Origin of the sequence: Flavobacterium magnum, assembly GCF_003055625.1 — a bacterium.
Lineage (GTDB): Bacteria > Bacteroidota > Bacteroidia > Flavobacteriales > Flavobacteriaceae > Flavobacterium > Flavobacterium magnum.
The window spans coordinates 1-57671 of sequence record NZ_CP028811.1 but is presented as its reverse complement, the minus strand read 5'-3'; the positions used below and the strand labels follow the sequence as shown (position 1 = coordinate 57671).

The 57671-nt window shown below is 50.1% G+C and carries 29 protein-coding genes (1 of these 29 running past the window's edge); 17 read left to right on the top strand and 12 right to left on the bottom strand.

The features are described from left to right. From HYN48_RS00145 to HYN48_RS00110, 8 genes are all read left to right on the top strand, one after another. Positions 1-27102 carry the 3' portion of an Ig-like domain-containing protein gene (locus tag HYN48_RS00145; RefSeq protein WP_108369209.1) on the top strand. The gene continues 20409 nt to the left of window position 1, outside the view, so the window shows 27102 of its 47511 coding nt (coding positions 20410-47511); the start codon falls outside the window, past its left edge; the stop codon is at positions 27100-27102. A 51-nt stretch (positions 27103-27153) separates the two neighbouring features. After that, positions 27154-28071: a PorP/SprF family type IX secretion system membrane protein gene (locus tag HYN48_RS00140; protein WP_108369208.1), complete on the top strand. Its 918-nt coding sequence runs from the start codon at positions 27154-27156 to the stop codon at positions 28069-28071. 11 nt (positions 28072-28082) lie between these two features. Further along, a complete protein-coding gene (locus tag HYN48_RS00135; protein WP_108369207.1) occupies positions 28083-30035 on the top strand; it encodes an OmpA family protein in 1953 nt (650 codons plus the stop codon). A gap of 85 nt (positions 30036-30120) precedes the next feature. Beyond that, a complete protein-coding gene (locus tag HYN48_RS00130; RefSeq protein ID WP_108369206.1) occupies positions 30121-32061 on the top strand; it encodes an OmpA family protein in 1941 nt (646 codons plus the stop codon). A gap of 182 nt (positions 32062-32243) precedes the next feature. Further along, positions 32244-34208 (top strand): peptidylprolyl isomerase, encoded by a 1965-nt coding sequence (locus tag HYN48_RS00125; RefSeq protein ID WP_108369205.1) that lies wholly within the window; start codon positions 32244-32246, stop codon positions 34206-34208. Next, positions 34209-35054 carry a hypothetical protein gene (locus tag HYN48_RS00120; protein ID WP_108369204.1) on the top strand — a complete coding sequence of 282 codons (846 nt, stop codon included), beginning with the start codon at positions 34209-34211 and terminating at the stop codon, positions 35052-35054. Next, the gene (locus HYN48_RS00115) at positions 35038-36444 is read left to right on the top strand and encodes a peptidylprolyl isomerase (protein ID WP_245945966.1); all 1407 of its coding nucleotides are present in this window, start codon (positions 35038-35040) and stop codon (positions 36442-36444) included. Before HYN48_RS00120 ends, HYN48_RS00115 begins: the two co-directional genes overlap by 17 nt. Positions 36445-36488: 44 nt before the next feature. Next, on the top strand, positions 36489-37442 hold the full coding sequence (locus HYN48_RS00110; protein ID WP_108369202.1) for an AAA family ATPase: 954 nt from the start codon (positions 36489-36491) through the stop codon (positions 37440-37442). Between the two features lie 36 nt (positions 37443-37478). Here the strand turns inward: HYN48_RS00110 and HYN48_RS00105 are convergent, their stop codons facing one another. Next, positions 37479-38243, bottom strand: coding sequence for a hypothetical protein (locus HYN48_RS00105; RefSeq protein WP_108369201.1), 765 nt, complete (start codon positions 38241-38243; stop codon positions 37479-37481). 19 nt (positions 38244-38262) lie between these two features. Here HYN48_RS00105 and HYN48_RS00100 point away from each other — a divergent pair, with 19 nt between their 5' ends. Then, complete coding sequence (locus HYN48_RS00100; RefSeq protein WP_108369200.1) at positions 38263-39198, top strand: acyltransferase family protein; 936 nt, start codon at positions 38263-38265, stop codon at positions 39196-39198. 19 nt (positions 39199-39217) lie between these two features. Here the strand turns inward: HYN48_RS00100 and HYN48_RS00095 are convergent, their stop codons facing one another. Next, a complete protein-coding gene (locus tag HYN48_RS00095) occupies positions 39218-40363 on the bottom strand; it encodes a hypothetical protein (RefSeq protein ID WP_108369199.1) in 1146 nt (381 codons plus the stop codon). Between the two features lie 287 nt (positions 40364-40650). Here HYN48_RS00095 and HYN48_RS00090 point away from each other — a divergent pair, with 287 nt between their 5' ends. Then, positions 40651-42918, top strand: a complete 2268-nt coding sequence (locus HYN48_RS00090; RefSeq protein ID WP_108369198.1) for an aconitate hydratase — start codon at positions 40651-40653, stop codon at positions 42916-42918. A 77-nt stretch (positions 42919-42995) separates the two neighbouring features. Here the strand turns inward: HYN48_RS00090 and HYN48_RS00085 are convergent, their stop codons facing one another. The 7 genes from HYN48_RS00085 to HYN48_RS00055 form a co-directional block, all read right to left on the bottom strand. Continuing rightward, positions 42996-43469 carry a hypothetical protein gene (locus HYN48_RS00085; RefSeq protein ID WP_108369197.1) on the bottom strand — a complete coding sequence of 158 codons (474 nt, stop codon included), beginning with the start codon at positions 43467-43469 and terminating at the stop codon, positions 42996-42998. A 70-nt stretch (positions 43470-43539) separates the two neighbouring features. Continuing rightward, positions 43540-44118 (bottom strand): DUF6705 family protein, encoded by a 579-nt coding sequence (locus tag HYN48_RS00080; protein WP_108369196.1) that lies wholly within the window; start codon positions 44116-44118, stop codon positions 43540-43542. Positions 44119-44317: 199 nt separating this feature from the next. Next, entirely contained in the window at positions 44318-44659 is a 342-nt protein-coding gene (locus HYN48_RS00075; RefSeq protein ID WP_146171699.1) for a helix-turn-helix domain-containing protein, read from the bottom strand. Positions 44660-44923: 264 nt separating this feature from the next. Then, the gene (locus HYN48_RS00070; RefSeq protein ID WP_108369194.1) at positions 44924-45412 is read right to left on the bottom strand and encodes a hypothetical protein; all 489 of its coding nucleotides are present in this window, start codon (positions 45410-45412) and stop codon (positions 44924-44926) included. Positions 45413-45625: 213 nt separating this feature from the next. Next, a complete protein-coding gene (locus HYN48_RS00065) occupies positions 45626-46801 on the bottom strand; it encodes a transglutaminase domain-containing protein (RefSeq protein ID WP_181248488.1) in 1176 nt (391 codons plus the stop codon). Between the two features lie 161 nt (positions 46802-46962). Next, positions 46963-48411 carry a glyceraldehyde-3-phosphate dehydrogenase gene (locus tag HYN48_RS00060; protein ID WP_108369192.1) on the bottom strand — a complete coding sequence of 483 codons (1449 nt, stop codon included), beginning with the start codon at positions 48409-48411 and terminating at the stop codon, positions 46963-46965. A 211-nt stretch (positions 48412-48622) separates the two neighbouring features. Further along, positions 48623-50020, bottom strand: a complete 1398-nt coding sequence (locus HYN48_RS00055) for a Do family serine endopeptidase (RefSeq protein WP_108369191.1) — start codon at positions 50018-50020, stop codon at positions 48623-48625. 150 nt (positions 50021-50170) lie between these two features. Between HYN48_RS00055 and dapF the strand changes: the two genes are divergently transcribed. The 7 genes from dapF to HYN48_RS00020 all read left to right on the top strand — a co-directional run bounded on the left by dapF (position 50171) and on the right by HYN48_RS00020 (position 55018). Further along, positions 50171-50956: a diaminopimelate epimerase gene (gene dapF / locus HYN48_RS00050; protein ID WP_108369190.1), complete on the top strand. Its 786-nt coding sequence runs from the start codon at positions 50171-50173 to the stop codon at positions 50954-50956. Position 50957: 1 nt separating this feature from the next. After that, positions 50958-51491 (top strand): GNAT family N-acetyltransferase, encoded by a 534-nt coding sequence (locus tag HYN48_RS00045; RefSeq protein ID WP_108369189.1) that lies wholly within the window; start codon positions 50958-50960, stop codon positions 51489-51491. Positions 51492-51503: 12 nt separating this feature from the next. After that, the gene (mltG, locus tag HYN48_RS00040) at positions 51504-52544 is read left to right on the top strand and encodes an endolytic transglycosylase MltG (protein WP_108369188.1); all 1041 of its coding nucleotides are present in this window, start codon (positions 51504-51506) and stop codon (positions 52542-52544) included. Between the two features lie 2 nt (positions 52545-52546). After that, positions 52547-53458, top strand: a complete 912-nt coding sequence (locus HYN48_RS00035) for a DUF2279 domain-containing protein (RefSeq protein ID WP_108369187.1) — start codon at positions 52547-52549, stop codon at positions 53456-53458. A gap of 98 nt (positions 53459-53556) precedes the next feature. Beyond that, positions 53557-54192 (top strand): peptidoglycan-binding protein LysM, encoded by a 636-nt coding sequence (locus HYN48_RS00030; protein ID WP_108373224.1) that lies wholly within the window; start codon positions 53557-53559, stop codon positions 54190-54192. A 150-nt stretch (positions 54193-54342) separates the two neighbouring features. Next, positions 54343-54822 (top strand): hypothetical protein, encoded by a 480-nt coding sequence (locus HYN48_RS00025; RefSeq protein WP_108369186.1) that lies wholly within the window; start codon positions 54343-54345, stop codon positions 54820-54822. Continuing rightward, positions 54812-55018 (top strand): helix-turn-helix transcriptional regulator, encoded by a 207-nt coding sequence (locus tag HYN48_RS00020; RefSeq protein ID WP_108369185.1) that lies wholly within the window; start codon positions 54812-54814, stop codon positions 55016-55018. The genes HYN48_RS00025 and HYN48_RS00020 overlap by 11 nt, the downstream gene beginning before the upstream one ends. Positions 55019-55041: 23 nt before the next feature. Here the strand turns inward: HYN48_RS00020 and HYN48_RS00015 are convergent, their stop codons facing one another. From HYN48_RS00015 to dnaA, 3 genes are read right to left on the bottom strand one after another with little or no spacing between them, the layout of a single operon-like run. Further along, the gene (locus HYN48_RS00015) at positions 55042-55761 is read right to left on the bottom strand and encodes an SAM-dependent methyltransferase (RefSeq protein ID WP_108369184.1); all 720 of its coding nucleotides are present in this window, start codon (positions 55759-55761) and stop codon (positions 55042-55044) included. A gap of 15 nt (positions 55762-55776) precedes the next feature. Next, the gene (locus tag HYN48_RS00010) at positions 55777-56244 is read right to left on the bottom strand and encodes a low molecular weight protein-tyrosine-phosphatase (protein WP_108369183.1); all 468 of its coding nucleotides are present in this window, start codon (positions 56242-56244) and stop codon (positions 55777-55779) included. Next, positions 56244-57671 (bottom strand): chromosomal replication initiator protein DnaA, encoded by a 1428-nt coding sequence (gene dnaA / locus HYN48_RS00005; protein WP_108369182.1) that lies wholly within the window; start codon positions 57669-57671, stop codon positions 56244-56246. The genes HYN48_RS00010 and dnaA overlap by 1 nt, the downstream gene beginning before the upstream one ends.

Genomic DNA, 57671 nt, shown 5'->3' with positions numbered 1-57671 from the left:
AGCGTAAACATCGCGGTACTTGCCAACGATACCTTCGGGCCTGACGGACCATCGATCGGGGCTATCACAATTGCTACGCCGGCGGCGAACGGAAGCGCAGTGGTGAACAACAACGGCACACCGAACGACCCTACGGACGATACGGTAGACTATACCCCGAATGCGAACTTCAACGGTTCGGATTCCTTTACCTACACGATCACCGACTCGAACGGCGATACATCTACTGCTACGGTGAACGTTACGGTTGCCCCTGATGCGCCCGGTACTGACGTGCCGGTGGCGGCCAATGATACGGCGAGCGTTACCGAGGATCAAAGCGTAAACATCGCGGTACTTGCCAACGATACGTTCGGGCCTGACGGACCATCGATCGGGGCTATCACAATCGCTACACCGGCGGCGAACGGAACAGCCACGGTGAACAACAACGGCACGCCGAACGACCCTACGGACGATACGGTAGACTATACCCCGAATGCGAACTTCAACGGTTCGGATTCCTTCACCTACACGATCACCGACTCGAACGGCGACAGCTCAACGGCTACGGTGAACGTGACGATCGCACCTGATGCGCCTGGTACTGACGTGCCGGTGGCAGCCAATGATACGGCGAGCGTTACCGAGGACCAAAGCGTAAACATCGCGGTACTTGCCAACGATACCTTCGGCCCTGACGGCCCATCGATCGGCGCGATCGCAATCGCGACGCCTGCAGCGAACGGAACCGCAGTGGTGAACAACAACGGCACGCCGAACGACCCTACGGACGATACGGTAGACTATACCCCGAATGCGAACTTCAACGGTTCGGATTCCTTCACGTATACAATTACAGACTCTAACGGCGACAGCTCAACGGCTACGGTAAACGTGACGATCGCACCTGATGCGCCCGGTACTGACGTGCCGGTGGCAGCCAATGATACGGCGAGCGTAACCGAGGACCAAAGCGTAAACATCGCGGTACTTGCAAACGATACCTTCGGCCCTGACGGACCATCGATCGGCGCGATCGCCATCGCTACACCGGCGGCGAACGGAACTGCCACGGTGAACAACAACGGCACACCGAACGACCCTACGGACGATACGGTAGACTATACCCCGAATGCGAACTTCAACGGTTCGGATTCCTTCACCTACACGATCACCGACTCGAACGGCGACAGCTCAACGGCTACGGTAAACGTTACGATCGCCCCTGATGCGCCCGGTACTGACGTGCCGGTGGCGGCCAATGATACGGCGAGCGTTACCGAGGATCAAAGCGTAAACATCGCGGTACTTGCAAACGATACGTTCGGGCCTGACGGACCATCGATCGGCGCGATCACAATCGCTACGCCTGCAGCGAACGGAAGCGCAGTGGTGAACAACAACGGCACGCCGAACGACCCTACGGACGATACGGTAGACTATACCCCGAATGCGAACTTCAACGGTTCGGATTCCTTCACCTACACGATCACCGACTCGAACGGCGACAGCTCAACGGCTACGGTGAACGTTACGATCGCACCTGATGCGCCCGGTACTGACGTGCCGGTAGCGGCCAATGATACGGCCAGCGTTACAGAAGACCAAAGCGTAAACATCGCGGTACTTGCCAACGATACCTTCGGGCCTGACGGACCATCGATCGGGGCGATCACAATCGCGACGCCTGCGGCGAACGGAACCGCAGTGGTGAACAACAACGGCACGCCGAACGACCCTACGGACGATACGGTAGACTATACCCCGAATGCGAACTTCAACGGTTCGGATTCCTTCACCTACACGATCACCGACTCGAACGGCGACAGCTCAACGGCTACGGTAAACGTTACGATCGCACCTGATGCGCCCGGTACTGACGTGCCGGTGGCGGCCAATGATACGGCGAGCGTTACAGAAGACCAAAGCGTAAACATCGCGGTACTTGCCAACGATACCTTCGGGCCTGACGGACCATCGATCGGGGCTATCACAATTGCTACGCCGGCGGCGAACGGAAGCGCAGTGGTGAACAACAACGGCACACCGAACGACCCTACGGACGATACGGTAGACTATACCCCGAATGCGAACTTCAACGGTTCGGATTCCTTTACCTACACGATCACCGACTCGAACGGCGATACATCTACTGCTACGGTGAACGTTACGGTTGCCCCTGATGCGCCCGGTACTGACGTGCCGGTGGCGGCCAATGATACGGCGAGCGTTACCGAGGATCAAAGCGTAAACATCGCGGTACTTGCCAACGATACGTTCGGGCCTGACGGACCATCGATCGGGGCTATCACAATCGCTACACCGGCGGCGAACGGAACAGCCACGGTGAACAACAACGGCACGCCGAACGACCCTACGGACGATACGGTAGACTATACCCCGAATGCGAACTTCAACGGTTCGGATTCCTTCACGTATACAATTACAGACTCTAACGGTGATACGTCAACCGCTACAGTGAATGTTACGATCGCCCCTGATGCGCCCGGTACTGACGTGCCGGTGGCAGCGAACGATACGGCGAGCGTTACCGAGGATCAATCGGTAAACATCGCGGTACTTGCAAACGATACGTTCGGGCCTGACGGACCATCGATCGGCGCGATCGCCATTGCGACGCCAGCAGCGAACGGAAGCGCAGTGGTGAACAACAACGGCACACCGAACGACCCTACGGACGATACGGTAGACTATACCCCGAATGCGAACTTCAACGGTTCGGATTCCTTCACCTACACGATCACCGACTCGAACGGCGACAGCTCAACGGCTACGGTGAACGTTACGATCGCACCTGATGCGCCCGGTACTGACGTGCCGGTAGCAGCCAATGATACGGCCAGCGTTACAGAAGACCAAAGCGTAAACATCGCGGTACTTGTAAACGATACGTTCGGGCCTGACGGACCATCGATCGGCGCGATCACAATCGCGACGCCTGCGGCGAACGGAAGCGCAGTGGTGAACAACAACGGCACGCCGAACGACCCTACGGACGATACGGTAGACTATACCCCGAATGCGAACTTCAACGGTTCGGATTCCTTCACCTACACGATCACCGACTCGAACGGCGACAGCTCAACGGCTACGGTGAATGTTACGATCGCCCCTGATGCGCCCGGTACTGACGTGCCGGTGGCGGCCAATGATACGGCGAGCGTAACCGAGGACCAATCGGTAAACATCGCGGTACTTGCAAACGATACTTTCGGGCCTGACGGACCATCGATCGGGGCTATCACAATCGCTACACCAGCGGCGAACGGAACAGCCACGGTGAACAACAACGGCACACCGAACGACCCTACAGACGATACGGTGGACTATACCCCGAATGCGAACTTCAACGGTTCGGATTCCTTCACGTATACAATTACAGACTCGAACGGCGACAGCTCAACGGCTACGGTGAACGTTACGATCGCACCTGATGCGCCCGGTACTGACGTGCCGGTGGCGGCCAATGATACGGCGAGCGTAACAGAAGACCAAAGCGTAAACATCGCGGTACTTGCAAACGATACGTTCGGGCCTGACGGACCATCGATCGGGGCTATCACAATCGCGACGCCTGCGGCGAACGGAACCGCAGTGGTGAACAACAACGGCACGCCGAACGACCCTACGGACGATACGGTAGACTATACCCCGAATGCGAACTTCAACGGTTCGGATTCCTTCACCTACACGATCACCGACTCGAACGGCGACAGCTCAACGGCTACGGTAAACGTTACGATCGCACCTGATGCGCCCGGTACTGACGTGCCGGTGGCAGCCAATGATACGGCGAGCGTAACCGAGGACCAAAGCGTAAACATCGCGGTACTTGCAAACGATACGTTCGGGCCTGACGGACCATCGATCGGGGCTATCACAATCGCGACGCCTGCGGCGAACGGAACAGCCACGGTGAACAACAACGGCACGCCGAACGACCCTACGGACGATACGGTAGACTATACCCCGAATGCGAACTTCAACGGTTCGGATTCCTTCACCTATACGATCACCGACTCGAACGGCGACAGCTCAACGGCTACGGTGAACGTTACGATCGCACCTGATGCGCCTGGTACTGACGTGCCGGTGGCAGCCAATGATACGGCGAGCGTTACCGAGGATCAAAGCGTAAACATCGCGGTACTTGCAAACGATACGTTCGGCCCTGACGGACCATCGATCGGGGCTATCACAATCGCTACACCTGCAGCGAACGGAAGCGCAGTGGTGAACAACAACGGCACACCGAACGACCCTACGGACGATACGGTAGACTATACCCCGAATGCGAACTTCAACGGTTCGGATTCCTTCACCTACACGATCACCGACTCGAACGGCGACAGCTCAACGGCTACGGTGAACGTTACGATCGCACCTGATGCGCCCGGTACTGACGTGCCGGTGGCAGCCAATGATACGGCGAGCGTTACCGAGGACCAAAGCGTAAACATCGCGGTACTTGCCAACGATACCTTCGGCCCTGACGGCCCATCGATCGGCGCGATCGCAATCGCGACGCCTGCAGCGAACGGAACCGCAGTGGTGAACAACAACGGCACGCCGAACGACCCTACGGACGATACGGTAGACTATACCCCGAATGCGAACTTCAACGGTTCGGATTCCTTCACCTACACGATCACCGACTCGAACGGCGACAGCTCAACGGCTACGGTGAACGTTACGATCGCACCTGATGCGCCCGGTACTGACGTGCCGGTGGCAGCCAATGATACGGCGAGCGTTACCGAGGACCAAAGCGTAAACATCGCGGTACTTGCCAACGATACCTTCGGGCCTGACGGACCATCGATCGGCGCAATCACAATCGCTACGCCTGCAGCGAACGGAACTGCCACGGTGAACAACAACGGCACGCCGAACGACCCTACGGACGATACGGTAGACTATACCCCGAATGCGAACTTCAACGGTTCGGATTCCTTCACGTATACAATTACAGACTCTAACGGCGACAGCTCAACGGCTACGGTAAACGTGACGATCGCCCCTGATGCGCCCGGTACTGACGTGCCGGTGGCGGCCAATGATACGGCGAGCGTTACCGAGGACCAATCGGTGAACATCGCGGTACTTGCAAACGATACCTTCGGGCCTGACGGACCATCGATCGGGGCTATCACAATTGCTACGCCTGCAGCAAACGGAAGCGCAGTGGTGAACAACAACGGCACACCGAACGACCCTACGGACGATACGGTAGACTATACCCCGAATGCGAACTTCAACGGTTCGGATTCCTTCACCTATACGATCACCGACTCGAACGGCGACAGCTCAACGGCTACGGTGAACGTTACGATCGCACCTGATGCGCCTGGTACTGACGTGCCGGTGGCAGCCAATGATACGGCGAGCGTTACCGAGGATCAAAGCGTAAACATCGCGGTACTTGCAAACGATACGTTCGGCCCTGACGGACCATCGATCGGGGCTATCACAATCGCTACACCTGCAGCGAACGGAAGCGCAGTGGTGAACAACAACGGCACACCGAACGACCCTACGGACGATACGGTAGACTATACCCCGAATGCGAACTTCAACGGTTCGGATTCCTTCACCTACACGATCACCGACTCGAACGGCGACAGCTCAACGGCTACGGTGAACGTTACGATCGCACCTGATGCGCCCGGTACTGACGTGCCGGTGGCAGCCAATGATACGGCGAGCGTTACCGAGGACCAAAGCGTAAACATCGCGGTACTTGCCAACGATACCTTCGGCCCTGACGGCCCATCGATCGGCGCGATCGCCATTGCGACGCCTGCAGCGAACGGAACCGCAGTGGTGAACAACAACGGCACGCCGAACGACCCTACGGACGATACGGTAGACTATACCCCGAATGCGAACTTCAACGGTTCGGATTCCTTCACGTATACAATTACAGACTCTAACGGCGACAGCTCAACGGCTACGGTGAACGTTACGATCGCACCTGATGCGCCCGGTACTGACGTGCCGGTGGCAGCCAATGATACGGCGAGCGTTACCGAAGACCAATCGGTAAACATCGCGGTACTTGCCAACGATACCTTCGGGCCTGACGGACCATCGATCGGCGCAATCACAATCGCTACGCCTGCAGCGAACGGAACTGCCACGGTGAACAACAACGGCACGCCGAACGACCCTACGGACGATACGGTAGACTATACCCCGAATGCGAACTTCAACGGTTCGGATTCCTTCACGTATACAATTACAGACTCTAACGGCGACAGCTCAACGGCTACGGTAAACGTGACGATCGCCCCTGATGCGCCCGGTACTGACGTGCCGGTGGCGGCCAATGATACGGCGAGCGTTACCGAGGACCAATCGGTGAACATCGCGGTACTTGCAAACGATACCTTCGGGCCTGACGGACCATCGATCGGGGCTATCACAATTGCTACGCCTGCAGCAAACGGAAGCGCAGTGGTGAACAACAACGGCACACCGAACGACCCTACGGACGATACGGTAGACTATACCCCGAATGCGAACTTCAACGGTTCGGATTCCTTCACCTACACGATCACCGACTCGAACGGCGACAGCTCAACGGCTACGGTGAACGTGACGATCGCACCTGATGCGCCTGGTACTGACGTGCCGGTGGCAGCCAATGATACGGCGAGCGTTACCGAGGACCAAAGCGTAAACATCGCGGTACTTGCCAACGATACCTTCGGCCCTGACGGCCCATCGATCGGCGCGATCGCAATCGCGACGCCTGCAGCGAACGGAACCGCAGTGGTGAACAACAACGGCACACCGAACGACCCTACGGACGATACGGTAGACTATACCCCGAATGCGAACTTCAACGGTTCGGATTCCTTCACGTATACAATTACAGACTCTAACGGCGACAGCTCAACGGCTACGGTAAACGTGACGATCGCACCTGATGCGCCCGGTACTGACGTGCCGGTGGCAGCCAATGATACGGCGAGCGTAACCGAAGACCAATCGGTAAACATCGCGGTACTTGCAAACGATACCTTCGGCCCTGACGGACCATCGATCGGCGCGATCGCCATCGCTACACCGGCGGCGAACGGAACTGCCACGGTGAACAACAACGGCACACCGAACGACCCTACGGACGATACGGTAGACTATACCCCGAATGCGAACTTCAACGGTTCGGATTCCTTCACCTACACGATCACCGACTCGAACGGCGACAGCTCAACGGCTACGGTAAACGTTACGATCGCCCCTGATGCGCCCGGTACTGACGTGCCGGTGGCAGCCAATGATACGGCCAGCGTTACCGAGGACCAAAGCGTAAACATCGCGGTACTTGCCAACGATACCTTCGGGCCTGACGGACCATCGATCGGGGCGATCACAATCGCTACACCGGCAGCGAACGGAAGCGCAGTGGTGAACAACAACGGCACGCCGAACGACCCTACGGACGATACGGTAGACTATACCCCGAATGCGAACTTCAACGGTTCGGATTCCTTCACCTACACGATCACCGACTCGAACGGCGACAGCTCAACGGCTACGGTAAACGTTACGATCGCACCTGATGCGCCCGGTACTGACGTGCCGGTGGCAGCCAATGACCTGGCCAGCGTTACAGAAGACCAAAGCGTAAACATCGCGGTACTTGCCAACGATACCTTCGGCCCTGACGGACCATCGATCGGCGCGATCACAATCGCTACGCCGGCGGCGAACGGAAGCGCAGTGGTGAACAACAACGGCACACCGAACGACCCTACGGACGATACGGTAGACTATACCCCGAATGCGAACTTCAACGGTTCGGATTCCTTCACCTATACAATTACAGACTCGAACGGCGACAGCTCAACGGCTACGGTAAACGTTACGATCGCACCTGATGCGCCTGGTACTGACGTGCCGGTGGCGGCCAATGATACGGCGAGCGTTACCGAAGACCAATCGGTGAACATCGCGGTACTTGCCAACGATACCTTCGGCCCTGACGGACCATCGATCGGCGCGATCGCCATCGCTACACCAGCGGCGAACGGAACCGCAGTGGTGAACAACAACGGCACGCCGAACGACCCTACGGACGATACAGTAGACTATACCCCGAATGCGAACTTCAACGGTTCGGATTCCTTCACCTACACGATCACCGACTCAAACGGCGACAGCTCAACGGCTACGGTGAACGTTACGATCGCCCCTGATGCGCCTGGTACTGACGTGCCGGTGGCAGCCAATGATACGGCCAGCGTTACAGAAGACCAAAGCGTAAACATCGCGGTACTTGCCAACGATACCTTCGGCCCTGACGGACCATCGATCGGCGCGATCGCCATTGCGACGCCTGCGGCGAACGGAACCGCCACGGTGAACAACAACGGCACACCGAACGACCCTACGGACGATACGGTAGACTATACCCCGAATGCGAACTTCAACGGTTCGGATTCCTTCACCTACACGATCACCGACTCTAACGGTGATACATCTACGGCTACGGTGAACGTTACGATCGCACCTGATGCGCCCGGTACTGACGTGCCGGTGGCAGCCAATGATACGGCGAGCGTTACCGAGGACCAATCGGTAAACATCGCGGTACTTGCAAACGATACCTTCGGCCCTGACGGACCATCGATCGGCGCGATCACAATCGCTACGCCAGCGGCGAACGGAACCGCAGTGGTGAACAACAACGGCACACCGAACGACCCTACGGACGATACGGTAGACTATACCCCGAATGCGAACTTCAACGGTTCGGATTCCTTCACCTACACGATCACCGACTCGAACGGCGACAGCTCAACGGCTACGGTAAACGTTACGATCGCACCTGATGCGCCCGGTACTGACGTGCCGGTGGCAGCCAATGATACGGCGAGCGTAACCGAGGACCAAAGCGTAAACATCGCGGTACTTGCAAACGATACCTTCGGGCCTGACGGACCATCGATCGGGGCTATCACAATCGCGACGCCTGCGGCGAACGGAACAGCCACGGTGAACAACAACGGCACGCCGAACGACCCTACGGACGATACGGTAGACTATACCCCGAATGCGAACTTCAACGGTTCGGATTCCTTCACCTATACGATCACCGACTCGAACGGCGACAGCTCAACCGCTACAGTGAATGTTACGATCGCCCCTGATGCGCCCGGTACTGACGTGCCGGTGGCAGCGAACGATACGGCGAGCGTTACCGAGGATCAATCGGTAAACATCGCGGTACTTGCAAACGATACGTTCGGGCCTGACGGACCATCGATCGGCGCGATCGCCATTGCGACGCCAGCAGCGAACGGAAGCGCAGTGGTGAACAACAACGGCACACCGAACGACCCTACGGACGATACGGTAGACTATACCCCGAATGCGAACTTCAACGGTTCGGATTCCTTCACCTACACGATCACCGACTCGAACGGCGACAGCTCAACGGCTACGGTGAACGTTACGATCGCACCTGATGCGCCCGGTACTGACGTGCCGGTAGCAGCCAATGATACGGCCAGCGTTACAGAAGACCAAAGCGTAAACATCGCGGTACTTGTAAACGATACGTTCGGGCCTGACGGACCATCGATCGGCGCGATCACAATCGCGACGCCTGCGGCGAACGGAAGCGCAGTGGTGAACAACAACGGCACGCCGAACGACCCTACGGACGATACGGTAGACTATACCCCTAATGCGAACTTCAACGGTTCGGATTCCTTCACCTACACGATCACCGACTCGAACGGCGACAGCTCAACGGCTACGGTGAATGTTACGATCGCCCCTGATGCGCCCGGTACTGACGTGCCGGTGGCGGCCAATGATACGGCGAGCGTAACCGAGGACCAATCGGTAAACATCGCGGTACTTGCAAACGATACCTTCGGCCCTGACGGACCATCGATCGGGGCTATCACAATCGCTACACCAGCGGCGAACGGTACGGCTACAGTGAACAACAACGGCACACCGAACGACCCTACAGACGATACGGTGGACTATACCCCGAATGCGAACTTCAACGGTTCGGATTCCTTCACGTATACAATTACAGACTCGAACGGCGACAGCTCAACGGCTACGGTGAACGTTACGATCGCACCTGATGCGCCCGGTACTGACGTGCCGGTGGCGGCCAATGATACGGCGAGCGTAACAGAAGACCAAAGCGTAAACATCGCGGTACTTGCAAACGATACGTTCGGGCCTGACGGACCATCGATCGGGGCTATCACAATCGCGACGCCTGCGGCGAACGGAACCGCAGTGGTGAACAACAACGGCACGCCGAACGACCCTACGGACGATACGGTAGACTATACCCCGAATGCGAACTTCAACGGTTCGGATTCCTTCACCTACACGATCACCGACTCGAACGGCGACAGCTCAACGGCTACGGTAAACGTTACGATCGCACCTGATGCGCCCGGTACTGACGTGCCGGTGGCAGCCAATGATACGGCGAGCGTAACCGAGGACCAAAGCGTAAACATCGCGGTACTTGCAAACGATACGTTCGGGCCTGACGGACCATCGATCGGGGCTATCACAATCGCGACGCCTGCGGCGAACGGAACAGCCACGGTGAACAACAACGGCACGCCGAACGACCCTACGGACGATACGGTAGACTATACCCCGAATGCGAACTTCAACGGTTCGGATTCCTTCACCTATACGATCACCGACTCGAACGGCGACAGCTCAACGGCTACGGTGAACGTTACGATCGCACCTGATGCGCCTGGTACTGACGTGCCGGTGGCAGCCAATGATACGGCGAGCGTTACCGAGGATCAAAGCGTAAACATCGCGGTACTTGCAAACGATACTTTCGGGCCTGACGGACCATCGATCGGCGCGATCACAATCGCGACGCCAGCGGCGAACGGAACTGCCACGGTGAACAACAACGGCACGCCGAACGACCCTACGGACGATACGGTAGACTATACCCCGAATGCGAACTTCAACGGTTCGGATTCCTTCACCTATACGATCACCGACTCGAACGGCGACAGCTCAACGGCTACGGTGAACGTTACGATCGCACCTGATGCGCCTGGTACTGACGTGCCGGTGGCAGCCAATGATACGGCGAGCGTTACCGAGGATCAAAGCGTAAACATCGCGGTACTTGCAAACGATACGTTCGGCCCTGACGGACCATCGATCGGGGCTATCACAATCGCTACACCTGCAGCGAACGGAAGCGCAGTGGTGAACAACAACGGCACACCGAACGACCCTACGGACGATACGGTAGACTATACCCCGAATGCGAACTTCAACGGTTCGGATTCCTTCACCTACACGATCACCGACTCGAACGGCGACAGCTCAACGGCTACGGTGAACGTTACGATCGCACCTGATGCGCCTGGTACTGACGTGCCGGTAGCAGCCAATGATACGGCGAGCGTTACAGAAGACCAAAGCGTAAACATCGCGGTACTTGCCAACGATACCTTCGGCCCTGACGGACCATCGATCGGCGCGATCGCCATTGCGACGCCAGCAGCGAACGGAAGCGCAGTGGTGAACAACAACGGCACACCGAACGACCCTACGGACGATACGGTAGACTATACCCCTAATGCGAACTTCAACGGTTCGGATTCCTTCACCTACACGATCACCGACTCGAACGGCGACAGCTCAACGGCTACGGTGAACGTGACGATCGCACCTGATGCGCCCGGTACTGACGTGCCGGTAGCAGCCAATGATACGGCCAGCGTTACAGAAGACCAAAGCGTAAACATCGCGGTACTTGCAAACGATACCTTCGGCCCTGACGGCCCATCGATCGGCGCGATCACAATCGCTACGCCTGCGGCGAACGGAAGCGCAGTGGTGAACAACAACGGCACACCGAACGACCCTACGGACGATACGGTAGACTATACCCCGAATGCGAACTTCAACGGTTCGGATTCCTTCACCTACACGATCACCGACTCGAACGGGGATACGTCAACCGCTACGGTGAACGTTACGATTGCCCCTGATGCGCCTGGTACTGACGTGCCGGTAGCAGCCAATGATAGTGTTACAACAGGGGAGGGCTTTGGTGTTACAGTAAGTGTACTTGTCAATGACACGTTTGGACCTGATGGACCATCTGTTGGTGCGATCAGTGTCGGACCTGCAGCAAACGGTGCGACAACTGTCAACACAAACGGAACGCCGAATGATCCTACGGACGATACCATTACGTATACACCTAATCCGAACTATAATGGTACTGACAGCTTCACGTATACCATATGCGACGCTGATGGACAGTGCTCGACAGCTACTGTAACGGTCACCGTCACACCGGATAATCCATTTAATGATGCACCATTGGCAGCAAACGATACGGCTACAACCAACGAGGATACTGCTGTACTCATCACGGTGTTGACAAACGATGACTTTGGTGGCGACGGTCCTGGTGTGGGTCCGATAATAGTTACACAAGGTCTTCATGGCAGTGTATCAGTGAACACTAACGGTACGCCATTCAACCCGACTGATGACACCGTAACCTACACGCCTTCATCGAACTATAATGGAACTGACAGTTTCACCTACACCATTACCGACAGCGACGGTCAAACTTCAACTGCTACAGTGGTTGTGACCATTATTGCTGACAATCCGGTTTTTGATACACCTTTGGCATCTGCAGATACTGCTGGTGTGGCTGAGGGAAGTGCAGTGACCATTAATGTTACTGCGAATGACGACTTCGGTGGTGATGGACCGTCTTTAAGCCCAATTGTGATTGCTTCGAATCCGTCGAATGGTAACGCTACGGTGAACGATAACGGAACACCGAATGACCCGACTGATGATACGATAACCTACACGCCGAATGCAAATTTCAACGGTGTGGACAGTTTCACCTATACAATAGCTGATGCAGACGGACAGACATCTACAGCTACGGTGACCATCATCGTAACGCCAGATAACCCGGCACTGGATATGCCAACGGCAGTCAATGATCTGGCCACTACCGCAGAAGATACGCCTGTTACAATAAATGTACTTGTAAACGATAACTTTGGTGGTGACGGTCCTTCTTCAGGTGCCATCAGCGTCACACAAGGTGCGAACGGTTTGGTGAGCGTAAATAATAACGGAACGCCATTCAATCCAACCGATGATACAGTCACTTATACACCGAATGCTAACTTTAATGGTACGGATACATTCACCTACACCATTTCAGATGCCGACGGCCAGACTTCAACAGCAACAGTTACCGTCACAGTGACGGCAGACAATCCTGCTACGGATATGCCAACGGCTAACAATGACACAGTATCGGTACAGGAAAACACGCCTGTGACGATTAGTGTACTTGTCAATGACAATTTCGGTGGTGACGGTCCTTCAGTTGGAGCTATAAGCGTTACTCAACCTACCAATGGCACTGTAACGGTAAATACGAACGGAACGCCGAATGATCCGACTGATGATACGGTGACGTACATCCCTGCAACCGACTTTAACGGTGTAGACAGCTTCACTTACACCATTTGCGATGCCGATGGACAGTGTGCAACAGCTACCGTGACCGTCACCGTTTCAGCCGACGATCCAACTGTCGATTTCCCAGTGGCACAGCCTGACAGCGCGAGCACTATTGAGGAGGTTGCGATCAACATCCCTGTACTTGTCAACGACACTTTCGGTGGAGACGGCCCTGGTAGTGGCCCGATTACCGTAACGCAGCCTGCTAATGGCGTGGTTACAGTGAACAACAACGGAACACCTTCCAACCCCGCAGATGATACCGTAATTTATACTCCTAACGCTAACTTCAACGGTTCGGATACCTTCACCTATACCATCGCAGATGCGGATGGCCAGACCTCAACGGCGACGGTTACCGTCACGGTGACTCCTGGAGATCCGAATGCGGACTTCCCTGTGGCCGGTAATGATACTGCAACAGTTGTCGAAGACAATTCGGTAACCGTAAGTGTACTTACTAACGACAGTTTTGGTGGTGACGGCCCATCAGTCGGTGCCATCGTAATTGCTTCTAATCCATCAAACGGTACTGTAACGGTGAACACAAATGGTACGCCGAACGATCCGACTGACGATACGATTACGTATACACCGAACGCAAACTTCAACGGAAGCGACTCGTTCACTTATACGATTGCTGATGCTGATGGCCAAACGGCTACCGCTACGGTAAGCATCAACGTTACAGGTGACAATCCTCTTGCTGACATGCCTTTAGCTGTGAATGATACGGCTACGACACCGGAAGACACATTAGTCAATATTCCTGTGCTTGTTAACGACAGCTTCGGTGGCGACGGACCTTCATCAGGATCCATCGCGGTGGCCAGCCAGCCGGCTAACGGTGTTGCCGTTGTATTGAACCAGGGTACGCTCAACAATCCTACTGATGATACCATTACGTATGTTCCGAATGCAAACTTCAACGGAACCGATAGTTTCACTTATACGATTACCGATGCGGACGGCCAGACGTCGACTGCGACCGTAACTGTAACCGTAACTGCGGATAACCCTGCGACTGATGCGCCGGATGCCAATGACGATACCTATGCCACCGCTGAGGACACGCCGATTACCATGAACGTGCTTCTCAACGACACTTTCGGTGGTGACGGACCATCTGTAGGCGCCATCACGGTGACTCAGGCAACCAATGGTACAGTGACCGTTAACACGAACGGAACACCGAACAACCCTAGCGATGACACCATTACCTACACGCCTAATGCAAACTTTAATGGGGCTGACACTTTCACGTATACCATCTGTGATGCTGACGGACAGTGCGCGACCGCTACGGTAAATATTGCCGTTATGCCGGATAACCCACTGAACGACGGGCCAACTGCAGTGAATGACAGTGTGACTATTACAGAAGGCAACAGCGTCAACATCGCGGTGCTTGCTAATGATAGTTTTGGTGGTGACGGACCATCGAACGGTGCAATCTTTGTAGGGGCAACACCATCGAATGGTATCGCCACGGTAAACCTGAATGGTACGCCGAACAACCCTACAGATGACTTTATCACATACATCCCTAACCCGGGTTACAACGGACCTGACAGTTTCACGTATATCATAGAGGATGCTGATGGGCAGCAATCGACCGCGACCGTAACGATTACGGTAACGCCTAATGATCCGAATGCTGATGTTCCATCTGCTAATAACGATGTCGTGACTACTGCGGAAGATACTGCTGTGACAGTGAATGTCCTTGCGAACGATTTCTTCGGTTTCGACGGACCGTCAACAGGCGCGATTGTTATCCAGTCGCAGCCTGTACATGGTACAGTTACGGTGAACACCAACGGTACACCGAACAATCCTACCGATGATACCATTACGTACACACCGGATGCCAACTACAACGGTAACGATTCGTTTAATTACACTATTGCCGATTCAAACGGAGATACCGCGACGGCGTCGGTAAGCATCACGATTACCCCTGATGCGCCAACGACTGACATGCCATCGGCAGTGAATGATACGGCTACCACTGATGAAGAGCTGGCTGTTACAGTTAACGTACTTACAAATGACAGTTTCGGTGGTGACGGCCCATCTGCGACGGCAATCGTCGTGGCAAGCCAGCCATCAAACGGTACTGCTGTAGTGAATAACAATGGTACGCCGAACAACCCTGCAGACGATACGATTATCTACACGCCTGCGGCCAACTTCAGCGGAACCGATAGCTTCACGTATACCATCGCCGATGCTGACGGGCAGACGTCTACGGCTACGGTGACTGTGACCGTGAATGCCAACGATCCTAACGCCGACTTCCCTGTAGCTGCAAATGATTTTGCTACGACTACAGAAGATATCGCCGTGACGATCAGTGTACTGAATAATGATACTTTCGGTGGCGACGGTCCATCTGTAGGCGCTATCGTAATCACGACTCCGGCTGCAAACGGCCAGGCGGTGGTGAATACTAATGGCACGCCAAACAATCCTGCGGATGATACCATTACGTATACGCCAAGCGCGAATTTCCACGGAAATGATGTGTTTACCTATACCATTGCCGATGCAGATGGTCAGACATCTACGGCTACGGTATTCGTCAATGTCACTGCCGATGCCGACACTGCTGACGCTCCGCTTGCAGCGAACGATGCCGCTACGGTAATCGAAGACCAGTCGGTGAATATCCCCGTATTGGTTAATGACAATTTCGGTGGCGACGGACCGTTTGCCGGACCAATTTTTGTAATGACACAGCCAGCTAACGGTGTTGCGGTAGTCAACAACAACGGAACGCCAAACAATCCGCTTGACGACACCATTACTTACACCCCGAATGCGAACTTCAACGGAACTGACAGTTTCACGTACATGATCCTTGATGCCGATGGACAAACTTCCACAGCTACGGTAACCATTACGGTGACACCTGATGCACCGACCGCTGACGCGCCACTGGCAGTCAACGATACGGCAACGACGATTGAGGATACGCCGGTGGTTGTGCTTGCAGTGCTTAACGACAGCTTTGGAGGCGACGGGCCTTCGGCAAGTGCAATTGTAATCGCTTCAAACGCATCTAACGGTGTGGCTGTAGTAAATAACAATGGTACGCCTAACGACCCGACGGATGATACGATCACGTATACACCGGCTGCCAACTTCTTCGGAACAGACAGCTTCACATATACTATTTTTGACGCTGACGGACAGGCTTCGACGGCTTCGGTAACCATTACCGTAACACCTGATGCGCCTACGGCTGACGTGCCGGTGGCTGTAAATGATACGGCAAGTGTGATCGAAGACCAGTCGGTTGTCATCAATGTGGTCGCTAACGATAACTTCGGTGGTGACGGGCCGGGTGTGGTGCAGATTGTTGTAGCCAGCCAGCCAGCTAACGGAACCGCTGTGGTGAATACCAACGGTACGCCGTCTGACCCAACCGATGATACCATCACGTATACGCCAAATGCGAATTACAATGGAAGTGATTCATTCACTTATACCATCGCCGACTCGAACGGAGATACGTCTACTGCTACTGTGAATATCACGGTTACGCCGGATGCAGGTGGTAACGATACGCCTTTAGCAGTAAATGACACCGCAGTGGCCAATGAAGATAGCGCCGTGACGATTAACGTGCTTGTAAACGATACTTTCGGTCCTGACGGTCCTTGTGTCTGCGCAATTACTGTAACGCCAGCTGCGAACGGTGCTGTCGTGGTGAATAATAATGGTACGCCGGTTGACCCAACTGACGACACCATCACGTACACCCCGAATCCGAACTTTAACGGTACCGACCAGTTTAATTACACCATCCGCGACCTTAACGGTGATGTGTCCACGGCTACCGTGACAATCACGGTTACTCCGGACAACCCGTTCAATGATGCGCCATTGGCTGCTAACGATACGGCTACTACCAATGAAGATGTTGCAGTGACAGTTAATGTACTTAATAACGATACTTTCGGAGGCGACGGTGCCGGAGTGGGTCCTGTAACAGTGACACAGGGTGCTAATGGTACCGTGACGGTGAATACGAACGGAACGCCGTTTAACCCTGCCGATGATACAGTGACCTATACACCTAATGCGAACTTCAACGGTACGGATACGTTTACCTACACGATTGCTGACAGCGACGGTCAGACTTCAACCGCTACCGTAACGGTGACCGTGAATGCGGACAGTCCGACATTTGACACACCGACGGCCGTTGCAGATATTGCAGCAGTAGCTGAGGATACTTCAATTGACATCCCTGTGACGCTGAATGACAACTTCGGTGGTGACGGACCTTCATTGTCGCCAATCGTTCTGGCATCAAACGCTGCAAACGGAAACGCTGTAGTGAATGATAACGGTACGCCGAACGATCCTACTGACGATACGATCACATATACCCCAAATCCGAACTTCAGCGGCATCGACAGCTTCTGTTATACTATTGCCGATGCTGACGGACAGACATCAACCGCTTGCGTAACTGTTACGGTAACTCCGGACAATCCGCTTACAGATCAGCCGGCAGCAACAGATGATTCGGCATCAACCCAGGAAGATACGCCGGTAACGGTGACTGTCCTTAACAATGATACATTCGGCGGCGACGGACCATCGATCGGATCGATTTCGGTAACGCAACCTGCCAATGGTTCAGCTGTAGTCAATACGAACGGAACGCCGACCAACCCGGCAGACGACACCGTGACCTATACACCGAATGCCAACTTCAACGGCACTGATACCTTTACGTATACGATTGCCGATGCGGATGGACAGACATCGACAGCCGTAGTGACCATCACGGTGACTGCTGATAACCCAAGTGTTGATGGACCAACAGCCGTAAACGATGTGGTTACGGTTCAGGAAGGTACGCCAACGGTTATCAATGTCCTGATCAACGATAACTTCGGTGGTGACGGACCAGGCGTTGGCCCAATTGCCATCACTACCCCTGCCAGCAACGGTACGGCTGTAGTGAATAATAATGGCACGCCAAACGATCCAACTGACGACACTGTTCTGTACACTCCAAATCCGAACTTCAACGGCGTAGATACTTTCTGCTACGTAATTGCGGATGCTGACGGACAAACATCGACAGCTTGCGTGAACATTACGGTGACACAGGATGATCCGAATGCGGACTTCCCTGTAGGTCAGCCTGATACCGCCACGACTACGGAAGATGTAGCCGTAGTCATCCCAATCCTGACCAACGATACTTTCGGTGGCGACGGACCGGGAGTAGGACCGGTTGTGATTTCCACTCCGGCAACCAATGGTACAGCTGTGGTCCTGAACAATGGAACACCAAACAATCCGACAGACGACACGGTATTATATACACCGAACCCGAACTTCCACGGAACTGACAGTTTCTGCTATATGATCAGCGATGCTGACGGACAGACCGCCACCGCTTGTGTAACCGTTACCGTAAATCCGGATGCGGATACAGCAGACTTCCCGGTTGCTGTAAGCGATATTGCTACAACTGCTGAGGACACGGCAGTCGTTGTGAATGTCCTTATCAATGACAGTTTTGGAGGAGACGGACCATCAACAGGCGCCATCGCTATCGCCACACCGGCTGCGAATGGTACGGCAACCGTAAACAATAACGGAACGCCAAACAACCCGGCTGATGATACGATCACGTATACACCGAATGCGAACTTCAATGGTTCGGATTCATTTACGTACACCATTGCGGATGCTGACGGACAGACGTCAACGGCAACAGTGACGATCACGATCACTGCTGACAATCCGTTAAATGATGCGCCATTGGCGGTAGACGACGCGGTGACTACTAATGAGGATACTGCAGTGACCGTCAATGTACTGAACAATGACAGCTTCGGTGGCGACGGACCTACATCAGGTACCATCCTGGTAGCTTCGCAGCCAGCCAATGGAGTGGCAGTAGTATTGAACTCAGGAACAATCAACAATCCTGCGGATGACACCATCCTGTACATCCCGAATACGAACTTCCACGGAACCGATACATTTACATACACTATTACTGACGCTGACGGACAAACCTCGACAGCCACTGTAACTGTAACTGTGACGGCTGATAACCCTGCAAATGACCAGCCGGTGGCTAACAATGAGACCGTTTCTACACCTGAAGACACTCCGATTACAGTGAGTGTGCTTGCCAACGACAGTTTCGGTGGCGACGGACCTGGAGTAGGACCGATTGTCATCATTACGCAACCGACCCATGGTACAGCAGTGGTCAACGTAAATGGTACCCCGAATGATCCAACGGATGATACGATTACCTATACGCCAAATGCAAATTACAACGGCTCAGATGCAGTGGTATACACTATTGCCGATGCTGACGGACAAACCGCTACGGCCACATTGTTCATCGCAGTTACGCCTGATAATCCGCTCAACGATGTGCCAACGGCTGTTGATGATGCAGTATCGCTGACTGAAGGCAACAGCGTGAACATCGCGGTGTTGGCTAACGACAACTTCGGTGGTGACGGACCGTCGAACGGCGCAATCTTCGTAGGTACGATCCCTGCAAACGGTATCGCTACGGTAAACCTTAATGGTACGCCAAACAACCCGACGGATGATTTCATCACTTACATCCCGAACCCGGGTTACAACGGCCCTGACAGTTTCACATACATCATCGAAGACGCCGACGGACAGCAGTCTACGGCTACGGTGACTATTACGGTGACACCAAACGATCCGAATATTGACATCCCGTCTGCGAACAACGATGCGGTGACAACTGCTGAGGATACGCCGGTAGTGATCGATGTCCTGGTCAACGATTTCTTCGGCCTTGACGGACCTAACGCGGGCACGATCATCATCCAGTCGCAACCGACACACGGAGATGTAGTGGTGAACGACAATGGAACGCCAAATGACCCGACGGATGATACGGTAACTTACACACCGGATGCAGACTACCACGGCAATGACACGTTCAATTACACAATCACTGATTCGAACGGTTCTACCGCAACAGCTTCGGTGACCATCACCATTACGCCTGACGCTGCCTCTGTTGACATGCCATTGGCCGTCAATGATACTGCAGTGACAGGCGAGGAACAACCGGTGGTTATAAATGTACTTGCCAACGATACGTTCGGAGGCGACGGCCCATCAACAGGCGCTATCGTGATTGCCGCACAGGCATCGAACGGTACGGCTGTGGTGAACAACAATGGTACACCGAACAACCCGGCAGACGATACGGTAACTTATACGCCGAATGCAAACTTCAGCGGAACAGATACCTTCACGTATACGATTGCAGATGCTGACGGACAAACTTCGACAGCTACCGTAACGATCACGGTGAATGCAAACGATCCGACAATTGACCAGCCGACTGCAGTAAACGATGTAACATCGACCCAGGAAGATGTTCCTGTAACGGTAGCGGTACTGGGTAATGATACATTCGGTGGTGACGGGCCATCAGCTTCCCCAATCGTGATCGCGGCCAATGCCATAAACGGTACGGCGGTTGTTAACGATGGCGGAACCCCTTCAAACCCTGCTGATGATACCATTACGTATACGCCGAACACCAATTTCTGTGGAAACGACGTGTTTACATATACTATCGCTGATGCGGACGGACAAACTTCAACAGCCTTCGTGACCGTGAACGTCATCTGCGACCAGACCGATACGCCAACCGCGATCAATGATACCGCGATCACTGTTGAGGATTCACCGGTGCTGATCAACGTATTGGTTAATGACAGCTTCGGCGGTGACGGACCATTTGCCGGACCGATTGTCATCACTACGCCACCTGCCAACGGTGTCGCGACAGTTAACAACAACGGTACACCAAACGACCCGACGGATGATACGGTGACTTACACTCCGAATGCGAACTATAATGGAACAGACTCATTCTGCTACATCATCAGGGATGCTGACGGACAATCGGCTACAGCCTGCGTTGCATTGACCATCACGCCGGATGCCGTTACAGTGGATGCCCCTGTAGCAGTAAATGATTCGACGACGACACTGGAAGATACAGCAGTGAATATTTCCGTACTTCTGAATGACAATTTCGGAGGCGACGGGCCATCTGCTTCAGCCATCGTATTGAACACACCGGCTTCACACGGAACGGCTGTGGTCAATGACAATGGAACGCCAAACAACCCTGTGGACGATTTCTTCACTTACACACCGAATGCAAACTTCTTCGGAAGTGACAGCTTCACCTACACTATTGCCGATGCCGACGGACAAACTGCTACGGCGACAGTGACCATTACAGTGACTGCTGACAATTCTGACCTGCCGGATGCAGTGGACGATGCGGTGACAACGCCACAGGATACCGCAGTGACCATAAGCGTACTGGCAAACGACACGTTTGGCGGCGACGGAAAAGGAAATATCCAGATCATTACGAGCCCGATTGTGGTTCAGGGCGCCCCACTAGCGGCACCATCAAACGGTAGCATCGTGGTTAATACAAATAACACGCCGAATGATCCTGCAGACGATACGATTACGTATACGCCGAATGCCGGATTCGTTGGTACGGATTGCTTCGAATACCTAATCACCGATGCTAACGGCGATACAGACAGGGCTACCGTATGCATCACAACCAACGGAGTCAACCAGTTCCCGACAGCTGTAAATGACACTGCAACAACTAACGAAGACACTGCGGTAACAATCAATGTGGTTGCTAACGACAACTTCAATGGTGACGGCCCATCCGTGTCAGGACAGGTAGTTATTGCTGCGACTCCTGCAAACGGTACCGTGACAGTAAATGACAATGGTACGGCCACACAAGCTGATGATACCATCGTATATACGCCAACTGCAAACTTCTGTGGTACTGACAGCTTTACTTACACTATTGCGGATGCTAATGGCGATACGTCTACAGCTACTGTGACAGTTAACGTGACTTGTGTGAATGATCTGCCACTTGCTGCTGACGATCTGGCAACGACTAATGAAGAAACGGCAGTGATTATTACTGTACTTGCCAACGATACTTTCGGCGGTGACGGACCAAACGTCGGTACAATCATTGTAGCGACACAGCCATCAAACGGTGTGGCGACATTGAATACCAATGGTACACCTACCGATCCGACGGATGATACCATTACGTACCTGCCTGCTGTTGACTTCTTCGGAACAGACAGCTTCCAGTATACGATTGTGGATGCTAATGGCGATACGTCTACAGCAACCGTTACAATCAATGTCATTAATGTTGCGGATGATATGCCAACTGCAGTCAACGATGCTGCGAATACCATAGAGGACACTCCTGTTACAATCGCGGTACTTGTTAACGATACATTTGGTGCTGATGGTCCTTCCGCTACTGCCATTATCGCTACGCAGCCGACAAATGGTGCAGTGGTTGTAAATGACAACGGAACGCCAAACGACCCGACCGACGATAGCATTACGTACACACCAAACGCGAACTACTGTGGTAATGACAGCTTCACATACACTATCGCAGATGCTGACGGACAGGTTTCGACGGCTACGGTGACTGTTGCTGTGAGCTGTGACGGAACAGACGTTCCGAATACGGTTGATGATGCCGCAACAACGACTGAGGATGTTGCAGTCAATATTGACGTACTGACTAATGACACCTTCGGTGGAGACGGTCCGAATACAGGTTCGATTATGGTTATGATGCAGCCTTCTTTCGGTACGGCTACCGTAAACATGAACGGCACGCCAACGGATCCGACAGATGATTTCATCGTATACACACCGAATGCAAATTACTGTAACGAAAACGGTACTCCTGACAGCTTCACTTACCTGATTGCTGACGCAAACGGAGATACTGATACGGCAACGGTAACCGTAACGGTGACTTGTGATAACTCTGAATTGCCAAGCGCCGCAGATGACGCTGCAACAACGAATGAGGATACTCCGGTAGTCATCGCAGTATTGACGAACGACAGCTTCGGAAACGACGGCGCCGGTACAACCCCGATTGCGGTGTTGACAGCACCTGCAAATGGTTCTGCGACGGTAAACAATGGCGGTACGCCGACTGATCCGACAGATGACACGATCACTTATACGCCAAACGCCAACTACTGTGGTGTGGATACCTTCACCTACTTTATTGTCGATGCAAGTGGCGATACGGCTACCGCTACGGTAACCATCGATGTGATTTGTGATCCGGTACCAACAGCAGTCGACGACACCGCTACGACAAATGAGGGTACTCCGGTACAAATCCTGTGGCTTGGCAATGACAGCTTCGGTGCTGACGGCCCGATCCAGAGCATCATTGTAATTGCTTCACAACCTGCAAATGGTACGGTAAATGTGAGCGATAACGGAACGCCTACGCAGGCTGACGATATGGTGACTTATGTGCCGAATGCAGGATTCTGTGGAACCGACAGCTTCACATATACCATCTCCGATGTAGATGGAGATATGTCTACCGCTACGGTAACCATCACAGTAGCATGTGACCAGGCTCCGGATGCGGTAAATGATGCTGCGGTGACTGATGAGGATACTGCAATTGACATTGACGTATTGGGCAACGATAGCTTCGGAGGCGACGGACCAAATGTCGGAACCATTGTAATAGCCACGCAACCTGCAAATGGTACGGCGACATTGAATACCAATGGTACGCCAACGGATCCGACCGATGACAGCATCATCTATACGCCTAATGCAAACTACTGTAACACAGGCGGTGCAGCTGACAGTTTCACTTACCTGATTACTGACGCTGATGGAGATACCGATGTCGCGACAGTAAATGTCACGGTGAACTGTATTGATGAGTTCCCAACAGCTGTTGCAGATGCTGTGACAACTAACGAGGACAACGCCATCATTATTGACGTACTGGATAACGACGACTTCGGAAACGACGGAGCAGGTACTGTAGCGGTAATCATCAATACACAACCGGCAAATGGTACCGCAACGCTGAATGATGGAGCGACACCGACAGATCCGACAGATGATACCGTAACATACACGCCAAACGCAGATTACTGTGGTACTGACAGCTTCACATATACCATCACGGATGCTGATGGCGATATTGCCACCGCCACAGTGACGATCACGATAACCTGCGATGGAAACGATGTGCCGCTTGCTGTAAATGATGCTGCGACCACAGCTGAGGATACGGCAGTGACAATCAACATTGTTGCCAATGACAGCTTCGGTGGCGACGGTCCGTCGGTAACTGCGGCTATCACGACTACAAACCCATCGAACGGTACGGTGACAGTGAATGACAACGGCACACCAACACAGGCCGATGATACGATTACGTATACACCGAATGCGGATTACTGTGGTACTGACAGCTTCACTTACACCATTGCAGATGTTGACGGTAACACGTCTACTGCGACAGTCAATGTGACAATCAGCTGTAACCCGAACGACGTGCCACTGGCCGTTAACGATACTGCTGTAACGGATCAGAATACACCGGTAACGGTCACTGTTTTGGTTAACGATACATTCGGTGGTGACGGACCTTCAACTACTTTCGGTCCGATAACAATCGCTGCAGGCCCTGCAAACGGAACCGTAACGGTGAATGATGGTGGCACTGCCACACAGGCTGATGATACCGTAACGTATACACCGAACGGCGACTTCAGTGGTACCGACAGTTTCCAGTATACCATTACAGATGCTGACGGACAAACCGCTACGGCAACAGTGACCATCACAATCAACACTACTCTGGCACCATCAATCAAGTTGGTGAAAACAGCAGTGACCAACGATGCGAATAATGACGCACAGATCGGTGCAGGTGATACCATTACCTACACATTCGAAGTGACCAATACCGGAAACGTAGTACTCAACAACGTGACCATCAGTGATCCGATACTTTCGGCAACACCGATAGCGGTGCCTTCGCCGGTTGCTCCCGGACAAATGGTACCTGTTACCTTCGTCTACACGATCACACAAGCTGATGTCAATGCAGGACAGGTGGTCAATACAGCTGTGGTGTCAGGAACAACGCCTGGAGGAACAACCGTAACCGATACGTCAGATAATGACGGCATCGATACCAACGGTGACGATACACCAACGGTGACGCCAATCCCGATGAATCCTGAATTGACCTTTATCAAAGCAGGAGCTTATGAGGATACTAATGGTAATGGTCTTGTGGATCTTGGAGACAGGGTACAATACACCTTTACGATTACCAACACCGGTAACGTAACGGTAGCCAACATCCTGGTGAACGATGCCCTGACCGGTACCGTACTTGCGCCATTGAGCCCATCGACGCTGAATCCTGGGGAGTCAGGTCAGATGATTGTATTCTACAACATCAACCAGGCGAACCTTAATGCAGGTCTCGTGGTGAACTCGGCTTCCGTGACCGGGTCTGATCCGAATGGAGGAACGATTTCCGATGTATCCGATAACACGAACCCAGCTGATACCGGCAACGACGATCCAACAATCGTTTATCTCGGAGCGCCTAAGCTGACGCTGATTAAAACAGCGAGCGTGGGCGGAACTGGAGCTGTCGGTGATACCATCACGTATACCTTTACGGTAACCAACACCGGAACAGGAGCAGTGAGTAACATTGTAATCAATGATACAAGGATCGGGGTAACGAATCTGGCTGTCGCACCGGCAACGCTTGCGCCGGGTCAGGTTGGTACCGTAACTGCAACCTACATCATTACAGCCGCTGATATGGCCGACGGACAGGTGGTGAACACTGCCGTAGCTACCGGAACCGCTCCTGACGGAGGTGTCGTGAATGACGATTCCGATAATGACGGAGTGGGTGAAAGCGATCCGACTGTTGTAATCCTGCAGGAGTCAAGCGACATCCAGATCATAAAAACCGGTTCGTTCATCGATGCGAACGACGATGGTTTCGCGCAGGTTGGTGAAGAGATTGTTTACACCTTCACGGTGACGAACACCGGCTTGACAACGCTGTATAACGTGACCGTAAGCGATCCGCTGCCGGGTGTTATCCTTGATAATGCGGGTCTGATCGGTACAATCCCTCCTGGCGAGTTCAGGACGTTACTGGGTCACTACTTCCTCACCGCTGACGATATTACGCGAGGCAGTGTGTCAAACCAGGCTTCTGTAAGGGGTTACAGCCCGGGCGGGGAGGAGATTGCAGAGGATGTATCGAGCGACTCTAACGATGTTGATCAACAGCCGACCATCATTGAATTTGACGGATGTACGATTAAAGTTTATAACTTAGTATCGCCAAACGGAGATGGATTCTATGATGAGCTTTACATCCAGGGCATTGTCTGCTTCCCGGATAACACCGTCGAGATTTACAACCGTTGGGGTGTGCTGGTTTATGAAACCAAAGGCTATGACAACACGACCAAGGCATTCAGGGGTGTCTCTGAAGGCAGGGTAACGATAGACAAATCCGCCGGATTACCTGAAGGTACCTATTACTGGATCATCAAGTATAAGGATGGTGTGAATACGAAGGAGAAAGCTGGATTCTTACATTTAACCCGATAAAGTTAATTCCGGAGGGTGAGAGCCCTCCGGATTACATAAAACTTATAAAGAATGAGAACTAAATTTTTATTTTTTGCCTTAATGTTAATCAGTGGAATGTATGCCCAACAGGATGCACAGTTCACGCAGTATATGTACAATACGGTTAACGTCAATCCAGCATACGCTGGTTCAAGAGGTGTAATGAGTGCTTTCGTGCTGCACAGGACACAATGGGTCGGTTTGGACGGGGCACCGGTTACCAATACCGCATCCATACACACTCCCATTGAAGGCAGTAAAATCGGGTTAGGGGTTTCAGTGATCAACGACAGGATCGGTATTTCGGATGAAAACGACATTTCCGCCGATATTTCCTATACCATCAAGACATCGGAGGAATGGAAGCTGTCTTTCGGTCTGAAAGCCACCGCCAATCTCCTCAGCGTGGATTTCAGCAGGCTTACGTTAAGGAATCCGGGTGATTACGCGATCAGCCAGCAGGACAACATCGACAACCGCTTCACGCCAAACATCGGTGCGGGTATTTACTACCATTCCGATAAGACCTATATCGGGGTGTCGATTCCGCATTTTTTGGAAACCAGCCATTATGAAGACAACACGAGCTCTGTCGCCAGTGAGAAGATGCACTTTTTCCTGATTGCCGGCCGCGTGTTTGACCTGAGTGAAAGCGTAAAATTCAAGCCCGCTTTGCTTACCAAAATGGTTAAAGGTGCGCCGTTGCAGGTTGACGTTTCAGGGAATTTCCTGATCAACGACAAGCTCAATCTTGGTCTAGCATACCGTTGGGACGCTGCGCTCAGCGCCATGGTCGGATTCCAGATCAACGATTCGTTCTTCCTGGGCTATGGTTACGATCTTGAGACCACAAAACTGGCCAACTACAATTCCGGATCGCATGAAGTATTCCTGAGGTATGAATTGTTCAGGAATTACGAAAAAATTATTTCCCCAAGATTCTTCTAATACGCACTACCATGAAAAAATCAATATTATTCATCCTACTATTAGTGAATTTCGGTGCAGTAAACATGTATTCACAAAAGACTTCGCTGAAGAAAGCGGAGAAGAAATACGACAATTACGCTTACGTGGATGCGATCAAAATTTACGAGACCATCGCCAAGAAAGGATACAAGGACGAAAAGATGTTCCAGCGATTGGGCAATGCGTATTATTTCAATTCAGAGTTCGAAAAGGCTGAAGGTGCCTACCGCGAGCTCTTTACAATGAATCCGGAGCAAAAGGAAGAATATTATTATCGCTATGCCCAGTCATTGAAGTCGGTTGGCAAATACACCGAGGCTGAGCAGATGATGGTCAAGTTCAACGAGAAATCAGGAAACGACAAACGGGCGATGCTGTTTAAAGACAACCGGAACTATCTTGAGGTCATCAAGTTGAATTCCAAAAGGTTTTACATTGAGGATGCCGGAATCAATTCAGAATATTCTGACTACGGCAGCTCCATGGTAGGCAACAAGCTAGTGTTTGCGACGACACGCGACACGGGAGGGGTTGTCAAAAGAAGGCACAAATGGAACAACAAGGCGTTTAGCAATCTGTACGATTCAGAAGTACAACAGGACTTCGATGCCGTGCTGGGAAAACCGTCCAAGTTCTCTAAAGAAGTGAACACCAAATTCCATGAATCGACTCCGGTTTTTACGAAAGATGGAAAGACCATGTATTTCACACGAAACAACTTCAACCGCGGACGGCAGGGCGAAAACCGTTTCGACATCATCCTGCTGAAAATATACAAAGCCACGCTCGAAGGAGACAAATGGACTAACGTCGTGGAACTCCCTTTTGACAACGACGAGTACAGTTGCGCGCACCCGGCGCTCAGCGCTGACGAGCGGACATTGTACTTTGCCTCCGATATGCCGGGCTCGTTCGGTGAATCGGATTTGTATAAAGTGGCTATCAATGAGGACGGTTCGTTCGGAACGCCGGTTAACCTGGGCGCTTCGATTAATACGCCGGGCAAGGAGTCGTTTCCTTATGTGACCGATGAAGACGAGTTGTATTTCGCTTCTGACGGTCATCCGGGCTTGGGTGGACTTGATATTTTTGTGGCAAAAATCCGCAAAGACGGCGTGTTCCGGAACATCCAGAACCTGGGACAACCCCTCAACAGCCGTAAGGACGATTTCGCCTATTTACTTGATACCAAGACCAGGACAGGGTATTTCACCTCAAATCGCGAAGGAGGGAAAGGTTTCGACGATATTTACAAATTCACGGAATTGCGTAAACTCAACTGTGAACAGATCCTCGAAGGCGTGGTGACTGATTCGGAAACCAACCAACCCATTGCCGACGCACAGGTCGTATTGTATGATTCTGAAATGGAAAAAATCACAACAGTCAATACCGACAGCGAAGGCAAGTATTCCTTTGGCCCGGTCGATTGTGACAGCAAATATTACATCAGGGCAGATAAAACGGATTATGAGACGAACGAGACCCCGTTTCTTGCGCCAAAGCAAAACGGAAACACTTATCTTCCGTTGACACTCAAGAAACGCATCGTCAAAATCGAGCCGGGAGTCGACCTTGCAGAACGCGGTGTGCTTGACATCCCGACCATCTACTTCAACCTCGACAAATGGAACATCCGCAAAGATGCTGCTTTCGAGCTCGAGAAGGTACTCGCAGTGATGAACCAGTATCCGACAATGAAAATTGACGTGCGGTCGCATACTGACAGCCGTGCCACGTATAAATACAATATGGCACTGTCAGAGAAAAGGGCCAAGTCGACCATTGAGTGGCTTGTCAGAAATGGTATCGATGCATCACGCCTTACCGGTCGCGGATATGGTGAAACACAACTCGTCAACAAATGTGCCGATGGGGTAAAATGTACCGAAGCCGAGCATCAGATGAACAGGCGAAGCCAATTCATCGTGGTTGAATTTTAATAAAAAGAAATTTCCTGCAAATTCTGATTTTTAACGCCGACAGGGTTAGGAATCAGAATTTGCATTTAAAATAATAACTTCATTTATGACCGCCCCCCGATCTAAATTGTTGCTGTTGCTCGCCGTTTTTTTTTATGTCCACGCTTACCCGCAAAAGGCGAAGCTTGCCGCCGCAGATAAGAAATACGAGCAATATTCCTACATCGACGCGATTGCTATTTATGAACAGGTCGCAAAGAAAGGTTATAAATCGGTGGAACTTTTCGAAAAACTGGGCAATGCATATTATTTCAATTCAGAATTTGAAAAGGCTGCGATTTGGTATAACGAACTTTTCAGCCTCAACCAAGACGTGGAGCCTGAATATTACTTCCGTTTTTCGCAATCACTGAAATCGATTGGGAGTTACGACCGGGCCAGCGAGATGATGGCTATTTTCTCATCGAAATCAGCGAACGACTCGAGGGCAAAAATTTACGTTTCCAATACGGATTATCTTGAAAAGATAAAGGAAAATTCCGGTCGGTTCAATATCAAAAACGCCGGACTCAACTCGCCACAGTCCGATTACGGCGCCGCTTTTTTCGGCGATGATCTCGTATTTACCACCGCACGGGATACCGGTGGGCCATTTGTACGAAAGATGAAATGGTCCAATCAGGCGTTCAGTAATTTGTATGCGTCGAAGGCGAAAGTCGACGGCAGCATGGCCAAACCTGAAAAATTCACCAACATCCTGAACTCGAAATTCAACGAGGCATCGGCGGTTTTTACCAAAGACCAGAAAACAATGTACTTTACACGCAACAATTACACGGACGGTAAGAAGGGGCGGAGTAAGGACCGGCGCACATTGCTCAAATTATACCGCGCCACTTTTGATGAGATCGAATGGATTGATGTGGAGGAACTCGATTTTAACAGCGACCAGTTCAGCTGTGCACACCCTGCGTTGAGCCCCAATGACCGCGTCCTGTATTTTGCTTCGGATATGCCGGGCGGCTACGGGCAAAGTGACCTGTATAAAATCAATGTCTACACGGATGGGACGTTCGGCAAACCCGAGAATCTTGGCCCCAAAATTAACACCGAAGGTAAGGAGACTTTTCCATTCGTATCAGATGATAATGAGCTCTACTTCTCGTCTGATGGGCATCCGGGTCTGGGTGGTCTCGACGTTTTCGTGTCGAAAATCACAGACGACGGCGAACAGGAAGAGGTACTCAACCTTGGCGAACCGCTGAATTCGGGTCATGATGATTTTGCGTTTATGATAGACAGCAAAAGCCGAAACGGATTTTTTAGCTCCAATCGCCCCGGAGGCTTGGGCTCCGACGACATCTACCGATTTACGGAAACCCGAAAGATTACCTGTGAGCAGGTCCTGGAAGGCTATGTAACGGATGAGGAAACGGGCGATTTCTTAGGAAATGCACAGGTAGTGTTGCTCGATTCCAATTTCAATATCATCAAGGAAATGTACGCAGGCGAATTGGGGAATTATCAGTTCAACGTACTTTGCGACCGGACTTACTATCTTCGGGCAAGTAAACTCAAACACGAAACCCGTGAAGTCGACGTAATGATACCGAAGGAATACGGGAAAACTACCGTGAATATCGCACTCGGGAAACGAAACCTGAAATTTGCCAAAGGCGATGATGTAGCCCCGAAACTGGGCATCCGCATGATTTATTTCGATTTGGATAAATCGGACATCCGACCGGAAGCCGCGGTGGAACTGCAAAAGGTGCTGGTGCTGATGCAGGCCAATCCGAAATTGAAAATCGACATTCGTTCGCATACGGACAGCCGTCAGACTAAGAAATACAACCTCAGGTTGTCTGAACGCCGCGCCAAAGCCACAATGAATTGGCTCATCAGGCAGGGCATAGCCGCGAGCAGGCTAACCGCGAAGGGTTACGGCGAATCACAGCTTATTAACAAATGCAGGGACGGTGTGGAATGTACTGAAGCAGAGCACCAGCAAAACCGAAGGAGCCAATTCATAGTTACAGATATGTAATCCCAATATTTATAAGGGTTTGCGCGGGTTTGCTACCCTCGTATAATTTTTTGTTAATAGTATCTAACATACTTGCATAATGTATTTGAATTGTTAATTTTGTCGATTGTTATTTGATTGAAACACTAAAACCTTAAGCCGAAAACCAAAACAATCAAATTTAAATTGAAAATTCAGCAATAATGAAAATGAAAAAATTGCTTTTAGGGTTTTTCCTGACCCTGAATCTGGCCGCTGTGGCCCAAAACAGCAAAAAAGAAGTTCTGTTCTCTATCGATGACAAGCCCTACTATACTGATGAATTTGCCAGGGTGTACAAGAAAAACATCGATTTGGTGAAAGACGAGAGCCAGAAAGACCTGAACCAATATCTTGACCTGTTCATCGGCTACAAACTCAAGATCAACAAAGCCAACAAACTCGGCCTGCAAAACAATCCAAAATACCAAACCGAGCTCAAGTCCTACAGAAGCCAGCTCGCTAAGAATTACCTCACGGACACTAAAGTTACCAAAGAACTGATCCAGGAAGCCTACAACCGCTCACTCAAAGAGATTAAGGCGTCCCACATCCTGGTCATGGTGGACGAAAATGCAAGTCCGGAAGATACCCTGAAAGCCTATAAGCAAATTCTCGATGTACGCAAAAAGGCGCTGGATGGCCAGGATTTCGCGGCATTGGCCGAACAATTTTCACAAGACCCATCGGCTAAGGAAAACAAAGGTGAACTGGGTTACTTCTCCGTTTTCAGGATGATTTATCCCTTCGAATCCGCAGCGTACAAGACCGAAAAAGGCAAAATTTCAAACATCGTACGCACGCGTTTCGGCTACCATTTGATCAAGGTGGAAGACATCCGCGACAACCGCGGCGAAGTGGGTGTGGCGCACATCATGATCAGCAATCCTTCAGATCCTGCGTCGGCGGAGAAAGCCAAGTCGACGATTTCCGACATCTACAAAAAACTACAGCAGGGTGAAAGTTTTGAAAGCCTCGCCCAGCAATTTTCAGACGACAAGTCTTCCGCTGCGAAAGGCGGCAACCTGGGCCGTTTTGCTTCAGGCGAACTGAGTTCCGAAAAATTTGAGAATGTTGCCTTCTCTTTAACCAAGGATAAACCCATTTCCGAGCCATTCCAATCTGAATTCGGCTGGCACATCGTGAAGCTGCTCGACAAGTTTCCTGTAAAAACCTACGACCAGATGGAATCCGAACTGGACAGCAAAATCAGGAAAGACGAGCGTTCGAGGCTTATCACGAACTCTATGAATGAAAAGCTTCGCAAGAAGTTTCCCGTCAGGCGCGACGAAAAACTGTACGCGCAGGTTTCAAAGGCGGTTACAGATGATTACTACAGCAGCAGCTGGAATGCCCCGAAAGACGTAAAGGATTTTGAGAAGCCGCTTTTCAGGATACAGGACAAGCCCGTCGCGGCCAATACTTTTCTGCAGTTCGTGAACAAAAGACAGAAAGCGCCGTTGGAGCTCAAGCCCATCGGTAAAGCGGTTGGAAAGCTTTATGAGGATTTTGTGGATGACCAGCTTAATGAATATTACAACAACGATCTGGAGAAAGAATTCCCGGAATTTGCGGACGTGATGGAAGAGTACCGCGACGGACTGCTGTTGTTTGACCTCATGGAAAAGGAAATCTGGGAGAAGTCGAAAACGGATACCTTAGGGTTGCAGGATTTTTACAGCAAGCATGAGCAAAATTATAAGTGGAAGAAAAGATATGATGTGCTGATCGCTTCGTCAACCAATCCGGATTATGCCAAAAAAGCACAGAAAATGCTCGAACAGGGCAAATCGGCTGACTTTATCAAAGAGAAACTCAATACGAAAGATGCGGTAAACATCATGATTAATGAAGGGGTGTTTGAGGAAGGCAGTGATGTATTGCCCAAGAACATCACCTCACAGCCCGGTGTTGTCCCTACATTGCAGAAAGGCGACTATTATTTTACAGCCAAAGTCAACAAGGTGATTCCCGAAGGCACCAAGAAACTCGACGAATGCAAGGGCAAGGTGATTAACGATTACCAGCAGTATCTTGAAGAAAACTGGGTTTCTGATTTGAAGAAGGAATTCAGCATCAAGGTGAACCAGGATGTTTTTGAACGCGTCAAGAAAGAGATAAAATCTTAAATGACCAGAACGGCAGCGATATTGATGCTTTTTTTTGGCCTGCTCAGCTGCCGGAAGCCCGAAGCAAAACCTGAAGCAGTGGCCAGGGTGGAAACCTCTTACCTTTACAAAAGCGACCTTAAAGACCTGGTGCCACCGGGTACTTCCAAACAGGATAGCATCGTGATCGTTAGGAGTTTTATAGACCGCTGGGCCAGCCGCAAATTGCTTATCAAAGCGGCTGAGGTCAACCTCGGAAAAGAAAAGAAAAGTGAATTCGACGCTTTGGTTAAACAATACAAAAGTGACCTGTATACTAAGGCTTATATTGAGGAAATCGTAAACCGCTCGATTGATACAGTGGTTTCAGAAGCAGAATTAAAGCAGTATTACGACGAGAATAAGGACAATTTCAGGACGGGTGGCAGCCTCGTCAGGCTTCGGTTCATTAACGTGCCCAAAGACCATCCGAAGTTTGCAGCCATCAGGAGTAAATTCATGGACTTCCGGAAATCGGACAAAAAATTTTGGGACACCTATCAGGTGCAGTTTAAGAATTCGGCGCTGAACGATTCAGTCTGGGTCGATATGGGACAGATTTACCGCCGCCTGCCATTCATAAATCCTGACAACAGGGACAGGTACATTACTCCCGGCATCGCTTTTGAGCACCCGGACGGCAATAATACTTACATTGTTAAAGTGCGCGATGTAATTGACAAAAACCAAATCAGCCCGTACCAGTACCTCAGGCCTACGCTGGAGCAGGTGATACTCAACAGGAGGAAATTAGCGCTGGTCAAACAGTTTGAAAAAGAAATAACCGATGATGCCATCAAAAATGAGAAGTATGAGATTTATAAGTAAGAAGGTTTTAACCCTATGTACCCTGGTATTGCTGACCTGCCTCAATGCCGGCGCACAGGAAATCATCAAGGATACCGTGCCGGCGAAAAAGAGCAGCAACAAAAGACAGAAGATTGATGGCGTTGTGGCCACCGTCGGGGATTACCTGATACTTGATTCGGATATTGATAAGAATTTTATAGAGTTGCAAAGCCAGGGCAATTCTATCAAGGATATCACACGCTGCCAGATGCTGGGCATGCTGATGGAGGACAGGCTCTATGCGCACCAGGCCGTACAAGACAGTATTGTGGTAACCGACGCGGAAATCAACAGCATTATGGACGAGAAGATCACCGCCATGCTCGAGCAAACCGGCGGGACGATCGATAAACTCGTCAAGTTCTACAAAAAGAACAGCGAAGAGGAATTCCGCACCTATTTTTTCGACATCCTGAAAATGGGCAAGCTTACGAGCGAAATGCGTAAGAAAATTGTAGAAAAAGTGGAAGTAACCCCTGAAGAGGTGCGTAATTTCTTCAAGAAGATACCGAAGGAGGAACTGCCCACTTTCGGGGAAGAAGTCGAGGTTTCCCAGATCGTAATCAACCCTGTCGTTTCACAGGAAGAGAAACAGAAAGTCATTGACAAGCTCAACGAGTTCAAGAAGGACATCCAGGAAGGCGGCTCGAGTTTCTTTAGTAAGGCCGTCCTGTATTCGCAGGACCCGGGATCAAAGTCCAATGGCGGATATTACAAAATGAACCGCAAAACGCCGTTCATAAAAGAGTTTAAGGACGTCGCTTTCAGCCTCGACGAAGGCCAGATTTCCGCACCTTTTGAAACCGTCTATGGATACCATATCATCTACATCGAAAAAATCCGCGGGCAGGAAGTCGATTTAAGGCACATCCTGCTTCAGCCGAAAATCACCGAAGCAGCCATGCGTGACGCCAAGGAGGAGATTACCAACATCAGGAAAAAGATCCTTGCGGGGGAAATCTCGTTTGCAGACGCGGCCCGCAACTCATCAGACGAAAAAGAGACAAAGACAAATGGTGGTGCGCTGATCAATCCGCGGACATTAGACACGAAGTTCGACCTCACGAAAATGGACCCATCCCTGTATGCACAGATTTCGGACCTTAAAACCGGTGAAATCTCATTTCCGTTTGAAGACGAAGACCAAAGCGGAAAGAAAATGTACAAGATCGTTATGGTGACCAATAAGATTCCGGAACACGTAGCCGATTACTCCAAAGATTACCTCAAGATAAAAGACCTTGCGCTCAAGGAAAAGCAAATTAAGGAAATCGGCAAGTGGACCAACGAAAAAATCAAGGAAACTTACATCAAGATTAACGGTGAGTACAGAAATTGCGAGTTCGCCAATAACTGGCTTAAAAAATAATTTATATTTGCCCATCACATCATCAACCAAATTCATTACCAAACATGTCTGACGTAGCCGCTGTAGAAAAATTAGTCCAGAAAAGGAATGCGCTTAAAAACGAAATTTCAAAAGTCATTGTCGGGCAGGAGGAAGTGGTTGACCAGATCCTGCTGAGTATTTTCTCAGGAGGGCACGCGCTGTTGGTGGGTGTTCCGGGATTGGCGAAAACACTGATGGTAAATACGATTGCGCAGGCGTTGGGGTTAGACTTCAAACGCATCCAGTTTACGCCTGACCTGATGCCTTCGGACATCCTCGGGAGTGAAATCCTTGATGAAAGCCGACAGTTTAAGTTTATAAAAGGGCCGATATTCTCAAACATCATCCTCGCGGATGAGATCAACCGTACACCGCCGAAAACACAGGCCGCCTTGCTGGAAGCCATGCAGGAGCGCGCGGTGACCATCGCGGGGCACAACTACAAACTGGATTTGCCGTACTTTGTACTCGCGACACAAAACCCGATAGAGCAGGAGGGTACGTATCCGCTTCCGGAAGCGCAGCTCGACCGCTTCATGTTCTCGATAAAACTTGATTATCCTTCGTTTGCGGAAGAGGTACAGGTAGTCAAAAGCACGACGTCGGACGCGAAAGTTACAGTGAACCCGCTATTTTCGGCACAGGAGATTATAGATTTTCAGCATTTGATACGTCGTATCCCCGTGGCTGATAATGTCATTGAATATGCCGTAACGCTCGTCAGCAAGACACGTCCGGATAACCCGCTTTCAAACGATTATATCAGGAACTACATCGACTGGGGTGCAGGGCCGAGGGCTTCGCAAAACCTGGTGCTGGCCGCTAAGGCCAACGCAGCTTTCCATGGGAAGTTTTCCCCGGATATTGAAGATGTGAAAGCCGTGGCCGTGGGAATCCTCAGGCACCGTGTGGTAAAGAACTACAAAGCAGACGCCGAAGGCATTTCTATCGAAAAAATCGTCGCCTCCCTTTTTTAAATCCATATCGACATACATTAAGCCCGATGACTTCCGTTACCGGGCTTTTTTGTTTAAGATATCGTCCAGTTCCTTATCATAGAAGAACAACGACATGCTGCCCATCATCTCGCGGTCGCCCGAAGTGGTGTTGTTTACATCGAGCTGCAATTCGTAGGCGTGATCGGCAAACAGCCAAATGCCTTCTTCTGAGGAGAAAGATTCTATCGAGGTGATTCCGATGCCGTGCTGATGATTGACAATATGGCTCTTAAAAATACATTTGTTAGCCGTTTTATCGTACAGAGCGATTGACGTCGCAAACGGATGCACGTGTATTGTCGCCGCGTGCAGCCTGAGGCTGTCGGTGAGCAGGAGCATTTTGCTGACATCGGTCCTGAACGTTTTCCTGCCCGGCTTGATGATCCAGTGTCCTGACAATTTATTGCCTTTACCGTCGTCATACACATGATTTTTCGTTTCTACCGGGGTGCACATATTTGCGGGAGGGTCCAGCGGATCCTTGAACGGATCGTTCTTATCGAAAGGCAATTCGATAAAGACAGTCCGGCATTGGAGTGGTTTCGTTTTTTTGTCTTTCGAATAGCCGATGACGACGTTATGCCGCACAAACGTATTGATGTTCCCGATATTCTGGTTCATGGCCTGGGTTGTAACCAGAAGTAAGTTTCGTCCCTTTAAAGGCACGCCATAACCTGCCGGAAACTGGTAGCTTTCGAAACCGTGCGATAGGGTCGCCATCCTGGGATACTGCTTGCCGATCCGGTCCTTAAGCTGGAACGCGCTGTAATAGCTTTGCACTTACCTTGAATCCGGTGTTTTGAGCGGCTTCCTGATCGGGACCATCCTCTACCGATTGTACGTCGATCAACACTTTCGTTTACCCACCGTGCTGTCGTTTCTGCGCAGGCGGTGGCTCAGGACGTTGCCGCTTTATTATACGATACTGCTGGTGAACATCCTGATTGGAGTGGTCTATTCCGGTTTGCCGGACGGGCTTTGGAAGTACTTCTTTTTCCTCCAGAATGCTACCGGGAAGATCCCGTTGTTTTTCGTCGAATCTTGGAGTCTCAGCGTCGAAGAATTCAGTTACGTGCTGTTGCCATTGTTGTTACTCCTAACAGGGGTTGTTTTCAGGCCAAACAACCGAAGCCTGTTTTTTCTTTTGGGCACATGCCTGTTGTTACTGTGCTCATTTGGGGCCAGATTGTATTTCCACCAAACCACTCAAAATACCGATGTCGTGGTATGGAATACCGATCTGAAAATGGTCGTCGTCTACCGGCTGGATGCCATTTATATGGGCGTGCTTTGCAGCTGGATTGCCGAAAATTTCAAAAAATTCTGGATAAACAGCAAATGGATGTTATGCTTTGCGGGCCTGCTAATACTGTGTTTCCTCTTTGCAGGGATAGGCTATTTTCAATTCACAATACGGAATGCCCCGCTGTTCTGGAATGTGTTTTACCTTACTGTGGTCACGACCGCCATTGCATTGTTCCTTCCCGTGCTGTCTGATTGGAAAAAAACGGAATGGATGATCTCAAAGCCCATAGCGTTCGTAAGCATGATTTCGTACTCAGTTTATTTGTGGCATTACAGTATCGTGCTGCAGCTGATGCGTTCGTGGTTTTACCAGTCCGACAGGTATACGTTTACCGCTCTTTATATTTCCATCACGCTGTTGCTCAGTTGGTTCACTTACGCATTAATCGAGAAACCGGTACTCGCCTTCCGTGATCGTAAAAAGACCTGAAGTGTACAAGGATTACGGATCACATTGCCTTTCGCTTCCGCTGCTGCAGTTTCGCATCGAGCTCACTGTCGTAATAGAACAGGAACATCGTTCCCATCATATCCTGGTTGACGCGGGTCGTATTGTCGACCGTCAACACCACTTCATAATCATGCGACTTGTAAAGCCACACGCCGGTTTCAGACGAAAACGGCTCAATGCGTTCAATCCCGATCCGGTCCTTAAAATTTACCACCCGACTCGTAAACACCGCAGTATGGGTTGTTTTGTCAAACAATGTAATTGATGTTGCAAACGGGTGCACATGGATTGCCGATGCATGAAGGCGTAAGCTGTCCCTGATCTGTAACTGCGCATTGGCGCTGCTCCTGTAAGTGTTTTTTCCGGGCGGGATCACCCAATGCCCGGACAGCCGTTTTCCTTCAGCATTTTTGTAATTGTGCGCCCCGGTCTCAATCGGGATGCAGTAATTTTTTGAGGGATCCATCGGTTCCTTATACGGGTCGTACTCGTCATAGGGCAACATGATAAAGGCACTCCCGAACATCAGCGGCTTCAATTCCTGTTCCGAATATTCGATGTCGACCTGGTGTTTTACCCAAAGAACGGTGTCTTTAATGTTATGGTTCAGCGACTCGGTCGTTACATTCAGCAAATCGTTTCCGCGCATCGGCACGCCATACCCTTTTGGGAAATGAAACGATTCCATACCGTGTGATAATGAGGTGACACGAGGGTACTTCGTCCCGATGCGGTTTTCGAGATGCAGCCCATCGTAATACCGCACTTCGTTGAGGTCAAAATTGGTGTGGCATACAAAGTCATTTGAAATTTTCTTCCTGGTCCTGGCGTCGAGCGCCTGCACCCTGAAACCGGTGAGCCAGACCAAAGCCGTATCCTGTGTGAGTTCCACCATGTGCATCGATGTCGGGCCTTCCATCGATTTGTAGATGCCGTCGATTAGAAAATCCGGGGAAACCAATGTGTATTTTTTAGTGGTTGGCTTCAATTGCCAGTGTCTGTCGGCCAGGCCGGTGCGGTATAAAAAAATACCTTTGGCGACAGCCTTATTTCGGTTCGTCATCCTGTGGTAAGCCAATGCCAGCGCCAGCACGACCACGATGCCTGCGATGCAAAAACCGGTAAGGATTTTTTTAGCCTTCATTTCCGCAAACTTAAGGAATTTAGTGATGTCGGCGTGTAATTTAGAAACGTTCTTTGCTTAGCAGAGAAGGTTTCAGTGTATGCCCATTTCGGAATCGGCAAAAAAAATCCCATAAATTAACAATTAGGCAAAATTTTAATTTAAAAGCTAATTTTCATCAAAAATAACCACAAAAAATTCATTTTCAGGAATAATAATGCCTTTAAACGCGGTTTTTGTTAGAAATAGTTCAAATTTGCTTTCAATTCCTTAAATTTGCCTCACGAAAACAAACAATACTTTTTCATATGGCATTTGATATTGAAATGATTAAAAATGTGTATGCGAACATGACTGCCCGCGTAGACAAAGCACGCGAAATCGTCGGGCGTCCGTTAACACTGACTGAAAAGATTTTATACAACCACCTTTGGGAAGGCACTCCTTCAAAAGCGTTCACAAGGGGCAAGGACTATGTTGATTTTGCGCCGGACCGCGTGGCCTGCCAGGATGCGACCGCACAAATGGCGTTATTGCAGTTCATGCACGCCGGAAAAGCGAAAGTAGCTGTCCCGACCACGGTACACTGCGACCACCTGATCCAGGCCAAAGTCGATGCCGTAACCGATCTGGCACGCGCCAAGACACAAAGCAACGAAGTATTCGATTTTCTTTCCTCTGTATCTAATAAATACGGTATCGGGTTCTGGAAACCGGGCGCCGGGATCATCCACCAGGTGGTGCTTGAAAATTATGCATTCCCGGGCGGTATGATGATCGGTACCGATTCGCATACGGTGAATGCCGGCGGATTGGGTATGGTGGCCATCGGTGTGGGTGGTGCTGATGCCGTAGATGTGATGTCCGGTATGGCGTGGGAGCTCAAATTCCCGAAACTCATCGGTGTAAAACTCACCGGAAAGCTTTCAGGATGGACCGCGCCAAAAGACGTTATCCTTAAAGTGGCTGGCATCCTGACCGTAAAAGGCGGAACCGGAGCCATCGTGGAATATTTCGGAGAAGGGGCAGAAGCCATGTCCTGCACCGGGAAAGGAACCATCTGTAATATGGGCGCCGAGATTGGTGCCACGACATCAACTTTCGGTTACGATGCATCAATGGACCGTTACCTGCGTTCGACGGACCGTGCCGATATCGCTGATGAAGCCAACAAAATCGCATCTTACCTGACTGGTGATGCTGAGGTATATGCCAACCCGGAGCAATACTTTGACCAGGTGATTGAAATCAACCTTTCTGAACTGGAGCCTTACCTGAACGGTCCTTTTACGCCCGATCTGGCTACGCCCATTTCGAGAATGAAAGAAGAGGCCATCAAGAATGACTGGCCGCTCAAGATTGAATACGGATTGATCGGTTCCTGTACAAACTCTTCTTATGAAGATATTTCGCGCGCCGCGTCGTTAGCCAAACAGGTTGCTGATAAGAAATTAAAGACAAAATCGAATTTTACCATTACACCGGGCTCGGAACTCGTGCGGTATACCATCGAGCGCGACGGTTTTATCGATACTTTTGATAAGATCGGCGCGACTGTTTTTGCTAATGCGTGCGGACCATGCATCGGGATGTGGGACAGGGAAGGTGCAGAGAAAGAAGAAAGGAACACCATCGTCCACTCGTTTAACCGTAACTTCTCGAAGCGTGCCGATGGCAACCCGAACACACTCGCGTTCGTAGGTTCGCCGGAACTCGTCACGGCACTGGCCATCGCCGGCGACCTTTCATTTAACCCATTGACGGATACGCTGATCAACGAAGACGGCGAGGAAGTGAAATTGGACGAGCCGACAGGAAACGAACTGCCGCCGAGAGGTTTTGCAGTGGAAGATGCCGGTTTCCAGGCGCCTGCCCTGGACGGATCGGGCGTGTCGGTGGTGGTGAGCCCTACCTCTGAAAGGCTGCAGCTGCTCGCACCATTTGAACCGTGGGATGGCAGGAACATCACCAATGCCAAACTGCTGATCAAGGCTTTCGGTAAATGTACCACTGACCACATTTCTATGGCCGGACCCTGGCTGCGTTTCCGTGGGCACCTCGACAACATTTCCAACAACATGCTGATTGGTGCGATCAACGCATTCAACCAGAAAGCGAACTCGGTGAAAAACCAGCTGACCGGCGCTTACGAAGCGGTGCCGGCCGTACAGCGTGCCTACAAAGCTGCCGGAATTCCTTCCATCGTTGTGGGCGACCACAATTATGGCGAGGGCTCTTCAAGGGAGCATGCTGCCATGGAGCCGAGGTTCCTGGGCGTCAAAGCGGTGCTTGTGAAATCGTTTGCAAGGATCCACGAGACCAACCTGAAAAAGCAGGGTATGCTCGCGCTGACGTTTGCCAACGAAGCCGACTATGATAAAATCCAGGAAAACGATACCATCAACTTTACCAACCTGACCGAGTTTGCGCCGGGCGTGCCTTTGACGCTCGAGTTTACACACGAAGACGGCTCGGTAGATGTAATCCTTGCCAACCATACCTACAACGAAGGCCAGATTGGCTGGTTTGTGGCAGGATCGGCATTGAACCTGATCGCAAAGGCGGGCAACGCCTGATATTAAGTTTTTACAATTGGAAACGCCCTGTTGATGCAGGGCGTTTTTTTATAGGTTAAAATGCTTGAATGGTTCCGTCACATTTTTTTGATGATATCCGGAATGTCAAACTGGCGGTATTCACTTAACCGCTTCAAGAATTTCCCATCCGGTTTTATGATGATATAGTTGCCACACTGCTTCGCATCTGTAAAAAGCAGATTCTTTATCACATTGTTGGTGTCTTCTTTTACGAATGGCTTTTTATAATGATAATTCTTTTCCGTGATGAAAAACTGCATCGCTTTTGATTTCTTCTTTTTGAAGAACTTAATGTATTTCCAGTCGGAGGTGTAATGATCGATACAGGTTCCATTTGGATTTTCATCAGGACTGAGATAAAAATTGATGACAATTGTTTTTAACGTATCTATTTCGGTATTGCTCAATTTAGAAAGCTCAGAAATTACAGTGTTCCGTTCGTTGTTGCTGAGCGTGCCTTTCATTTCATACTGCGCAGACAGGTTTTTAGGCCAAATGAAGATGAGTAATAAAATGATTTTTAAGTTCATAGTTGACATAATATTTGAATGTATTGTTCATAATAACAAAGTGAAGTCACCCTTCCGGATGGCTAAATCATTACTGTTTGGTCAAAACAATTCCCTGTGGGATTGTAAAGCCATAATTATAAGGCGGCGGCGGATTGTTAGGATCGACTACGATGCCCATTATTTCGGAATTTTCAAATTTAACCGTCATTTGCGTTGTGCTTCCGGGTAAGAACTCAAAATAAGCCCAACAAGATTTTTTATTTAATGCTATATCCTGAAAGGTAAATTTAATTTTTGAATTATTTTCTGCTCCTATTGCCGACATTGGGTGTAATTCAGGATCAAGACTTAAAACCTGATTAATTGTATTTACAACAGTTGTGAGACCATTATCCTTTGTGTAAGAATAATTGCCAATCATAAAATCCTCATAAGAACCGCAAGGGTAAAGATAGTGAACCACTTTCTGCAATTTGAAAGTTACCTTTTCATTTCCGTTAGTCCAGACCCATTTGCCCGCAAAAGGGTCAAGTTCATTGTCAGTGTCTTTTACATAGCTGCCAACAGGCATGTCTTCAAGCCAATAACCATCATGAAGCCCAGCGGTAATTTGTGCATTGCTGTAAATTCCTGCAATTAACAATAGTGCCAGATATATTTTTTTCATAATTTATATATTTTAAAGGCAGTCAGAAGGTATGGCTGCATCAGTTTGTTCATTCTAAGTCAATTTCGTCCAATTCGTAAAATCAGCGTTGCCGGAAAATGCATCCAAACCTCCCGCTAAATTAGACAACATTCTTACAAATCCTTTTTCATTCACCTGATTTGTACCATTTTCATTTATAGCATATCGCTTTTGGGGTTCACTTCTCCAGCAATCCCACCAACAGCGCCTTTTCAGCCTGCAGGATTTCGATCTGCCGCTGCAACAGGGCGATGGTTTCGTCTTTGGAGGTGTCGGGCGGTGCCGTAGTCGTATAGGTTTCGGGCAGCAGGGCCGCTACATCTGCAAAGAAGTTGTGCTTCAGGGCATGGCTAAGGATCAGCAGCGTGTCTGAAGGCAGCGATGCGCTGCGCAGGTAATAATTGATTGTACTGCTGTCTTTGCCGATAACTCGTCCGAGTTCTGAAAGGGATGCCCTTTTTTTATCCATATGCTGCCGGATCATGTTTCCGATATCGATCAGTGGGGTGGTTTGTTTCATCTGTTGGTACTGGTTTAATTGAACAGGGCATAACGCCCGTTTTGCGGCCATCGCTGAAAGCATTGTAGCCCTCGCTGAATATTGTACAGTGATTACTAAACATATTCTCGCTATCGCTAAACACATTGAAGACATGGCCGGGCGTAATGGCATAATCGCTAAAAATATGCTGGTCGGCGCTAAATACACTGCGGCCCGAACGAAAATGAATTTGGTGCAGGCCAAAATGTTTTCAGCCTACACCAGATTTTTTACCGTTGCCGATTATAAAGTCCCGCTATCGGGCTGCCTTCCCGCGCCGGTGTTGCTGAAGCGCGCCTTCAGTTTGTCATACCCCTGCTTCGCACCGGGTACGCCGGCCTGGTTGGCCGCATCATAAATGCGGTAGACGGCCAGCGCCGTGCCATAGCCTTCGTGTCCGCAGATGCGCTTGATGTCAGAGACTTTCTGCACAAGGTTCATCAGCGCCGCTTCGATAGCGTCCGCCTGTTCATAGAGTGCGAGGTCGTTTTGCAGGTTGGTTGTGCTGATGAAGCCCGGCACGATGCCTGTGCCGCTCACGCCAAGTTCGGTAATGACGTCTTCGATGAACACTTTGTTGTTTACATCAATCGAATTGAAATCAGATCGCTGGCCCTCATCGAGGCTCGCCACAGGAAGCTTTCCTGAAATGGTGGCAATCGCGGTGTTGATTGCAGTGAGGTCTGCTGCCGAAATCGTGGTGTTGAGGCGGTTTTCTGTAATGTTACTCATTTTTGTTTGGTTTTTGAGAGGTTAATAATGAGCAATATATGAAAATCCTGAATAATATTAAAAACGTGAATAAAAAAATGCGTGAATCGAATTAAAAAACGCTATATGTGTATATCTGCAATAAAAAATCCGCCAAAGGGCGGATTTTTATTATCAATCGGTATTTATTGTTTCATGCCTGAGTGTCAAAATCTATGTGAAACGGCTCGGCACCTACTTCCCTGACCAGAGGCTCCTTTTTTCATAAAACATCCCCTTGCGCGCGGATTTGCTTTTGCCGAAGTACACATGCAGCCAGTCGCGGAATTCCATGACCTGCTTCAGGGCATCCTGTATCGTTTTAAGCAATTGGGTCTTGGAGGCGCCCAGATGCTCATCGTCCCTTGACACGCCTTCGAGTTTCTTCACGGCGCTGTTCAGCTTGCTTTCCGCGGCAATCAGCATGCCCTCGATGTCGCCGTCGGGCAGGGTGGGCTTGAACTGCTTGTTCCTGTATTCGATAAAGGCGTTTGTTTCATTGATGCCGGCGTTGTAATCGTGTACGGCCTCGTTGTAAAGCGCTGTCTTTTGCTTGATGTTGTCGTTGTCAATTTCCATCCTGATGTGCTGCAGCCGGTCGAAGATCATCGAATTCCGAAGCCCCGTTTCCTCAATCCTTTTGGCCGATGCCTTAAGCTGGTCGATGCGGTCAAGCTTTTCGTATGCGGCGATCTGCGCAGGATAATCAAAAAAAGGCTTGCTGCGGTCGAGGTCGGTTTTGCCCTGGTAGAATTCCGCCGTAGTGATCGGGTAGTTCATAAACTGCCACAGGTAATCGAACGGCATATGCGATTTGGCCAGCACTTTCGGCGTAGTTTCGTAATATGCATTGTTGATTCTCGGTATGAATTTCCCGCCGTTTACGTAGCCCGAGCCCCAGGTGGGGTCATACAGGTACCAGCTGCCGTCCAAAAAGGCGGCGCACCAGGCATGCGGGATGTAATCGGTAAAGCCGTTTTGTTTTGTGTAGCCTTCTACGACGTAGGATTTAATCCCCATCTTGTTGCTGATGTCGGCAAAAAGCTCGGCATAATTGGCACAGATGCCTTTACGCGTCTTCAGGGCCTTGTCTATTTTTTCCTCACGCTTTTCGTAGAAATTCAGCGCAAACATATTGTCGAGGTCATAATGAATGGTCTTCGCAATCCAGATGAACGCGGCGCGGGTGCGGTCCTTTTCGGTAGCAAACGACGATTTGAACCATGCGGCCATCTTGTCTGTGCTTCGCGTCAGTGAATCCGGGATTTGCAGTGCTTTGGCGTCGATGGCTGCGTAAGGGCTTACGGCTTTTTTCTGCGCGGAAAGGGTAACCGATACCAGTAAGAGGAGCAGGGGCAGGATCTTTTTCATAGTCAATTTCTGAGCGGCAAAAGTAAGCGAAAGTTGTGAAGTTTCAAAGTGTTTGGCGGTGGCGGACGGATGGTGCATTGCGGTCGCTAAAAAAAAATCCGCCTCGAGGGGAAGCGGATTTATGTTTGATGCATCAGGCCCTATAATACGGGCGCTGCCTGCTAGTAATAGGTAAACCTTCTTACCTTGGCGATATACTTCGCGAGGCGGATGACCTGATGGCTGTAGCCGTATTCGTTGTCATACCAGATGTAGAGTACGATGTTTTTGCCATCAGCCGATACGATCGTCGCATTGCTGTCATAAATCGACGGCGCCGAGGTGCCTACAATATCAGACGATACCAGTTCGTTGCTCAGCGAATATTTGATCTGCTCTACGAGTTCGCCCTCCAGTGCGTATTTCTTCATGATGGCATTCACTTCCTCGATAGAGGTCTCCTTGTTCACTTCAAGATTTAATACCACCAGCGAACCGTTTGGCACAGGAACACGGATCGCATTCGAGGTCAGTTTTCCGGCGAGGCTCGGCAGGGCTTTTGCGACAGCGCTTCCGGCACCGGTTTCGGTGATGACCATGTTGAGCGCCGCAGCACGGCCACGACGGTATTTCTTGTGCATGTTGTCTACGAGGTTCTGGTCATTGGTGTACGCATGGATGGTTTCCAAATGGCCTTTTACGACGCCCAGCGTATCTTCAATCGCTTTGAGGATTGGGGTAATCGCGTTGGTCGTGCACGAGGCGGCAGAGAAGATATCCACCGTATCTGGGTTGTGCTCGTTTTGGTTTACACCGTGAACGATGTTGGGTACGCCTTTGCCCGGCGCGGTAAGCAGTACTTTTGATACGCCGTTTGACTTGAGGTGGCGTGCCAGGGCTTCCTGCGTCGTAAAGGCCCCGGTATTGTCGATGAGCAGGGCGTCTGAAATGCCGTACACGGTATAATCGATATCCTCAGGCGCATTTGCCGTGATTACGTGCACCGTGGTGCCGTTGATGATCAGTGCGTTGTTTTCAGGATCAGCGATGACCGAGCCCTGGAAATCCCCGTGAATGGAATCGTTCCTTAACAACGAAGCCCTTTTTTCAAGGCTCACTGCGTCATTCTTGTCGCGCGTTACGATGGCGCGCAGGCGCATCTGGTTGCCTTTGCCCATCTTTGACATCAGTTCGCGTGCCAGCAAACGGCCGATACGTCCGAAGCCATAGAGTACAACGTCTTTTGGCTGGATGTCCTTAATGTCCTTGGCATTTTTAAGCTTGTCGATGACGAAATGCTTGGCATTCGGATATTTGTCGTCTTCGAGGTGGAACTCATAGGTCAGTTTGCCGATGTCAAGTTTGGAGGGCGGCAGGTCCAGCGACAGGATCGCTTTGGCAATCTCGACCGAATCAAATATGGAAATCGGTTTGCCTACGAATGCCCCGGCATATTCATGCAGGTTGATAATATCGCTTACATTGCGGTCAATCAGCTGGTTGCGGAACAGCACCATCTCGATGGATTTGTCGTACCATAAATCGCTGATGATCTTGATAAATTCTACTCCGGCACGCCGTCTGTCGGCCTGGAAGGAAAGTTCTCTTTCGTAAGAAGCGGTATTGTTCATGTCTCTGTAATTTGAAAAAGGTTAGTGTTGTTTTTTGAAAATTTGATGCAAAAGTATATATTTCAAACGTTTTCGTAAAATTTTTCGGCAAGTTTTACTGCGATTTTTTCAACGCCTGGTTTCTCCGGGTTTACGTAAATGCATAAAAAAAGCCGGACAATTCCGGCTTTTGATTTTGTGTTTTGTGGAATCGGGATTCCGTTACGGACACCTATAGGATAAACCGTACAACCTGCCCGTTGCGGGTGAGCATTTCAATCTGTACGCTTTCGTTGTCGTCGAGGTTGTCGAGCATCTCATTCACCACCTTAATATTTTTGACCTTGGTATTGTTAATGCTCAGGATGATGCCGCCTTTGAGGTCGTTGGCGTAAGCTGCAAAGCGTTCATTGGAAATGTCGCGGATCTTGACCCCGTAGTTCAGGTTGTACCGCTTCATATCTGCTGCCGTGAGGTCTTCAAGTTCGATGCCTTTAAATTCGGCATTGACAAATTCATACTTCGAAAGCATTACCGGCACAGTCCTGGTTTCGCCGTCGCGCACGAGCGTCACCTGGATTTTATCATTCGGACGCTTGGTATTGATGAAACCTGAAAGATCAGCGTACGAACTGATGTTGGTGTTGTCCATTTTAATGATGACGTCCCCTTTTTTAATTCCTGCCTTGTCGGCACCCGAATTCTTGTCGACATCGCCTACATAGAAGCCTTCGGTACGGTTCAGTCCGAGTTCCTTTGATACCGGGCCGTTGAGTTCAGCACCATGTACGCCCAGGATGCCGCGTTGTACGTTGCCGTATTCCATGATGTCCTCTATAATCTTGCGCGCAATATTCGACGGAATCGCAAAAGAGTAACCCACATACGATCCGGTTTGTGACGAGATCATCGTATTGATACCGATGAGTTCGCCATGCGTGTTTACGAGTGCACCGCCGCTGTTTCCCGGGTTTACTGCCGCGTCGGTCTGGATGAACGACTGGATGCCATTGGTGTCCAGGTTTCTGGCTTTGGCCGAAATAATCCCGGCAGTAACGGTAGAGGTGAGGTTGTAAGGGTTTCCTACGGCGAGTACCCATTCTCCGACCTTGGTGTTATCGCTGTCGGCAAAGGTGGCGTAGGGCAGTTTTTCATCGGCATCGATTTTTAGCAGGGCGATGTCCATCTTAGAATCCGTGCCGATCAGTTTGGCCTTGTACACCTTTTTGTTGTTCAGGGTGATCTCAAGGTCAGACGCATCCTGTACCACATGGTTGTTGGTTACGATATACCCGTCCTCAGAAATGATAACCCCCGATCCGGTACCTACCTGCTCCTGCTGCTGACCACCGCGGTATCCGTAGAAGTACTCCATAATCGGGTTAGACACGGTGCGGTAAGAAACGTTCTTTACGTGTACGACGGTATGCACTGCCTTGTCAGCAGCTTCGGCAAAGTCGACGCCTTCGGCTGAAAACCCTACGGTCTTGTTGTAATTTGGAGAAGCGACCGTTACGATGGATTTTTTTGGGGAAAACAAACCACCGCCTTCAAATAATAACTTGTAAGCTCCTAATGTTGTGGCACCGCTTAACAAGCAAACCAGAAATAAATTAGAAAATCTTTTCATTTGTAGTTAGGAATTAAATTATTTAACAGCAAAATTATGGGATTTACTTTTTCGGAAAAGTGGTTTAACACCTGATTAACACGGTTTAACTTTCTGTTATAATATTGCTATCTTTGGGACGTGTTTCCTGATTTGAAACATTGACATTCCATGAAAACTGAGTTCCACAAATATGAAGGTACCGGTAACGATTTTGTGATGATCGACAACCGTTTACTTCAATTTCCCAAAACCGATCACGCCCTGATCAGGAAGCTTTGTGACCGGCGGTTCGGTATTGGTGCCGACGGCCTTATTTTACTTGAAACCGATCCTCAATACGACTTCAGGATGGTGTACTTCAATTCCGACGGCAATGAAAGTTCGATGTGCGGAAATGGCGGCAGGTGCCTGGTCGCTTTCGCAAAAAATCTCGGCCTTGTCGATGTTGAGACCACATTCATCGCGACGGACGGCCCGCATTACGCCACGATGTATGACAAAGGGGTGGTGGCATTGCAGATGAAAGATGTGGATGCGCTTACGGTGACACCGGAGTATGTCTTTTTAGATACCGGTTCTCCGCATCATGTCGAGCTCGTCGATGATGTACACGCCACCGATGTGAGGCAAAAGGGTGCGAAAGTCCGCTACTCCGACCTTTACGGGCAAAAAGGCAGCAACGTTAATTTTGTCGAACAGGAACAGGACGATGCATTTAAAGTGCGTACGTATGAACGTGGTGTTGAAGACGAGACACTGTCCTGCGGCACCGGGGTCACAGCGGTTGCAATTGCCATGCACGCGATAGGCAAGACCCAGGCAGAAAAGGTAACCCTGCATGTTCCGGGAGGCGCGCTTGAAGTGTCGTTTTTCGCCAACGACGGCGTGTATTCCAACGTGTTCCTGAAAGGCCCTGCCACATTTGTCTTTAAAGGCGAAATCCCGATTCCGTAACATGATTACCTTAAAAGGAGAAAACATCCGCCTGCGTGCGCTCGAACCCGAAGATCTTGATTTCATTTATGAAGTTGAAAACGACGAGAGCATCTGGCACGTGAGCAATACCCAGACGCCCTACAGTTATTACCTCATACGGCAATACCTCGAGAATGCGCAGCAGGATATTTACGAAGCCAGGCAATTGCGGCTCGCGGTGTGCCATCACGATGACGTTACGCCGATTGGGTTGATTGACCTGTTCGATTTTGACCCGAAAAACCACCGCGCCGGCATCGGCATCCTGATACAAAATGCCAAAGACCGCAACAAACGCGCCGGTACCGAGGCTTTGGGGCTTTTGATCCGGTATGCCTTTTCAAAACTGGCCCTGCGCCAGGTGTACGCGAATATTGATACGGAAAATGAAGCGAGTATCAGGCTTTTTACTAAATTTGGGTTCCATCGTATCGGCGTCAAAGAGCAATGGAACCTGCAGGACGGAAAGTACCGGGACGAAGCCCTTTACCAATTGTTAAACCCTCAATTTTAAAAATCATACAGATTGAAACCGAAGAAATTACTCATTATCCTATCGCTTGTTATTGTGGTCGCGGCTTCCGTTTACGGATATACGCTGTACCGTAAAATTTTTGCGCCCAACACCTCATTCGACCAGAAGGAGCTTTATGTTTACATTCCTACCAATGCTGACTTCAGCCAGGTAACAGCCATCATGTCCCCTCTGATTCAGGACATGGACCGTTTTAAGATGGTCGCCGAAAAGAAAAAGTACGATCGCAACGTGAAGCCCGGGAAATTCCTGATCAAAAAAGGCATGAGCAGCAATGACATCATCAATTCACTGCGTCAGAACGTCCATTTCGATCTTACCTTCAACAATCAGGAACGCCTGGAAGATCTGGCCGGAAGGGTTTCAAAACAGATTGAAGCCGACAGCCTTTCGCTGCTCAATGCGTTCCGAGATAAGAAATTCCTGGCTGATAATGGCTTTACGGAAGACAATGTATTGTCGATGTTCATCCCAAACTCATACGAATTTTTCTGGAATGTCAGCGCTGAAAAGTTCCGCGACCGCATGGCAAAGGAATACCGCAAATTCTGGACACCCGAACGTATCGCCTTAGCAGAGAAGCAGAACCTGACGCCTTTGCAGGTTTCCGCACTGGCATCGATCGTACATAAGGAAACGGTAAAGAAGGATGAACGCCCGCGGGTGGCAGGTGTTTACCTGAACCGCCTCAATAGTGGTATGAAGCTGGAAGCAGATCCTACCGTAATTTATGCGGTGAAGAAAAATGCGAACGATTTCAGCCTTGTCATCAAGCGCGTCCTTAATAAAGATTTGTTGACCAACTCGCCTTACAATACGTACATGTATGAGGGTTTGCCGCCCGGACCCATCGCCATGCCGGACATTACGGCGCTAGAGGCAGTATTGAATCCGGAACAGCACGACTACATCTATTTCTGTGCGAGTGTGACGAATTTCGGCTATCATGAATTTGCCGTTACCCCGGCGCAGCATGAGGCAAACCGCCGCAAATACGTCGCATGGATCAGCAGTCAGGGCATTAAGCGATAGCCTTGGCAGCGAAACGATATACCATCCTGCTGATTTTTCTTACTGCTGCGACTGCCTTTTCCCAAAGCGGATTCGATCGGTTCCTGTCGCCTTCGGACAGCCTCAATACCCGGAAACGCAATCTTGTGGTCGGGGCTGAAGCAGTCCTGGGTACAGCAGCGTTGGTGGGACTGAGCCAGCTTTGGTATAAGGATTATCCGCAGTCGAAATTTCACTTCATCAACGACAACAATGAATGGCTGCAAATGGACAAGGCCGGGCATGTTTTTTCATCCTACCATATAGGGAAGGCGGGATTCAACGCATTGCGGTGGAGCGGAGTTGATAAAAGGAACAGCCTCATCTATGGCAGCACCCTCGGGTTGGCTTTCCTAACTGTTGTTGAAGTGTTCGATGGCTTTTCCGCGCAATGGGGTGCGTCATCGGGCGATTTGCTGGCCAACGTTACCGGAACGGCGTTATTTGCCGGACAGGAATTACTTTGGCATGAGCAGCGCATCACCCCGAAGTTTTCATTTCACCAAACGCAGTATGCGAAAATCCGTCCTGACGTCCTCGGACAATCATTTTCGGAACAGCTTCTAAAAGATTATAACGGACAAACGTACTGGCTGTCGGCGAATGTGTATGCTTTCACAAAATGCGACGCGGTTCCGAAATGGCTCAATCTCGCGTTTGGATATGGCGCGGATGGCATGGTTTCCGGTGACGGTTCGGCCGTGTCGGGCATAACACAAAATCCGGAAAGATTGCGCCAGTTTTACATCAGCCTGGATGTCGATTTGGAGAAAATTGAGACAAATTCCCACTTTTTAAAGACGCTTTTCTCACTTTTTAATACGATTAAGATTCCTGCTCCCACCGTTGAGGTCAACGGTTCCGGAAGGATTCGAATGCATCCGATCTATTTTTAGGTAAATATTAACTCGCTGATATTCAGAATTGTAATATTTATCGTATATTTGCCCCTCAGAAATTTCCCGGGGTGACAGACTTGGAAGAAAACCAATTTATGTTAAAAAAATGGATTTATTACACCAGCATTGTCCTTACCGTTGCATTCATCAGTTCAGGTTTTAAATCTGACAAAGCCTACAGCCAGTTTTGGTTAGCCGCTGCAGATCCCGAGCCATCGGCCGTGCAGTTTCCTTCACAGCATCGTTCAGATTACCCCTTTTCAAACCTGATTTTTACCGGCAAATCCTTCACCGGTTTCAAAGAAGCTATCGCTTTCAAAGAGTCTCAGGGCCAATACAAATTAGTCAATTCTTTTGGTTACATGGGCAAGTACCAATTTGGGACCAGTGCCCTCCGATCCGTCGGTATCACCAGTAACAGTCTGTTTTTAAATGACCCGCAATTGCAGGAAAAAGCCTTCAGCGCACTCATTGCCAAGAATAAATGGGAGCTCAGGGACGAAATCGCCGAATACGAAGGGAAAGTTGTCGCCGGTATCAAAGTAACCGAGTCAGGAATGCTTGCTGCAGCGCACCTCCTGGGAGCCGGATCGGTGAAGAAGTTCCTCAGGCACGACGGCAGAAAGAAAATAGTCGACGGTTTCGGGACTTCACTCAGGAGCTATCTCCGGAAATATGCGGGTTACGATACCTCGCACATTCCCGCTGAAGACCATCCTACCGTTTACTGACACCGATTACATATCAAAATACCCTTGACATTGCTGGCGTTGCCCGTCATGTCAAGGGTATTTCTGTTAAGTTTGCTTTTCTAAATGTAAAATATATTTGTCTATATGTAAAGTTTGTTTTACATTTGGATATATTTAAATTTTAGAAAAATGAAAACACCTTTTTTATTTCCAAATTCATTCAAGAGAATTGGATGGATTTTATTCATTCCGGCGTTTGCACTGTGCCTGTACTTTTCAGTCATGAACGTAGATACCGATGCGCTGCTGCAGGTCAATGTTTTCGCCCTGCTTAACGATGGTTTGTTTGGTGAATCGAAATACTTCGGGGTGATCCGGAACAGCATCATTGACGAGCTGTTGCTGTTTTGCCTTATCATTGGCGGTATTTTTATCTGCTTTTCAAAGCTGAAGCGCGAAGATGAATTCATCTCAAGAATACGCTACGAAAGTCTCGTTTGGGCTGTTTATATCAACTATGGCATCGTCCTGCTCCTAGCAGCGACCATTTACGGACTTCCGTTCATGAATGTCCTGTTTTACAACACCTTTACGATGATTTTCTTTTTCATCATAAGGTTTCATTACAAGCTGTACCAACTCAAAAAAGCGGCAACTGATGAAGAATAATCTAAAGGTTTTAAGAGCTGTGGCTTCCATTTCGCAGGGTGATCTCGCGGACCGGATACAGGTGAGCCGACAGACAATCAACGCGATTGAAACAGGAAAGTACGTGCCGTCTACGGTGCTGGCGCTGAAGCTGGCGCGTTTTTTTGAAAAACCGGTTGAGGAAATCTTTCAGCTTGAACCTGATGACGATCAATGATGGGAGTGCCTTAAAGCGGTGGACTACATTTTATGGATGATGAATATCGCCGGACGGTTCTGTAAATCGATTTTGATTTTCTTCCATTCCTTAATTTTCATCGTACGAATGTATTCCGTAGGCAGGGTAATGTCGGCGGCGACACACAGATGGGTCTCCGGATGCAGTGCCATCAGCAGGTCGTCCAGCATCTTATTGTTGCGGTAGGGTGTTTCTATGAACAACTGGGACTGGTTTTTGTCTGCCGACAATTTCTCGAGTTGCTTCACGGCTGCTTTCTTTTCAGATTTGTCGATCGGAAGGTAACCATTGAACGTAAAGCTTTGCCCGTTCATCCCTGAAGCCATAATGGCCAGTAAAATGGAGGAGGGGCCTACCATGGGAACCACCTGAATGCCTTTCTCGTGCGCGAGTTTAACGATGACGGCACCGGGGTCAGCGACTCCGGGACAGCCGGCCTCGCTCATCAGTCCGATATCTTTCCCTTCCAGGCACGGCCTGATCATGTCAATATGAGCTGACGCTTCGGTGTGCTTGTTTAAAGTGCTTAATTGCAGTTGCGGTTGCGGTTTTTCCGGCGCAACGCCCTTGATGAATTTCCTTGCGGTCTTTTCGTTTTCAACTATGTAAATATCCAGCGATTCCACAAGGCGTTTTACAGTATGCGGCAACACATCCATTGGTGCGGACTCTCCCAGCGTCGTGGGTATAAGGTACAGCTTTCCTGTGGGGTGGTTTGCCATTGATAAGTATTGGGATTATTCGGCTTCCTTCAGCAGTTTTTCCGCGATAAGCGTGCAGCTTTCATCAATCATATCGTAGACGGTCTCAAAACCGTTTTCCAATCCGAAATAGGGATCCGGCACGTCCACGTTTTCACCGGGGAACAGGGCGTCCAGCAAATAGGAAACTTTTTTACGTGATTTTTCATCAGGCGCCAATAGCATCACATCTCTGTAATTGCTGTGGTCCATCACAAAAATGTGATCGTAAATACTGAAATCCTCTGCGTTGAACTGTCGTGCCCTTTGCATGGTGATGTCAAGTCCTCTCTTTTTAGCGATATTGATGGAACGCTGATCAGGCTGTTTACCGCTGTGGTAATTTCCTGTTCCGGCAGAATCCACGCGGAATTTATCGCGGGGCAGCTTGGACTCCAGAATGCCTTCAGCCAGAGGCGACCGGCAAATGTTTCCCAGGCATACCATTAAAATCCGTACGGGCATTAGAGTGATAGTTTTTTGTGGATATCGTCCACGAATTTTTTAAATTGTTTATCGGTAGATACGAGGTTGTCAACGGTTTTACAGGCGTGAAGCACGGTGGCGTGGTCACGGTCACCGATCTGCGAACCGATATTGGCCAGGGATGCTTTGGTGAACTTCTTGGCAAAAAACATCGCCAGTTGCCTTGCCTGTACCACGTGACGCTTTCTGGTTTTGGATTGCAGCATATCAATATCCAACTGGAAATAATCCGATACGACTTTCTGGATGTAATCGATCGAAATTTCACGCTTTACGTTCTTTACGAATTTCTCGACTACGGCTTTTGCAAGATCCAGCGTCACTTCTTTTTTGTTGAAAGACGACTGGGCAATCAACGAAATAATCGCGCCTTCGAGTTCACGTACGTTCGATTTGATGTTTCGAGCGACATATTCGATAATCTCTTCAGGCATTTCCACACCATCGCGGTATAAAATATTCTTTAAGATGGAAATACGGGTTTCATAATCAGGCTGGTGCAATTCTGCCGAAAGTCCCCATTTGAAACGGGACAGCAAACGCTGTTCAATGTCCTGCATATCCACAGGGGCCTTATCAGAAGTCAGGATGACCTGTTTGCCGTTCTGGTGCAGGTAATTGAAAATATGGAAGAAAACGTCCTGGGTTCCGGTTTTCCCGGAAAGGAATTGGACATCATCAATAATCAGCACATCAATCAGCTGATAAAAATGGATGAAATCATTGCGGTTATTCTTCTTAACAGAATCAATATATTGTTGTGTAAAAATCTCGGCTGAAATGTACAGCACGGTTTTTTCCGGGTACTTATCCTTGATTTCCACGCCGATTGCGTGGGCCAGATGCGTCTTCCCCAAACCGACGCCGCCGAAAATCAACAGCGGATTGAATGAAGTGCCTCCGGGCTTGTTTGCGACGGCCATCCCTGCGGAACGTGCCAGCCGGTTGGAGTCGCCCTCCAGAAAGTTGTCAAAGCTGTAATTGGCATTAAGCTGCGATTCGATCTTAAGGTTCCTGATCCCCGGAATCACAAATGGGTTCTTGAGTTCAGGATTCAGGTTCTTGAAAGGTGCATCGACTTCCTGCGCTTTCATTGGCGAGCGGTGGGCACTCGGCAACTGTTCCGTAAACGGTTGTTTGTTGCCATAAGTGTTTTCCATCTTGATTTTATAGAGTAACTTCGCGTTTTTTCCGAGTTCTTTGGTAAGGGCCACTTTGAGCAATTTCACGTAATGTTCTTCCAGCCATTCGTAAAAAAATTTACTGGGTACCTGGATGTACAAAGCGTTGTCGGTTAACTCCACTGACTTAATCGGCTCGAACCAGGTTTTGTAGGCCTGATCCTGGATATTATCTTTTATGAAAAGAAGACAGTTTTCCCATACTGATTGCGCAGTTTTGTTCAT

What these genes read in the sequence shown, in the direction of transcription:
- HYN48_RS00025 (WP_108369186.1), top strand. Translation starts at nt 54,343, where the DNA reads ATGAAAACACCTTTTTTATTTCCAAATTCATTCAAGAGAATTGGATGG.
- HYN48_RS00120 (WP_108369204.1), top strand. Translation starts at nt 34,209, where the DNA reads ATGACCAGAACGGCAGCGATATTGATGCTTTTTTTTGGCCTGCTCAGC.
- HYN48_RS00055 (WP_108369191.1), bottom strand. Translation starts at nt 50,020, where the DNA reads ATGAAAAGATTTTCTAATTTATTTCTGGTTTGCTTGTTAAGCGGTGCC.
- HYN48_RS00075 (WP_146171699.1), bottom strand. Translation starts at nt 44,659, where the DNA reads ATGAAACAAACCACCCCACTGATCGATATCGGAAACATGATCCGGCAG.
- HYN48_RS00070 (WP_108369194.1), bottom strand. Translation starts at nt 45,412, where the DNA reads ATGAGTAACATTACAGAAAACCGCCTCAACACCACGATTTCGGCAGCA.
- HYN48_RS00085 (WP_108369197.1), bottom strand. Translation starts at nt 43,469, where the DNA reads ATGAACTTAAAAATCATTTTATTACTCATCTTCATTTGGCCTAAAAAC.
- HYN48_RS00065 (WP_181248488.1), bottom strand. Translation starts at nt 46,801, where the DNA reads ATGAAAAAGATCCTGCCCCTGCTCCTCTTACTGGTATCGGTTACCCTT.
- HYN48_RS00080 (WP_108369196.1), bottom strand. Translation starts at nt 44,118, where the DNA reads ATGAAAAAAATATATCTGGCACTATTGTTAATTGCAGGAATTTACAGC.
- HYN48_RS00020 (WP_108369185.1), top strand. Translation starts at nt 54,812, where the DNA reads ATGAAGAATAATCTAAAGGTTTTAAGAGCTGTGGCTTCCATTTCGCAG.
- HYN48_RS00045 (WP_108369189.1), top strand. Translation starts at nt 50,958, where the DNA reads ATGATTACCTTAAAAGGAGAAAACATCCGCCTGCGTGCGCTCGAACCC.
- HYN48_RS00110 (WP_108369202.1), top strand. Translation starts at nt 36,489, where the DNA reads ATGTCTGACGTAGCCGCTGTAGAAAAATTAGTCCAGAAAAGGAATGCG.
- HYN48_RS00060 (WP_108369192.1), bottom strand. Translation starts at nt 48,411, where the DNA reads ATGAACAATACCGCTTCTTACGAAAGAGAACTTTCCTTCCAGGCCGAC.
- HYN48_RS00090 (WP_108369198.1), top strand. Translation starts at nt 40,651, where the DNA reads ATGGCATTTGATATTGAAATGATTAAAAATGTGTATGCGAACATGACT.
- HYN48_RS00015 (WP_108369184.1), bottom strand. Translation starts at nt 55,761, where the DNA reads ATGGCAAACCACCCCACAGGAAAGCTGTACCTTATACCCACGACGCTG.
- HYN48_RS00135 (WP_108369207.1), top strand. Translation starts at nt 28,083, where the DNA reads ATGAAAAAATCAATATTATTCATCCTACTATTAGTGAATTTCGGTGCA.
- HYN48_RS00095 (WP_108369199.1), bottom strand. Translation starts at nt 40,363, where the DNA reads ATGAAGGCTAAAAAAATCCTTACCGGTTTTTGCATCGCAGGCATCGTG.
- HYN48_RS00115 (WP_245945966.1), top strand. Translation starts at nt 35,038, where the DNA reads ATGAGATTTATAAGTAAGAAGGTTTTAACCCTATGTACCCTGGTATTG.
- HYN48_RS00010 (WP_108369183.1), bottom strand. Translation starts at nt 56,244, where the DNA reads ATGCCCGTACGGATTTTAATGGTATGCCTGGGAAACATTTGCCGGTCG.
- HYN48_RS00140 (WP_108369208.1), top strand. Translation starts at nt 27,154, where the DNA reads ATGAGAACTAAATTTTTATTTTTTGCCTTAATGTTAATCAGTGGAATG.
- HYN48_RS00125 (WP_108369205.1), top strand. Translation starts at nt 32,244, where the DNA reads ATGAAAATGAAAAAATTGCTTTTAGGGTTTTTCCTGACCCTGAATCTG.
- dapF (WP_108369190.1), top strand. Translation starts at nt 50,171, where the DNA reads ATGAAAACTGAGTTCCACAAATATGAAGGTACCGGTAACGATTTTGTG.
- HYN48_RS00030 (WP_108373224.1), top strand. Translation starts at nt 53,557, where the DNA reads ATGTTAAAAAAATGGATTTATTACACCAGCATTGTCCTTACCGTTGCA.
- dnaA (WP_108369182.1), bottom strand. Translation starts at nt 57,671, where the DNA reads ATGAACAAAACTGCGCAATCAGTATGGGAAAACTGTCTTCTTTTCATA.
- HYN48_RS00130 (WP_108369206.1), top strand. Translation starts at nt 30,121, where the DNA reads ATGACCGCCCCCCGATCTAAATTGTTGCTGTTGCTCGCCGTTTTTTTT.